Origin of the sequence: Roseburia amylophila (assembly GCF_025567465.1) — a bacterium.
In the GTDB taxonomy this organism is placed as follows: Bacteria; Bacillota; Clostridia; order Lachnospirales; family Lachnospiraceae; genus Roseburia_C; species Roseburia_C amylophila.
Genome location: NZ_JAOQKI010000001.1, coordinates 173,015 through 230,685, shown reverse-complemented (window position 1 = coordinate 230,685; position 57,671 = coordinate 173,015). Strand labels below are relative to the sequence as shown.

The following is a 57,671-nucleotide window of genomic DNA, read 5'->3' as shown; positions in this document are numbered from 1 at the left end:
CCTAATACAACAGCCAGCTCTTTTAAATCGATTCTGCTGTTCTTCTCTATAAAGGTTAAAATCTTCTCTCTCATGCTTCAATTCCTCCAATTGATTTCTGATTTACTACTGAATTACTTTATATAATTCATCCGTCTTCGGTGGTTCTAAAAATCTGCGTTCGTCCTCATTCATAAGCACGCGGTCATTTCCCGCAGTTGCTTTTCCGATTACCGTTGCTTCAATACCATTTTCCTTTAATCTTCTGATCAGCTCATTTCCATCAACTGCTGCCATCAGCATACAGCCGCTGGATATCAGTTCATAGGGATTGATATGGAAAAACTCACAGACTTCTACTGTCTCCTGCCGAAGCGGAATCTTCTTTAAGTCGATTTCCAGTCCGACGCCGGATGCTTCTGCCATCTCCCAGAGTGCTCCGAATATACCGCCCTCTGTTACATCATGCATTGCTCCCACGCCAGACTTCACGGCGGTGGCGGCCTCCGGCATTACAGATAAATACCGGTCAAGTGCCTGTGCCTGTTCTACAAAATGCCTGGAAAAATGAGTACAGAGTTCTTCTTCCTTTTCATTGGCAATAATAGCTGTTCCCTCTAAGCCAATCCACTTAGTGGCAATGATGTCCATGCCCGGTTTTGCTCCTCCGGTAGAAATAAGTCCGTTCTTCTTTACCTTCCCTACACCGCATACAGTAACCAGTGGCTGATTTACCACCCTGGTAATCTCGGTATGTCCGCCCATAATCTGAACGGACACCGCCGCGGCAGCCTCTTCCAGCTCCTGCATCAGTTGTTTCAAAAGACTTTCTTCCGTGTGCTCCGGCAGCAATATGGTTAACATAACTCCAATTGGTTCTGCTCCGGCACTTGCCAGGTCATTAGTAGTAATGAGAATTGCCAACTTTCCGATTTCATGGATTGTTCCTGTAATCGGATCCGTAGACATTACAAACATCTCATCCGGGGCAAGGGTAAGGGCAGCACAGTCTTCTCCCACGCCTGCACCTAACACAACTTCCTTTCTCTTCGTATGCAATTGTCTGATTACGGAGCGTTTTAATACACTTTCCGGCACTTTTCCTATCTTCATAGATTCTTCTTCCCATTTTTACAGCATAAGGCTGTCTCATAGCCGAGGCAGCCTTTCTTGCTTCTTATTTACGCGGGTGGCGATAAAAATCGCATGCCTGCATCATCTTTCACCATTTTACTGGGTGGTTGCAGCTCCATCTCCGGTTCCTGTATCCGGTGTCGTCGGTGTTGTTGGTGTTGTTGGTGTAGTTGGTGTCGTCGGTGTTGTTGGTGCGGCAGGTGCATCAGCCGGTGGCTCTACTCCACCGGAAGCCGCCTGTTGCTGCTGCTGCGCTGCAGCTTCTGCCGCTCTTGCCGCTACCGCATCTGAGCACCAGGTTGCTGCTGCAGAACGGATAATTGCTTCATCCTGCGTTGCAATCGCTGCATTCATTGCTCCAATTGCCTCTTCATTATCAGAGCCCATACCAACAGAAATAATTCTAGGTGTTGCTTTATATTTACTGGTATTAAATACCTCTCTGCTTTCTTCTACGCCATCTACGGTAACAATCTTCCAGAGTTTTGCCGATTTACCGATGTGTGCTTTCTGAACGGTTACAGTTCCAATCGGGTCTTCGGTAGTCTGCACCTGAATAGTCGGCTCTTCTTCACTGACCGTTTCACTGACAAAGTTTACCTGACGGTCAGCCGGTCTTGTCTCCTGACCAAATACGTTGAAATATACAATACCGCCGCTGCAGTATCCTTCAATATAAATCGGAGCCTCCTGATTATTCTTAAATTTCAAATCCTTTAAATTGCTGGCAATCGCTGCATCCATAGATGGCTGTACATATGTTACCAGCATGGAATGTGCATAACGCTCGGTAATATCCAGTTCTGCACGGATAACCGCATTATAAAGCGTTGTGGAAACCTGACATACCCCACCACCATAAGATTCTACGGTTGTACCATTCTCATATGCACCTGCCAGTTCATATCCACCGGAAGCGTCCAGTGGTGCAATAGCTTCATACACAGAAAATTCCTCTCCCGGGTAAAGTACGGTTCCATCGATTTTACTTACCGCATTTTTTACATTTGCCACACGACCGGCAGAAGAATCACTGAAGTCGGTAGAGAAAGAGCCCAGTAAATCCTTTACCTTGGAAAGTTCTTCTGCAGTTCCTTCCGGCTCTACCACATTTGCTACCAGACTGATGGTTGCATCTCCGCCCTTCCATTCTTCGGTAAAATATTTCTGTAAACTTTCTACAGAAGCATCCTCATCTACTTCGATACCTTCCTGACCATCGATGATTTTAAATTCACCATCCTCACGTGTAAGGCCATTGTTGACCGCTTCCTGGTTCAGCTCTTTGGCGTGATTTTCCAGAAAACTTTTTGTGGTGTCTGTATCTACGGTATATATAATATCAAATACTTTATTTTCCTTTTCCAGATCTTTCTTCGCTTTGTAACGCTCCAGAAGATTTCCCGTACGGGTATAATTCATTGCTTCTTTTACGATATCCTTATTGCTCCAGCTCAATCCCAGATCAGAAGGGCTTGCCTTTACACTGTTTTCTGCAGCGGACAGTTCAAAGGTCGCATCCTCATAAGCAGATACTGCTGCTTCTACAGCTGCCTCTGCATCTGATTCACTCATTCCGCCTACAGACACATCCCCGATATATACGTTCTGTGGAATCACTTCTGCATTTTCATCCGCTTTCACAATTGCGGTTGCTGATACACCCGCTGTTACTGCGAGTACCAGTCCCAGAATCGGAAGCACTAATTTTATTTTTTTCATATTCTTCCTCTCAATCTCTTAAACCCTCAAGACATTTTAAAGCTTTTTATTCACCAGATTACACTGTGAAAGTTTTGCTAACACTCATTTTATCATATAACTTTGCATTTTCAAGCGTCATAACTACTAATATATTTGACAGAAATACGCAATTTCTGTATATTATGACATGATGAATGCATAAAAAATTCTATGAAAAAATAGTGATGCAAAGGGATAATACCATTGCTGCAACGAGAATAATTGCGATAAATCCTGCGAAATATTTTTTCCCTTTTGAATTTTTAAAATTAATCATTTCATTCACCTCATATTTATTTTTATACTACTATACTTTCGAAAGGAGCAAACTATGTTTCCTATCATACTCATATGCTTTATCATTTTTGTTGTTTTTCTAAACTCCAGAAAGCGTCAGATTACCAAACAGGAACAGGAAATTACCGAGCAGTTCTGGGCCCGTGAAAATAAAGCCAACGCCACCCGCCGCCGCAGTCTTGACAACCTTCCTTATATTACTATTCCGGAAGAACTGCTGACTCCCCCGGCACAGGCATCTGAAGATGTCCTCACCCTTTATGAAACACTTCGTCATCTGTCTGCTAAAAAAATCGTTAATCTGAATGGCAAAACCAATACCGATCTAAAATTAGCTTACGGTGCTGCCAGCCTTGCAGCTCTGACCGAGTTTGATGAAAATTATAATACTTTAATCTGTACCATTGCAAAACTTGGCAAACTGCTCTGCGACCAGTCTGAAGAAAAAGCCGCCATCGATATTCTGCTCTTTGGCATCCGCTGCGGAAGCGATATTACAGATAATTATACGTTGTTAGTTCCTCTTTTAAAAGAAACAAACGACAGCAGTTCACTGACTGAAGTATATCAGAAGCTTGCCACACTGCCGGAAGGCTCCAGAAAACGTATCAAAGAAAAACTTTCCTAATCTTTCGGGCATCTTCCATACTGTGAAATCAACTTATCCATAAGACGCGATGCTTCGCTTCTGGTCAGTTGTTCCCAGACAATGTCAAGTTCTATTTTATGATAATCCGCCAGTTCCTTCAAGTGAATTTTTTGAATTTTCGTTGCAGGAGTCTGGCGTTTTGTTTTATAAATCAAATCTTTCGGTTCAAATACTTCCGGATTTGTTTCTCCATATGTCTTTTGTAAATACTGATAAAGTTCATGGGTTGCCAGTGCATCATAGATTGCCCGGTGCTCCCGCTCCCGCTCAATATCAAGGTAATCGCAGAGACATTCCAAAGACTTTTTTTCCGGACGCAGCATACATTTGCGTGCTGCTTTCAACGTATCTACTGCTTTTTTTTCAAACGGCACTTTCTCATTGACTGCCTGCTGCTTTAAGAAGCTATAGTCAAATATGATATTGTGTCCCACCAGAATATCATCTCCGATAAATTCTGCTGTCTTATGAAATGCTGCTGCCGGACTTAAGCCTTCCTTTACCATCTCATCGGTAATTCCGGTAAGTTCTGTTATCTCCTGCGTAATTTTCCTGCCGGGATTCACAAAAATATCCATGGTATCCGTCACTTCGCCATTTCTTATTTTTGCTGCTCCCACCTCAAGGATGGCATCATTTTTCGGATGAAGCCCCGTCATTTCAAGGTCAATTACTGTATAATCCTGTGGTATCATTTCCGCTTATCCTCTGCTTTACACAAATCCTGCAAGAAACATTCGCTGCACTTTGGTCCTCTTGCAAAACAGATATTTCTTCCGAATGTTATAATCTGGATGTTATATAAAATCCAGTGATCCTTCGGTAATACTTTCATCAGATCATATTCTACTTTTACCGGATCATCCTCTTTTGTAAATCCAAGGCGTTTGGAAATACGTTTTACATGGGTATCTACTACGATACTTGGGTCATGGTAAATATTTCCCCGGATGACATTTGCAGTCTTTCGTCCAACTCCTGCAAGGGAAGTAAGTTCTTCCAATGTAGACGGAACTTCTCCATGATATTCCTGAACCAGCGTCCTTGCACAGGATATGATATTCTTCGCCTTATTGTGATAAAATCCGGTGGAACGGATGTCCTCCTCTAATTCCGCCAGATCTGCATTGGCAAATTTCTCCAAGGTGTCATATTTTTTAAACAATGTTTCTGTCACAATATTTACCCTGGCATCGGTACACTGCGCACTTAAGATTACTGCTATCAGAAGCTGCCAAGGTGTCTCGTGATTCAGATAACAGATGTATTCGGTACCATAAGTTTCATCTAATCTTTTTAATATTTCTGCCGTCCTTTTTGTCACTTTGTCTCTCCCTCCCACTGAATTATCGTAACTTCCGCCTGATTCGTCAGCGGATTTCTGTTTTCATAATCAAATTTCAGATAGTATGGTTCGCATTTTCTGCCAAATGCATCTTCTTCGAAGCTATAGTCAAAGCACTCGATATGTGCAAGGCTTCCCTTCGGGCAATATGCTCTTGTCACATCTTTCCACTGCGCATAATCCTTTGCCCATTTCGGACGGCTCTTGGCATTTTCCCTGCTGTAAATATCATAAGTTGCCGCCTGATAGAACACTTCCATGTCAGCCACCCCAAGGCTTTCTACATATTCCAAGAAAATCTCGCTTCGCCGCATTCTGGTATGGCTCATGGCAAGGTAGCCATGTTCCTCATAGAAATGTCCCAGATTTTCAAACATATGATAAGCACTTTCGTGTATCGTCTCTAGCAGCCGGATGCTCACCGGAAACTGTGTGCTGTTATAATATACCTCAAGCATTTCTTCCGCCAGCTTTATGTTACAGATATCTTCATAGGAAAGCCACTTCGTCCGAAGCACCTCATAAGGTGGTTTTGCCCGATATACTGCCTCATACTCTTTTGCATGTTCATACATATAAGAGCCTTTTAAAACCTTTAAGAAACCAAGCTGCAGCTGCTCCGGTTTCCATTCATAAATATCATCAAAGGAATGGGTAAATGTTTCATAATCTTCAAAAGGCAGTCCTGCGATTAAATCCAGATGCTGATGAATGTTTCCTGCCTTCTGGACTTTTTTCATCATCTGGTGCACATCTTTTAAATCCATATGGCGGTGGATTTCCCGGATTGTTTCATCATGGGTGGACTGTACCCCGATTTCCAACTGTATCAGGCCCGGACGCATCTTTGCAATTAAGTCTGCTTCCTCATCCGTCAGCAAATCCGCTGCAATTTCAAAATGAAAATTCGTGATTCCATTATCATGTCCTAAAATATACTGCCAGATTGCCATGGCATGCTTTTTGTCACAATTAAAAGTACGGTCAACAAATTTAACCTGTTTTACCTTCTGGTCTAAGAAAAACTGTAACTCTCTTTTTACGATTTCCACATCCCGGAACCGAAGTATCTTCTCTACCGAGGACAGGCAATAGCTGCAACGGAACGGACAGCCCCTGCTGGATTCATAATAAATAATCCGGTGGGAAAAATCCTCCGACAAATCATAGCAGAAGGGAATCGTATTCATATCAAGAATTTCCTGTGACTCATGAATCTGCACATTTCCAGCTCCATCAAAAAGGGCTATGCCCTTCATCTCCTCCAAACTGCCTTCTCCCTTCACATAATACCTGCAAAGCTCCGAGAAAGTTTTCTCCCCTTCGCCGATTATGACACCGGTAATAAACGGATGCTCTTTTAAGAACGCCTCCACTTCATAGGAAACCTCCGGGCCTCCTACCCAGATTGGAACCTTGGGACAAAGTTTATGAAATTCCTCTGCCACTTCTAAAATAATGGAAATGTTCCAGATATAGCAGGAAAAGCAGATTACATCTGGCTTTTTCAGATAAATCTCCCTTAAAATATATTCTGTCCGGTTATTAATGGTATATTCTGCCAGTACTATATTTTCTTTTAATTCTCTGGCATATGCCCGCAGGCTGTAAACCGCAAGATTCGAATGAATATACTTTGCATTTACTGCCGTGAGTAATATTTTCTTCATGATTTCTTCCTCTTTTATTTCTATTCTGGGAAATTCATATTGGCAACATATCGTTCCTCAAAGTCCGCCTGTTCTGCAAGATTGATTGATTCACATTTTTTTATCATTTCTTCCGTGCGGCTCCTGTTTTCTTCCGAACTTCCATAGGCGATACAGCCCTGCAGAGATGTATTTCCGACTGCTTTTGTACACTTCTCTAATTCCGCCGGAAGCAGTCCAATGCCTGCTGCTATATGCACATCCAGATATACCCCAAAGCCTCCTGCCAAATATACTTTTTTTATCTCTCCCATGGAAATGCCGGCATGCTCTAACAGTAATTCGATTCCGCTGTGAATTGCCGCTTTAGCAAGCTGCACCTCTCTGATATCCTGCTGGGTAAAAGTAATCTGTTTTCCATCCTTCATCCGTGCCAGAGGGAAGCCTTCTTCCCTGTATTTTTCCTTCATCTGGCCGGATGCATCTATGATATGATTTTCATAAAGTCCTGCTACCAGCTCTAACACGCCGGTTCCACAGATTCCCGTTGCCGGTGTGTTTCCAATCGTTCCAATAATTGTCCGCTCTCCAATGACACGCACCTTGCTGATTGCTCCAGTCACACTGGCAACACCGCATGAAATATTTCCACCTTCTAATGCCGGTCCTGCCGGTGCAGAGGTGGCAATCATCTTATCCTCTAATGCCAGCACCATTTCTCCATTGGTTCCCAAATCCAGAAGCAGGGAAGGTCTTTCTTCTTCATCCATCCCGCACGCCAGCATGCCAGCTGCAATATCTGCACCCACAAATGCTGAAATTCCAGGCAGTAACGTCACCGGTATGTTCGAAAGGCTGTCCTTTCGTTCTGCAAGACTGACCGGAGTAAATGGTGCCTTACCAAGTCCCTCACAGGAATCTCCCATATAAAGATGTTCCATGGTGGTATTTCCTGCAATATAAATATGCTCAATTACAATGTCTTTCTGTTTCTTCTGTATATCTTCTAACAGGTTTAAAATATCCTGCCGGATTAATGTCTTTAATTTTTCACCCGTTCCCGCTACAGATGCCTTAATTCTGCTTAATACATCCTGTCCAAATATACGCTGGCTGTTGCCGCAGCCTGCTGTGGCAAGCACCGCTCCCGTCTCCTTCTCTGCCAGTGCCGCTGCTATGGTAGTAGTCCCGATATCTACTGCAAGGAAAGTTTTTCTCGTTTGTCGTTTTGCCTCCCGTGCTCTGCCTTCTGTTATATTTATTTTTTCTACTCCTGCAATCCGGGTTAATTCTTCTCTTCCCTCTCCCCAGCCAAAGGCAGAAATTATAATATCTTCTTCCGGTTTCGGATAGAGTTTACAGGAATTCACCCATGCACCATCTATCTCTACTTTACATTTCCCACAGGTGCCGTTTCCACCACATGCCATAGGAACCTTATAATCTTTCCGAAGCAGTGCCTGTGCGATGCTTTCTCCCGGCTGCATAATAATGTCCTGATGTAGTTGTCCAATTCGAAGTTTCAGCATTGTGGTCACTGCCTCCTTTCTTTGTGGCTATTATACCCCCCGGCATTACTACTTAACAAGGGGAAAATACAAATACCGCCGGAAGCTGCGCTCCCAAACGCAGCTGCCGGCGGTATTTTCACGCCCTTATATTTATAATATAAACCTTATTATTACATCTACTCCGCCAATCAGAAGAAGAATTCCTCCAATCAGATATACCTTTGTCTTCTGTTCATAGCCGAAATGATATCCAACATAAGCACCACCGACTACACAGACAACAGTAAGTATGATTCCAACCAGTATTAATGACAGTAGGCTTGTTCCCAGAAAGCCAAATGCCGCACCGGTCAGGAATGTATAAAATGATGTTACAGCACAAATCCGTACGAATTTATGTACGCCAAGGTTCTCTTCCCGGCGTTCATCAATCCGGTCATTCTTCCAGGCTTTAATCAAAAGCCGGATTCCCAGACACAGGAATACTGCCACTGAAATCACTTCACCTAATATAACCTGTGATTCTTTAATATCATATTTACACAGGAGGTCGGCTCCAAGATTTCCAAGATATAAAACAATTACCTGCCATACGGATACCAGTAATGTCACCAGCACAAGCTGTTTGGTACGAATCTTAGCTAACATTGCTCCCTGACATTCTACTGAAGCAAATACATCCATGGAAAGTCCGCATACAATTATTAATGTTTCTATCCAGTTCATCTTCCGTCCTCCTTTCTCTTAAAATTATTATACTTAATCCTCTGCCTTAATGGAAGCAGTTTCCCAAATAAATTTTACATTTCCTTTGACACCATCTGCTGTTCTGGTAAATGTGTTATATTCATTTCCGGCATCCAGTACTGCATCTACTTTATCCAAGAGTTCTTTCAAATCTCCGTTGTAAGCATCCGCAAGTTTCTCAATTGCCTGCTCATCAAACTGTGCCATTCCATCAGCAAGTGTCTCAGAGCCATCCTCTAACTGGTCTACACCATTTATCAGAAGGTCTGTTGCACTCTTCAAAGAAGTCATTCCTGCATTCAGTTTGTCATTATTTGCAACTAAGGTATTTGCTCCGTCTGCCAGCTGTTTTGCACCATTGGTCAAATCTGTAATTCCCTGTGAAAGTGCGCCATTTACAGAGCTGTCTAATGTATTAACACCTGCTACAATTCCATCGTCACCATTCAGGCCTGCATCTAAGGATGCTGCTCCAGCCTTTAAGGTTGCAAGCTGTGAATCATCAAACTGTGCAAGTCCTGCCTGTACCTGAGTCAGTGCCTGTGCACCACCTGTAGTTCCAAGCTTGGTTGCAACTGCTGAAATATTCTGTAACTGGGCTGCATAAGCTGTGCTTAAGCTATTGAAATCAACCGCACTGCCTGCCTGGGTAGTTACTGCTAAAAGCGTTGCATTGGTTGTATCATCCAGCATATAAATATTAGCATCTGCATTAACCGCCTGTAATCCGCCACCGGTTGCTGCTACTACCTGTGAATAGGCACCGTTTAATGTAGTTCCCGGGGTCTGTAACTGCTGTAATACTGCAAGGTAATTTACTGCTGCACTGGTATAATCAGTCAATGCGGAAGCAAATGCTGCCTGTGCGTCCGCTGAAGATGCATAAGCGTCCATTCCTGCAAGACTGCCATTTACAGTAGATTTCAAGGTTCCGATTCCATCTACCAGCTGGGCAACTCCACCATTAATCTGTGTTGCACCGGCTCCTGCCTGCTGCACACCAGTCTTTAATGCAGATACACCACTTGTCAGTGCCGGAGCACTTTCTGCAAGCTTTGCAATGCCGGAGTTTAAGGTATTTGCACCATCTGCTACTGCAGATGCACCAGAAGTATAATCTTTCACACCAGACTGTGCTGTTCCAACACCAGCTTTAAATTCTCCAAGACTGCTCTGTAATGTTTTCAGTCCATCGGATAACTCGCTGCTGCCATCTACCAACTGGTCAGATGCATCAGTCATCTCATCTATTGTATCGGATAATACAGATAAGTCGATATCTCCATTTACATTCATTTCAGAAAGAAGGTTGCTGGATGCCATGGATACTGTCATATCCAGCGAGAAATCTTCTACATCTGCAGTTACTTCTACATAATCCGGGAACTGGACATCATCACCAAGGTCAGCATCATCAATACCAAGGCTTTCTTTTAAACCTGGCATTGTGATTCCTACCACAATATTGTTTTTTCCATCAGAAATTACTTTTCCATTGGTAACTTCTACATTCGTGAAGTTATCATTTAATACCATTCCGGTTACAACAGAGAACGGAACATAGACATCTGTGGATTTGCCATCGATAGTCTTTGTTGTCTTCTCATTATTGGTAAATTCAAAACGCATGGTAACTTTTCCGCTCTTTCCGGCTAAATCCTTTGGAGCAATTTCTTTTCCATCCAGATAGTAAGTAATTTTCTGGGTAATCGGAGCTTCTTTATCCGTAGTACCCTGATAGAAGATATCATTTCCCTGTGCATCCCAGGTTACTTTATCTCCATCCTGTTTGAAGGTCTCATCGCCTTTTACATTCTTGATATCCTTTAAATCAGATGCATCCTCCAAAGTATCTGCATTTTCTTTATTCTTTAACCAGTCGCTTACGATGGTTTTATTTACGGTACCGTCTGCATCTGCAATCATATATACTGTTTCATCTTTTCCGGTTTCTTCTGTTTCCTTATCGGAATTCAGAAGATTTCCCAGCTGGTCTTTTAATTCAGACTTGGTTTCTTCTGCGTCTGCATCTTCTGTGTCTGTTTCCTCTGTAGAAGTTTCTTTTTCCGTAGCCTCTTCTGATACACTTTCGGTAGATGGCTTTGCTGCATTTACCTGCCATACGCCATAACTGGTTCCAAGCATTGCCACCATCAGCACGCCTGCGATTACACGAATCGCATATTTATTTTTGAATTTATTCTTTAATTCTGAAAATTTCATTGTTATGTCCTCCTTCTTAATCTATACCGTTTTGTTCTTGTTGCGGAAACCAGCACTGGTTACGCAGATTACTTTATCAAATATCATAAACAATGAAGGTAGTACAAAGATTACAACCAACATACTAATCAGTGCACCTCTTGCCATCAATGTACATAAGGAACTAATCATATCGATATCAGAATAAAGTCCTACACCAAAGGTTGCTGCGAAGAAACTTAATGCGGATACGATAATGGACTGGATGGAGCTCTGCAGGGCACTTGTAATTGCTTCCTTCTTCTCGGCTCCCTTATATCTTGCTTTCTTATATTTATTGGTCATCAGGATTGCATAGTCAACCGTTGCACCCAGCTGAATGGTTCCGATTACGATGGATGCGATAAACGGAAGCTGTGTACCGGTGTATGCCGGAATACCCATGTTGATAAAGATTGCAAAGTAAATTGCAGCTACCAGGATAATCGGCAGTGATATAGATTTAAATACAACTGCGATGATTACGAAAATTGCTCCGATAGATACTGCACTTACGACTTTGAAGTCATGGTCTGTCGTGGTAATCAGATCCTGCGTACATGGTGCTTCACCAATTAACATGCCATTTTCATCATAGTTCTTAATAATGCCGCTGATGGCATCACACTGTGCATTTACTTCATCTGATGCTACTTTATACTCGGAAGTAATCAGCAGCAGTTCATAATTTTCATTTTCCAGCTCGCCACGGATAGAATCCGGGATGACATCTCTTGGAATTGCCGGTCCGACGATTGCATCCAGACCAAGTGTTGCCTTTACACCATCCACATCATCGATTTCATCAATCATCTTCGATATGGTCTTTGGCTCTAAGCTGCTGTCTACTAAAACAATGTGGGTAGCACCCATATCAAAATTTTCTTCCAGCTTGTTATTTGCTGCAATACTTTCCAGTGAATCCGGCAATGTACCGGCCAGATCATAATATACGTTCGTATTGTTATAACCCCAGATTGCAGGTCCTAAGATTACCAGGAATAAAATAATGAATATGTAATAATGGCTGGTAATCCAGTTTGCAATATTTCCAAGGTCCGGCAGAATAACACGGTGTTTGGTTTTCTCAATTGCCTTGTCAAACACCAGAATCAGGGATGGAAGGATGGTTACGCAGGCGATTACACCGAAGATAACACCCTTAGCCATTACCACACCAAGGTCAAGTCCCAAGGTAAAGCTCATGAAGCATAATGCAATAAATCCGGCTACTGTAGTAATGGAACTTCCGACTACAGAAGTAATGGTATTTGAAATTGCATGTGCCATGGCACGATTCTTATCTCCCGGAAACCGTTCCTGATTCTCCTGATAACTGTGCCACAGAAAAATGGAGTAGTCCATGGTAACACCAAGCTGTAAGACTGCCGCCAACGCCTGCGTTACATAGGAAATTTCCCCTTTTATTACGTTACTTCCCAGATTATATACAATTGCCATACCGATACTTAATAAGAAAAACAGTGGAATAATTGCGGAATCCATGGTCAGGGAAAGTACCAGAACAGATAACAGTACTGCAATCAATACATAAAACGGAACCTCTTTGTTGGTCAGATCCTTAATGTCTGTTACAACTGCTGACATACCACTTAAGTAACACTGTTTTGTTGTAATTCCTCGAATCTCTTCAATGGCATCCATTGTCTCATCTGCTGACATGGAAGTATCAAACAAAATCGCCATCAGCGTACTGTCCGATTCATCATTGTTGAATATGTCATAAATCTCATCCGGCAAAACATCCATTGGTACGGATAAGTCTGCCAGTGAATCATACCAGATAACAGATTTTACATGGTCTACATCTGCAATCTGTTCCCGAAGGGTGGAGATATCTTTATCTTCCATACCTTCAATGACACATAGGGAAAATGCTCCTGTACCGAACTCATCTACCAGAATATCCTGTCCTTTCATGGACTCTAATTCACCTGGCAGATAGGAAAGGATATCATAGTTAACCCTTGTGTTAAAGTAACCAAATGCTGCTGGAATCAGTAAAGCAAAACTGATAATGAGTATCAGGACTCTGTGCTTTACGACGCCCTTTCCAAATTTAATCATCTCTTTACCATCTCTTTCTTTTTCATGTTTTTCTAGGTAAGAGTATAAAAAAAAAGACTGCATTCGAACATATGCAATCTTTTTTGGCTGTATCAATCCAATATACAAATTGTAGAATCTGTAACAGTTGCTATACATATCTGCCAATTTGTATATTAATTATCGCCTATAATATCTGCGATAGAATTGCGAATCATATAATTATAAATATCCGACATCTCTTTTGCAGGCATAGACATTCCACTTTTTATCCAGGTAATTACCAGAAAACATAAGGACTGGGCATGATACCGGGCAATCCGCTCTTTTGTAAGCCATGGCGATGGAATCTTCTTATCCAGATTCTTCTCTTCCAATACTTCTATCAGTGTTCCCGTAATGCATTCCTTTACAATATCTTCAAAAGAGTTCTGTCCCTCTAAGCGGCTTGCTTTGGTATAGAAATCTTTTTCTTTTTCAATACCCGCAAATATAATAATCAACGCCTGATCAATCATTCCATTCTGAATCAACGGCTTTACCGGTTCTAATAATTCAGTCCGGATAATCCACTCTAACAGTTCATACTTATCCTGAAAATGATTGTAAAAGGTCGGGCGGATAACTCCCGCTTTATCGGTTATCTCTTTGATTGTAATCTTTTCTATAGGTTGCTTGATTGTCAGCTCTTTTAGGCTCTCCGCAAGCAGTGTATCGATTGCGTTCCTTCCCTGATTTGTCATAACTTCCTCTCATCTTCTTATCAAACAGCCGTCTAAACGACCAGTCGCACTATGGTGATACTTCTTGCTTCCTTATTATTCTTAAGGTCTATGATTTCTCCTGTATCACAGACTTTTACAATCGGGCGAAGCACAAATCCCTGATAATTATGCTTTACTACTGCCATTCTGCCATCAGAAAGTTCCACTTCACAGCCCGCCGGATAGACAGCTACCCAGCGTAAAAATACTTCCACCAGCTTCGGATCAAACTCCGAACCGTTCATTGCCATTATATATTCAATGACATCTGCCGGCGGCATCGGATCACGGTATGGCCGTTTTGAAATCATGGCATCATACACATCTGCCAGCTTGATAATTCTTCCATAAATACTGATTTCATCACCAGATTTTCGCATCGGATAACCTTCGCCATTATAGCATTCATGATGTTCTAATACACCAAGATATACTTCCGGTGCGAAATCAAAATTATCCCTCAGGAACTCATATCCTAACTTCGGATGCTGTAATACGATTCTTCTTTCTTCCTCGGTCAGTGCACGACGTGCATTTAATATATCTATCTCTAAGAATTTCTTTCCGATATCATGAAGTAATGCAGCCGTAGTAAGAATGCGGAGCTCATACTCATCCATTCCATAATGTGCTCCGATTACTGCAGATAAAATTCCCACATTTACAGAATGAAAATAAGTATAATCATCATAATTCTTAAGACTCATCATGTTATACATTACTTCTTCATTTTCCAGAAGACTGTCCACCACCTGCATGACAGCTTCCCGAATCTGCCATTCCTGTTCGCTGACATCTTCCTCTTCCATACGGTCAATAAACAGATGATGTACTATTTCCAGGCTCTTTGAGTGAATAGACGGCTTAATTACTTCGGCAATCTCTATTTCTTCGGAAAACTTATCATCAATATAAAGACCCGGATAACCCATCTTATCCAGATTCTCTATCTGCTCCTGATTTAAAATCTGATGTCTGCCTAAAAGCATGACTCCCTGACCGTCTAATATGTCCTGAGCCAGTACCATTCCGGCCTCCACCTTTTTTATTGGTAGATAACGCATCTAAATTGCTCCTCTTTGTCTTTTGTTACCCCACACGCCTATTCTATAACATTTTATCTGCGATTACAACTTTTTTACTCATCAAATTCTACCGTCACAAAAAAGCCCTTCGGTGTTTCCTTTACATCCACTACCGTCCCTTCGGTAGACTTCAGGCGTTCCCGGAAGGTATAATTTGCTGACATTGCAAATGCATTTCCAAGTGTATAGTAATAGGAAGTCGGCAGCTTACTCTCTGTCACCGGTAACACATCTCCTACTTCCAGTAACCCGGTTCTCTCCATTTTAAACTCCATCTGCCGCATTGATAATACGCCTCCTGATTATGCTTCTAAATTATTCATTTTCTTCTGAATCTTCTTCTACTGCTTCTACATCAATGGCTTCTGCCGCCTGTTTTGCCGCTTTGACAGCACCTGCCACACGATATACTACAAACAAATCACTCAGTCCATCATAAATCAGTGCAATTCCTACGATTACCATAGCAATCTGTACCATCTCGATGGCTTTCCAGATTAATAATATTCCGAATGCAAAATTAAGAATTGTAATCAAAAGCAGGATTCCCCATGCTGTGTCACCATTCTGCTTTGCTTCGATGGTCATCCGTAAGTCTTCCAGACCATGCATCAGCAATACAACTCCGATTACTACCGGGAATATCTTTGCAAAGTTCAATGGCTGTACCAGAATCCATACACCCAAAATAACCAGTGCAATTCCGGTTGCCAGTCCCAGCCTGCTTTCCAGTTTATTTCTCATATAAGAAATAATATGTCCGATTCCCATCACGCATAAAATAGCTGCCAAAATATAGCAGAGTACCTTTGTTACCTGCGTAGGCCATATCATAAGAATAACTCCCAGTGCCACACAAAGAATAGCGGATAATATAACATCTGCTTTGATTCTCTTTAATGTTTCCTTCATAATAAATACGCTCCTTCCACTTGTTTTTTTATTTAATTTCTTTCCTTTATTTTGCAGTAATATCTGCATAGGCTGCTCCGGTTACTGCTGCTAAGTCTGCCGGAGATAACGCCATGGATGTGCCGATTCTTCCGCCACTGATATAGATTTTATCAAACTGTTCCATACTTTTATCTAAAATGGTCGGAAACTGTTTCTTCATTCCAAGGGGACTGCAGCCACCTCTTACATAACCGGTAATCTTTGTAATATCTTTTACATGAATCATTTCTACGGATTTCTCACCGGCCGCCCTTGCTGCCGCCTTTAGATCCACCTCTTCTGCAATCTGTACCACAAAGACATAATATGCCTTGCTTTTTCCCTGCATGACCAGTGTCTTATAAGTCTGTTCCACCGGTGCTCCGGTCAGTTCTGCCGTATGCAGTCCGTCAATAAATTCATCACATTCGTAATTTAAGATTTCATATGCCACTTTATGCCGGTCTAAAATCCGCATGGCATTGGTCTTTACTTCTTTCCCCATGGTTTTATGCTCCTTTTGGGTTCTTTACTTTTTTTGAAAGTCTCTGTTTTAACCTGAGCTGATTTGCATGTTACTCATCCGTTCCATTCACATAGGTTTCTAAAAAAGAATGTTTTACCCCATCTTTCTTATAAGCAATAATGGTACTTAAATTTACATTTTCCACACTACGGAAGATATTATTTTCCACATATGGATTTACTTCCTTTAATCTGGCAATCAGCTGTTTGATTTCCATCCGCTTTGACACGGTACGTCCATCCGGGTCACAGGTGGTACAGGTATCGGTAAAATGGCAGGCACACTGGATAAAATGTAAATCATTATAATCTCTCCAGTGCTTGATATCATCCTCCCGGATTAAATACATCGGCCGAATCAGTTCCATTCCTTCAAAATTCGTGCTGTGAAGCTTCGGCATCATGGTCTGTACCTGTGCACCATAGAGCATTCCCATTAAAATAGTCTCAATGACATCATCATAATGATGTCCCAGCGCAATCTTGTTACAGCCTAATTCCTTTGCCTTACTATATAAATAACCACGGCGCATTCTTGCACACAGATAGCACGGAGAATTCTCAATCTCATATACCGCATCAAAAATCTGTGTTTCAAATACCGTAATCGGAATCTGCATCAGTTCTGCATTCCGTTCAATCACTTTACGGTTCATCTCACTGTATCCCGGATCCATCACTAAGAATACCAGTTCAAACTGGAATTTATTATGCCGCTGCAATTCCTGAAAGAGTTTTGCCATCAGCATGGAGTCCTTACCACCGGAAATACATACTGCCACTTTGTCTCCCGGTTGCAACAGCTCATATTCATTGATTGCTTTCGCAAATTTACTAAAGATTGCTTTATGAAATTTCTTGCGGATGCTCTTCTCGATTTCCTGACAGCGTTCCTCTTTCTCTGATGTTTTCTTCTGGAAACTATCCATCAGATATGCGCCATAACCGCCCTCTAAGCTGACTGCATCAAAACCTTCTTCCCTTAGTCTTTCCGCTACTCCGATACTGTTGATTCCTTTGGCACAAAATAGTATCAGACGCTTGGCCGCCGATAGTTCCTCTTTTCTCAAAAAAATCTCCTGCTCCGGCAGATTGACTGCTCCCTTGATACTTCCATAGCGGAAGGCATCCTCATTTCTGATATCGATTAACTGGTATTCCCCAGCCTTATATTCTTTTAATTGTGCCAGATTAATCTCAGTATCTGCCATGCTTCCGCTCCTTACTTTCAATTTTCTCTTATTTTATACTAGGCGTTTTCTTTTATCAATACCTTCTGTTTCCATTTTCCGCTCCGCCACCGTAAAATCATTCCCACTGCCCGGACACATTCATCCATTGCCATACCGATATATGCTCCACAAACCAGCAATCCTAGATGAATTCCGAAGAAATAAGATCCCCCCACCGCACACAGGTACATGAATATCGCAGCAATCACTGTAGTAAATACCGCATCACCGCTGGTCTTTAAAGCATTTCCGTATACCAGATTAGTCACCCGTCCAATTTCAAGGACAATATCAATTGCCAGAAGCTTTCCAACCAGAGATACCATCTGTGGATCATCCGTAAACATCCGTATCAGCCAATGGGACGATAAAGCAAAAATGCTCTCCAGTATCGTCGCAACAATTACACCCACAACTGCTGCTTTTCTGGTTCCTTTATCACAGGCTTCATAATCCTGTGCACCTATCCGCCAGCCGACCATAATTGCATTTGCCTGGGCTAACGCTGCACCTACGCAGTAAGAAAAATTTGTAATCTGTATGGCATAGGAACGGGCTGTTACGTTCATTCCATTGGCATCCATCTGATTTAAGAAACGGATAATCAAAGTCATTGCCACATTATATAGTGCTGTTTCCATGGCAGAAGGCAGTCCGATCTTGACAATCTGTCCGAATACCACACGGTTCTTAAGCCTCTCCTTCTTCTCCTTCGCATGAATATAATAATGTCCGAAGCAGATTACCAGGCCAAGATTCAATACCCTTGAAATTACTGTTGCTGCAGCAACTCCTGCTACTCCATAGTGGAACCCAAAAAGGAATACTGCATTTAAGATAAAATTTAAAATGTTGGCAGATACCGTTGCCACAAGAGGCTGTCTGGTATATCCAAACGCTCTTAAGTAGCTGGAGAAAATCGGAATCAGTGCGTTTAAAATGCATCCGCCTCCCACAATCCTAAGATATGTTTTTGCATACTCCATCAGAGAATCTGCCACACCAACCGCTGATAATATCATTCCTGACTGGAAGAACAAAAATACCGCAAGAATTGCTCCTACAATAGCGTTAAATAACATGCCAAGCTGTCTTGCCTGATATGCAATCCCCTCTCTTCCGGCACCGATATACTGCGTCATAACCGCAATCATTCCGGCTGAAATAACAGAAAACATAATGATAAAAATACCTATATAGGTATTGGCTGTTCCAACAGCACCGACTGCTGCATCTCCCACAGATGAAAGCATCAGTGTATCCACCATGCCGGAAAGCATATAACATAATGTTTCCAGGCAGATTGGTACAAACAATTGTCCAAGAGTTTTCTTTTGTTCCACGTTTTATCCTCTTTCTTTTCTTTCGATAATTCTTTACATTTTATAATTTATCTTTTTGAATGGCGTCTGTGTAGTCTGCCAAGACGGGATGCGGTATCAGGGTGTAAGTAGTATCTGGAATTTGTTTTTTCGTTGTCTCTGTTCCGGCAACCGGTGCAAAGTCACATCCCTGTTCCTATGCACCTCGCTGGTACATCCCTGTACCAGCGTTGCCAGATAAAGAACAAATTCCAGATACTACTAACAGCCCCGATAAGCATCCCTGCTTTGGCAGACTACACAAACGTTTATCTAAATAGCAAATACTAAATAGCAAGTTGCAAATAATAATAAAATCAATAGCTATGCGCAATTACAAGAAAATCCTGCGGACGCAAATGTAACAAACTTACATTTATTTTTGGTCTGCAGGATTTTATTTTACTGCGCTATCTGACTTTTATGCTGCCGGCTGTTCAGACTGTTTATCATGCATTACCAGCTTCAGCAGAATCGGGGTAATCAATGTTGTCACGATTACTACCAGTACGATTGGTGCGAAGAATCTATCATCTAACATGCCGCACTGATATCCCTTCTGGGCAACAATTAACGCAACCTCACCACGGGAAATCATTCCGACACCAATCTGTAATGCTTCTTTATTTGTATAGCGGCAGAACTTTGCGCCCAGTCCGCATCCAATCACCTTGGTCAGTAAAGCAATCCCTAAAAGGATAATGGTAAATCCTACCATAGAACCTGTCATTCCGTCTAAGGATGTCTTAATACCGATACTTGCGAAGAATACCGGTGAGAAGAATAAGTAAGACGGGAAATTGATTCTGTCTTTTACATATTCACCGTTCTTCATGCTGCAAAGCATCAGTCCTGCGAAATATGCACCTGTAATATCTGCAATGCCGAAGAATTTTTCTGATATATAGGATAATAAGAAGCAGAATGCCAGTGCAAATACAGTAACACGTCTTTTCTGACCTTCGCTTTCAATTAATGGTTTGCATTTTGATACCAGGAAGAATAAGATTCCGATTACAATAAAGTAAAGAACGATCTTAACCATAACAGTAACCGGATTTACGCTGGTATCCTTTAAGCTCGTTACAATGGTAAGTACAATAATTCCAAGAATATCGTCAATAACAGCTGCGCCAAGAATGGTTGTTCCGACTCTTCCCTTTAAACGTCCCAGTTCACGCAATGTTTCTACTGTAATACTCACAGATGTTGCTGTCAGCACAACTCCGATAAAGACAGATTTCAATACCTCCTGATAATCTGTAAAATCTGTATGGAAATATAATGCATACCCTAAAAATCCACCAATCAGAGGAACAATAACTCCGATTAAAGCAACGATAAAGGATGCCAATGCATTTGCCTTGATTTCTTTCAGATCAGTCTCCAGTCCTGCGGAGAACATCAGGAAAATAACTCCGATTTCAGCTGTGATTTCAAGGTATACTCCGTTGGTTCCATCCAGTGTGATAAGTTTTAATACAGATGGTCCTAAAATAATACCGGCTGCCAGTGCTCCTACTACTGCCGGCATATGCACTTTTCGTGAGAAAAGTCCTAATACTTTTGTTGAAATTAAAATAATTGCTAAAAAAAGCAGAAATTCATAAGATTCCATAATATGACCTCTTTCCTTCCTTCTCTTGTTTTTTCTTTTTACATTCTCCTAAACCCGGAACTATGTTAACTCTTTTTGCTGGTAATAGCAATACATTTTTTCTTTTTTTGTTACTTAATATTTATATATTTTCCAGGATTTTTTGTTACTTTTTCACAATTAAAAATCAGCCACTCTTTTTAGCATGAAAAAACAGCCCTTCCGGACTGTTTTTTCGAGGAGTTTAGTTATGAAAATGTTTCATCTATTAAAAGGAAATTATTGCCACTTTTTCAAACGAAAGGAAATCTGTTTTTTATTTTTGTGTCCCTTCATTTGATAAATTCATTATATCCATGAAATGTGTCTAAAGTGTGTCAGCTTTCGAAAAGGATTCTAAAAAAATCTAAAAAAATATTCCCATTTAATTTATATTTTATTTAGAATTAAGTAATATTTCGCACAAACGCAGCTTTTCTAATGTTGCAGCGCTGTTTTCAAATATTACCCTGCCTTTTCTGTCTCCGGTATACAATAATTCCTTTTCCATAAGCCGCCGTCTGGTCTCCCGTGCCACACCAGCTCCTCCATCAAAAAATTCCACCGTATTTCCCATCACTTCTGCTATTGCATCCTTTACAAAAGGATAATGGGTACATCCCAAAACGATTGCATCCACCGTTCCCTCACAATATGGTTTCAACAGCCTGTATAAAAATGCCTTTAATCCTGCACTGTTTAATTCTCCACGCTCAACAAATTCCACAATTCCGGGACATGCCAGTGGATAAATCTCCGCATCCTTTTCATACCGTGCCATAAGCCGTTGAAATTTTTCTTCCCGGATTGTCATTGGCGTTGCCATAACAAGTACCCGTGGATGCTCCATAAACTGTACTGCAGGCTTTAATGCAGGTTCAATTCCAACCACCGGTACATCCGGATATTCTTTTCTCAAAATCGAGACATCTGCACTGGTTGCTGTATTACAGGCAATCACTACTGCTTTTGCTCCTTCTGATAACAGGTGTCTCACATGACATTCCGTCAGTTTCCGCACCTCTTCTAAGCTCTTTCCACCATACGGTGCATTTTTAGAATCTCCAAAAAATATATAATTTTCATTTGGCATCAGGCGTACCAGTTCACGTAATACACTTATTCCACCTACACCTGAATCAAATACTGCAATTGGTCTTTCGGTCTGTTTCATGATAGCCCCCTGTTTTCGCATACAAATAGGTTCTCTTCTTTCGTAAAAAACTGCTGAAAACAGTTTTTCCGTTTTCAGCAGCAATTCTTAGTTTTCCCTCGGGCATCTACGCACTCTCTTAATATTGCAGTCCTGCACATCACACGGAGCACAGTCTACCAGTCCTTTTAAGAAGCAGAACGCCTGCCGGCTCTCCTTCTTAGCCGTGTCTTCTTCCCGCGGACACCTAGACACATGCTTTACATTGCAATCCTGAATCTGTCCCGAACTGCAGTCCACAAGCCCTTTCAGGTAACAGAATTTGTTTTCCATTTTTCCCCTATCTACTCCTCATCACCCCAACATTATGTTTCTAATGTCATCTTTATTCTATCATCTTGGGATGGAATGTGCAAGCCATAACAGACCTGTGTTTTAAATATCCCTTTCATTTCTTGCAAAGAGACCCTTCTTGTGCTACCTTTGATATAGTATTTTGAAAGCAGGTGCTGTTATGATAGAACGTAAAGATTTATTTTCCATTCCTTTTTATAATAAAACACAGTATACCGGAAGCCATCTAGGCATGCGCTACCGCATCGAGAAGCATGTAGAAGATGACTCCACCACTCTGCTTGCCACCTGGTGGCCGGGTCCTTATTGCTTTACCGCTACGCCGGATGAACAAAAAAAGACCAACACCTTCGAATATTCTAACGAAGGTATTGGTCAGGCATGCAACTGGCTCAATCAGGTCTATACAGAAAATGCAGACCTCTTTAAAACTGTTCCTATTTAAAATTTACATCTGATGACGCACAATCTTGTACTCATCATATAACTGATAATACGGGCAGGAATTCGTGTTGCCGGTAAGAAATCTTACCATATCATCTTCATCCAGATCCATATCACAGACATAATATTCGTAATCTTCATCATATACAAAATTTACACAGGTATCACAACTTCCCTGTTCTGCCATAAAATCAACTCTCCTATCTGATGACTTTCTTTGCATTCCGGTTGCAGATCATGTCCAGCATATTTTCATCCGGTTCAAAGATAATGTCTCCAAGTCCGCTTCCGTTCTTATAAATCACTTCATAGGTCTTCGCTCCCGGCTGCTTTGAAGAACAATCCTTTACACTCAACTGGTTGTTGTTATGATAATTATACAATTCATGTGCAGTTGACGGTGCAATCAGCACAACCTCTTCCATCTCAATCTTTGCAATATTTTTTCTCTTTCTCTTTGCCTTGATACGTGCAAAGCTAAGTCTTCCTTCAATATAGGTATATTCCCATTCAATCTGTGATGCAATTTTAAGAAGATACCAGAAAACTGCAAAGATAATTGCAGGAACCAGTAAAATTCCCGGATACACAATAATGGAAACCAGTACACAGAAAATTGCCAACGCAATACAAAGATACCTTAAGATTACATTTACAACAGACACCTTCTTATCTACCAGAACTGTGTTTTCAAAAATACTCATACTTCAAACCTCTCAATTTTTCTTTTTGCACCTGCTTCTCATGCAGATTCTTTTTCATTATATCTCTTTTTCTGCGATTAATCCAGTAGATTATGTTTAAAATTAAGAGGGTCAGGGATACTTCCCTGATTCATTTTCCAACTTGAGCTGCGGGCGATAAGGGAAAAATGGGCCATTTGTCATGATAATGGCAGTGCTTGCTTCTTTTGAGGTGCAGCCTGCGAAGCAGGGTGTGCGTGTTCCGATTGCTTAGGCAATCATGGCGGAACGCATAACAATACATAATATTTTTGATTTTTTGTAACGAATCTAATAAACCATTCTCTTATCTATATAAGGGGGGATATTATGCATTACATTGAAGTGAAAAATGTATCACAAATTTATTCAGTTGGGAACGAACCTGTCAATGCACTTACTAATATTTCTTTTGCTATTGAAAAAGGTGAGTTTATAGCTGTGACTGGCCCATCAGGGTGTGGAAAATCGACATTGCTACATATGATTGGTGGATTAAGTAAACCATCTTCAGGACAGATATTGAATTGTGGCGTATCATTATATGAAAAACGAAATTCTGAAATATCGCTATTTCGTCGTCGAGAAGTGGGCATAGTCTATCAATTTTATAATCTCGTTCCGGAATTAACAGCAAGGGAGAATCTGCTGCTTCCTGCACTGATGGATGGTAAAAGCGTAGATCAAAGAGAAGTTAAGAAAATACTGACGATTTTGGGGATGGAAAACAAGGCAAATTTTTATCCGGGTCAGCTTTCTGGTGGTCAACAGCAAAAAATAGCCATTGGCAGAGCATTAATCAATCATCCTAAACTCTTATTAGCAGATGAACCTACTGGCAATTTAGACTCTGCAAAACGTGATGAACTTTTACAGCTTTTACGTTATATGAACGAACAGGAAGAAATGACAATTCTTGTGGTTACTCATGATTCCGTTGTTGCACAAAAAGCAAATAGGGTACTTCATATGATGGATGGGAAAATAGTCAATGATGAGGTGATTGTATGAGGTGGGGATTTTTATGGTTAACTTTGCGCTTGATAATGAAACAACGTTTGCGTACCATAACTTTATTTTGCGGTATTTTTTTCTCTAGTTTTTTACTTAATGCTTTTGGAAGTTTGGGGTATTACTTTTGGACACAAGTACATGAAGGAAATTCCGACACAAGTACATTTAATTCTACCGAATTAGCATTGACTGTATTGGCGGTGATACTTCTAACAATAGTTTTGGTATGTTCTGCAGTTCTTCTTCATAATTTATTTGCTTTGACATTTTTTCAAAAATGGCATAGTCTTGGACGTTTAATTACGCTGGGAGCAACGTGGCAGCAACTTTTTCTTATGGTGGTAATAGAGATAGGCATTATATACTGCATTGCAGTACCATTAGGTTTGATTGTTACTATTGCTTTGGAGAAGAGTATTTCTATACCTGTAGAAATTCCCTGGTGGATAATTTGCAGTATTTTTTGTTGGTTATTGATAGTTTCTTGCATTTGTGGTTTGCGTCCGGTACATAAGGCAATGAAAACTCCCATTACTTTATCAAGAACAAGTAAGTCTGTAACAATTCATTCCAGACAGGATAAGTTCGGAAAGCATTACAATTCTTTTGCTATTTTCATGGCCGGAAAATACCGCTCAGCAAATAGAGGACATTACATCCGTATTGTCCTTACGCTGATTACTGTAATGATATTGTATATACCGATCAGCTATTTTATCAACACAGATTTAGATATACAGCAATCAGGATTATTGGCTAAATATGGAATTCAATATAATTTTACAACTCAAAATTATGATGAATTAAAATTGGCATTAGAGGAATGTCAGGGTTTAAGTACAAAAAACTCGGATGGAGACATGCTGATATATGTACAGGTCGATGGGCGAGCATCTCTCAGGAAAAATATATTAAATAAAAGCCTGCTACAGGTGTTGGAAAAAGCAGGTTGGGAAGAACAAGAAATTTGGGATACGAGCTGTGATATACTTTTTTTGGATGAAATGCATTATAAGATGATTCTTCGTAATTGTTCTGATTTAGAAATAGAGGACGAATCAGCTCCAGCTATTTTGGTAGATCGTTATATCAACAGAACAAGTTATCAAGAGAATGCTGATAACTTGTTTTTCGAAACATCCTTAGTGAATAAAACTATTTGGGATGAGGAAAACACAGGTGTTGAAATTTTTTGTGGTTTTTTTGAGGAAAATAACACGGTATTCTATAACTCACCAATTATACTTTCAAAAGAACTACCAGAAGGGATGGATTTTTCAGGAAATGTAACTTTGCTTCTTCCCATTCAAGAAATTGAATCAATTCGTGAGCTAATAGGTGAGTTTTGTCAGGTTAATGTGTATGGTTTATTTCAAGAATATGATGAAACTCTTTACGGAAAACTTCATCAGAAATTGGGAGCAAATGCATTGGGACATCTGGTTTATCAGAGAAGAATTTTTAAGGAATGGTATGCTTCCATGTGGGAGATCCATGTGACAATGGTGGCTGTCTGTTTGATTCTTTTAACTATTGCATTGGTAAATGTTTTTAGTACCATTGTCTTTCAGTATATTGACAGGAAACGTGGTCTGGCAATGTTATGGTCATTAGGGCAAACAAAACAAGGTTTACTGCGAATTCTAATTTTGGAAACAGCACGTAGCTTTTTTCTTGCAGCATTGATTGGAATTCCGGTATCATGCTTATTATGCTATAATGTATATCAGGTTCTTCGCTCTACGTGGCGTATTCGGTTTATGTTGCCATTGAAGCAAATTTTTTTGTTGATTGTTGCGATGATTACAGCCACCCTGGTTGCAATGATAGTAGAATGGTGTTGTATGAAACGTCAGAATTTTTTACAGAACATTAAGGATGAAATATAACTTACGGAAGGAGGCAGCAAATGGAATCATTTGAAGAAATTTATTCTTTATACTTCAAAGATATTTATAGATATGTATTATCTCTTTGCCGAAACTCCGAGCAAGCAGAAGAAATTACGCAGGAAACTTTTTTTCAAGCAATGAAAAGTATTTCATCCTTTCGTGGTGATTGTAAAATGACAGTGTGGTTATGTCAGATTGCAAAACATCTTTACTTTGCTCAAAAGCGAAAGGAGAAACATAGTGCGATAATGACATTAGATGAAGTGTCAGATCATTTACCAGACACCACATCCCAGCCATTGGAGTTGAGAATAGCAGATGAGACTGATGCTATGCGTATTCTTGAATATTTACATGATATAGAAGAACCTTATAAGGAAGTGTTTATGTTACGAGTTTTTGGTGAATTGTCATTCAAAAAAATATCAGGAATTTTTGGGAAAACAGAAAGTTGGGCGAGAGTGACTTATCATCGGGCTAAAGTTAAAATTCTGAATGAAATGGAGGGAAAACAATGACAAGAATTTCATGTGAGGTAGCCAGAGATTTATTACCTTTGTACTGTGATGATGTATGTTCACAAGAAAGCCGTATTCTTATAGATGAACATCTTAAAAATTGTTCAGATTGTGATGCTTTATTGAAAAAGATGAAAATGGAATGTAGTGCTTCAACAGAACAAGAAATGCATGATGAAGAATTTGTAAAAGCTATGGCGTCAGGATGGAAAAAATCAGTAAAAAATGGTTTTGTAAAAGGTGTATTAGCCACACTCATTTTGTGTTTATGCCTGGTTGGAGGATATTGGGGATTAACACGTTGGATTCTTACTTCTGTTCCTAGTGCTAATATCCAGGCAAATGTAGTGAGTGTGACGGATGAACATGTAAAGATTATTCTGGAAGCAACAGATGGAAAAAAAGTTCTAACCAATGCTATGGTAGTGGAAGATTCGGGAAAGCTCTATTTGCTTGAAAAGAGGGGAGTTATTGCGACACAAACTGGCGATGGTGAGAATTGGGCGGCAACTTATACTCTACCTAAAATACAAAAAACAGAAGACGGGGAAAGTATACACATAAAAGAAATTTATTACGGAACTGAAAATGATAATATCCTGATTTGGAGCGAATAAGTAAAAAATTAAGTTATTCGTGTGGAAGAGAGAGGGTAACCCTTGAAGTCGTAGAGAAAATCGTATTTATTGTAATTAATAACAGTATTAATTTCTGGAGGTGAGAGTGTGAAGAAATTTAAAAAGATGTTGCCATATTTAATAATTAACGCGATTGTTTTTTATTTAACTCCATTTATGATTAAGGATACTGGAAGCGGCATGTTGATTTTGTTAATTGGTTTCCCAGTTATATGTTTTATAGTAGCTTTGATCTACGGGATAAAAAACTCATTTAATTGGATTTATTCCTTGCTTGTAATGTTGTTGTTTGTACCAACTATTTTTATCTTCTATAACGAAAGTGCAACAATATATATATTGGCTTACGGTATTATTTCAGCATTCGGGAATTTTCTAGGAGATAACAAAACTGGGATATGAAATCCGTCGGAATTTTTATAATAAAGTTCTAATAGTTTGACTGGGAGGCATAAATTTACATATCAAACGAGGTATCCGCAGGATAAAATTCGGTATGATGATATAATCATTGATCTGGAACGAAGAGAAGTAATCAAGGAGGGCAGAAAGTTGAACTAACATATACGGAGTTTGAAATTATCAGTTTTCTCGCTCAAAATCCTGGCAGAGTGTTCAGCAAGGAACAGATTTATGATGTGGTTTGGAAAGAACCATATTCCGGAGATTATAACATTGTAATGAGCCACATCCGAGAAAAGATAGAAGATGATCCGAGCCATCTGGTTTATATTCAGACAGTATGGGGTGTTGGGTATCGGTTTAATAAAATTTAGGCAGTGGTCTGTGATAGATCACTGCCTGTTTTCCAAAATCATTCAGGATATGTATAATTGGGCTCCTGTTCAAGTACCCTTGTCCAGTCACGTTCCTCCCGCAAAACTCGGAGAATATGTATTTCCTGAGTATGTTCCATAAATACATAAAAAATTATGGACGGCGGAAAGGGCTTTTTATGGATATAATAATTTCGATATAGGATATGTGTCTTTGGAAAAACACCGGACATATATCCTAATTTTTTCATCTGTGCCTGTATGTCATTTTGAAAACGGTCAGCTCTGGCCTGACCAAACTCAGCTTCGATGTAATCCGCAATGTCAGTCACATCATAAATAGCTTCCCATGTTAAAATAACTTTATAATCGTGCATTTCGTCTGACATCTCTCAATTCGGTAATTTTGCGGAAAGCTTCTTCGAGATGAAGTTCCCGTCCGGCCTCCATATCGTCGATTCCTCTGTCCAACATCCTGAGAATATTGTTATCTTCATGCTGGGCAGGAGTTTGTTTTTTCATTGTCAATTCCATAGTATCACTCCATTCGTGCTATCTGAGATAGTCTATGCAGTTCCTTGTTTCTTAGTCATAGTTTAACATAAATTTACGATGGGTACAATTGAAAATTTTAAAACGTTTAATAATTATGTTTTTTCCGTGTTTTCCAGTAGATTTTTTCGAATTATTTCGTTACAATAGAGGCAAACAGTCTGGGGGGCGGGGGAAGCATACGAAATCAAACTATTGTATAGGATATCCCGGCTTTCTATTATTTTTTAATACAGAATGCTGCAGAACTAAACTGCTTTGTTTTCTTTTGCTATTGAGCCTGTCTTTCCAATGTTTCACAGCATAGCGGCACGGTTCGCTGATATGCGGATGCATGAGAAAGGCTGTTAGGGGCACTTGGAATTTCATCCTGCAACCGGCAATGCTGGCACAGGACGTGCCAGCAAGGTGCAATCTGAACATGGATGTGAATTTGCACCGGTTGCCGGATGAAACAATATCTTTTCTGAAATTCATAGTGCCCCTTGCAGGTTTTCTGCCGCATCCGCATACAACGGACAGTGACGCTATGCAGTGAAAGCAGTGGAAAGACAGCCTGCAATCAGAAAACAAAACAGCTAAGAACTGCAACGCATTCTGCATCAACAAAAAATAATAGAAATCCGGAATACGCTTACAATATGTTAGACGATTCGTTTTTCTCCCCCGCCACCCGGACGGATTACACGATAAAGGAGATTTCTATGAAAGCATATCATTTAAATAAAGATGCCCTCACCCCAATGTCGGTGGGTGTACAAAAGGAATGGGTTCTGACCAATGGAATCGGCGGCTATGCCGGCAGTTCCGTAACCGGTGCTCATGCAAGAAAGCACCATGGCTATCTGATTGCCAGCCTGCACCCACCAGTAGAACGTTTCGTCATTCTCTCAAAAATCAACGAATGTCTGATTCGTTCTTCCGGGAAAAAGGATTTTACCGTAGAACAATATCTTGCCGGTGATGGCAGCACTGCTTACCGTGAAGGTATTGAATACCTTAATTCCTTTACTTATGACGGGCTGGTACATTTTACCACCAAAGCTCCGGAATTTACCATGACAAAGACTCTCGCCTTTGAACACGGAAAGAATACTATTGCAGTTTCCTATGATATCCAGAATGATGGAGAGGCTGCTACACTGGTGCTGACTCCGCTCTTTAATTACCGGGTACACCATGATGCTTCTACAGTAGACACTTTAAAATTCGATACTACTTATGAGCAGCCGGAAATCAGACTGGTTCCGCAGCAGAATAAAGATGTCACCATCCGTCTTTTTACCGATGACGGAACCGTTGTTCCATGTGAAGAAAAATATACCACCGGAATGCAGTTACAAAAAGAACTGGATGTAGAATCCGATGCTTTAGATGATAACTACACGCCATACCAGATTGAATTTCCGCTGGACGCCGGATGCCGCAAGAAAATATCTATCGTCTGCACCATTGAAGATGCTTATGAAAAGGATGCTTTTGCCACTGCTGCCGCAGAAATGGCACGTTTTGATGCATTAGAGAAAAAAGCTGGCTACCATGATGAACTGGCAGAGACTCTGACCATTGCCGCCGACCATTTTCTTGCATACCGGCAGTCTACCGGACTGATGACTGTTCTTGCCGGACTTCCTTGGTTTACCGACTGGGGCCGGGATACCATGATTGCTCTCACCGGCTTAACTCTGTCTACCGGGCGCTATCAGGATGCCAGAGACATCCTGACCACATTTGCCCGCTATGTCCACCATGGCATGGTACCAAATATGTTCCCGGATGAAGGAACCGATCCATTGTATAATACAGCAGATGCTTCCATGTGGTATTTCTATGCAGTTGGAAAATATCTCGATTACACCGGTACTCCGGAAGATTATGCTTTTGTGCAGGAAACCATTTATCCGAAATTAAAAGAAATTATTGCAGCTTATGAGTACGGAACAGATTTCTCCATTTATATGGAAGAAGATGGACTTATCCATGCCGGAAGCGGTCTCGACCAGGTAACCTGGATGGATGTCCGTGTGGGCGACTGGGTTGCTACACCACGGCACGGCAAGCCGGTAGAAATCAATGCGCTCTGGTATCATGCACTCTGCCTGATGGAAGAATGGGCAACGCGCTTTGGGGAAGACGGTTCCCACTATGCTGCTCTTGCAGCTCATGCAAAAGAATCTTTCACAAAAGAATTCTGGAACGAAAAAGATGGATGTCTCTATGATGTGGTAGACGGGCTGGAAGGTGATGCATCCCTTCGTCCAAATCAGATTTATGCTGTTTCCCTGCCGCACCGGATGTTAGATGCTGACAAGGAAAAGAAGATTGTAGATAAGGTTTACGAGAAACTATATGCCAAAACCGGTCTTCGTTCCTTAAGCCCGGATGATAAGGAATACCATCCGACCTATGAAGGCTGTCTTGATAAACGTGACCACGCTTATCATCAGGGTACTTCCTGGGGCTTCCTCTTAGGCGGTTTCCTGACTGCTTATGTGCATGTCTATGGAACTTCCAAAGAAGTTATCACACAGGTAGATGCCATGTTAGATGCCACCAGAGAGCAGTTCTACCACGGCTGTATCGGTTCTATTGCAGAAATCTTTGATGGTGATGAACCGCACACCTCCCGCGGCTGCTATGCCCAGGCATGGAGTGTCGGAGAAATTCTCCGGGCATATACTGAGGATATTCTGCCATATAAATAAATCATTTTTATACCAACAGAACCGGCCACCGGCAGTTTCTTACGGATGAAAAAAGGGGCTTGATAAACCAAGCCTCTTTTTTCATTCCCGTGCAATGCCCATATCTCTACGCCGGAATCTGCTCCTTCAACCATGTTTTTTCTTCTTCGGAAAGGAAGTCTGCAATGGTATCATAGACATACTGCTGATACTTCCGAAGCAGTGCCTTTTCCCGGCTGTCTAATTCTTCCCAGTCAATAGCCTCCAGATCAAATGGCGCAACAGTCAATGTTTCAAATTCCATGAACTGTCCATATTCCGTTTTCTCCGCTTTCTTACAAAGCAGCAGGTTCTCAAGGCGGATGCCGTATTTTCCTTCCAGATACAGTCCCGGTTCATCCGAAGTAATCATACCTTCTTCCATGACAGTTCCGGTGCCATACCGTTCCCGGTAACGGAATGCATTCGGTCCTTCATGTACATTTAACAAATAGCCAACGCCATGGCCTGTTCCGTGGTTATAATCAAGCCCCATGTGCCACAACGGTTCCCTTGCCAGATAGTCAAGATTGACTCCCGTACAGCCATATTTAAATTTTGCATCCGAAAGATTCAGATTTCCTCGTAATACGGCAGTATAATGCTTCTTCTCCTCTGAGCTTAATGCTCCAAGGGCAATGGTTCTTGTCACATCCGTTGTGCCATCCAGATACTGTCCGCCGGTATCCAGCAGCAGAAAGCTTTTGTTATCCAGTGGAATATTGCTCTTCCCATCCGGCTCATAATGCACAATGGCTCCATGAGCACCGTATGCAGCAATCGGTGCAAAGCTCTGTCCCAGATAACCTTCTCCCTGCCTCCGGAATTCTTCTAATTTATCACATACCGCAAGCTCCGTTATCTGCCGCTTATCTTCCACATGCTTTAACCAGTAGATAAGTTTTGTTAAAGCAATGCCATCCTTCTTATGTGCCAGCCGCTCATGCTCCATTTCGGTGGCATTTTTCACTGCCTTCATAAGCTCAATCGGGCTGTTCTTCTTTACCTTATGTGCCTCTTTTGGAATGGCATCATACAATGCATAATTTGTCATACTCTCGTCTATAAGAATGCTTTTGTCTGCCGGAATTTCCTTTATATCCGCATAAATCTGTTCATATTTGTAAATAAAGATTTTTTCAGCGGAAAGTCTTTCCTTTAAGTCAGCCGGCACACTCTTTTCATTTACATACCAGCGAATTTCATCCGGTGCAATCAGTACATAAGATAATGCCACCGGATTATATTCAATATCATTTCCCCGGATATTAAAAAGCCATGCGATTTCATCCAGAGACGGAATCAGAAAATAATCCGCCTTGCAATCCACCATTGCTTTTCGTACCCCTGCCACCTTATCCTTCCGGCTCTCACCTGCATATTCCACGCCAAGCTCCCAGATTGGATCACAGGATAATGCAGGACGATTCACCCAGATTTCGCCTACGACATCCCGGTCTGGAGCAAATGTAATCTTTTTCTCCCGCAATTTTTCTTTTAAACTCTTTGCCATGCCGGTACTTACGGTTCTTCCATCAAACCCCAATACGGTTCCATCTTCCATTTTTTCAGCCAGAAAAGTGCCAATATCCACTACTCCCGGCTGTCCGCTCCGGAATAACGTAATGCCGGTGCCGGCAAGCTGTTCTTCTGCCTGGATAAAATATCTTCCGTCTGTCCAGAGTCCTGCCATATCTTCAGTAATTACCAGTGTTCCTGCCGAACCGTTAAATCCGGAAATATATTCACGGCATTTAAAATATTCTCCTACATATTCTGATGCATGGAAATCATCGGAAACAATGAGATATGCCGCCATGCCGTATTCTTTCATCTTCTGTCTTAATTCCATCAATTCTTCTTTCAAATCTATCACCTCTATGTTATGCTATAATGAATGCAAGCTGGTCAATTACAGTATAGCATTCGTTATTATGAACGGAAAGGAATTCTTTTATGTTTCGCCTGATTGGAAAATTACTTTTCTTTTTCATAAGATTTATCATACATCTTCCGTTCGCCGTATTCCATGGACTGCGGCGGTTCTTTTTTGGTGTCAATTTTGACAAAATGAATGGCTACGAATTTGAAGAATATGCAGCCCGCTATCTTAAGCGCAACGGATATTCAAAAATTACTGTCACCAAAGCTTCCAGAGACTTTGGTGTGGATTTAATCGCAAAAAAACACCGGACTACCTATGCAGTCCAGTGCAAATTATATCAGGGAAAGGTTGGTAACAGTGCCGTACAGGAAGCTGTTGCCGGTAAATCCTATTACGATTGTGATGAAGCAATGGTCATTACCAACAGCGTTTTCTATCCCGGTGCCATTGCCCTTGCCAGAGCCAATGATGTCACGCTCATTGACGGTACCCAGCTAAAACGTCGCAGCTTCCGCTGGGGCAGATTTTTCCGGATTATCCTGCTTCTCCTGTTATGTGGCTTACTGATTTTTTGTATTACATCTCCGGAAACTGCACTTATCTGACATTCAAAAAAGCAGTTCATCCTAATGATTTTATATACAATTATTATACCGTTGTATTTACTCCGTTTACGTTGGCATGCTCATCTTCTGCCATCGGAATTACCAGACATTTCTGTCCGTTGATTACTTCGGATTTAATCTGGGAAACCTTTTCCGGTTTTACACGAAGCACAACATCATAGGTCTTAACTACTTCGTCAGCTTCTTCCTCTATCTGTTTCTCTTTTAACTGCTGTTGCAGCACTTCAACCTGGGCTACCAGCTCTTTTTCTTTCTGAATCTGCTCATTGGCAGCCAGGGCTTTGCTGTCTACTACATTTTCTGCCAGCGGTGCTTCTTCTGCAAATTCCTCTGCGCAGGTCTTTCCAATCTTTTCTGCCTTTTCCGGTGCAACGCCGCTTTCTTCCATAACATTGGTCAAAAGCTCCGGTGTCAGAATTACCGGGTCTTCTTCCAGTTCTGCTTTCTCTTCTACCAGATCATTTAAGTTCTGCTGAATCTCCATCAGCACTTCCCCGCTCTTTTCCACATCATCGCCATATGCCTGTTTGACGATAGAATGGAAGGTCATCTTCTGCTCCGTTGCGGTGCGTCTTGCGCCACAGCCTAATCCCAACTCCATAAATTCCGCATGCGGTGCCTTGGTATCCTTAGTATAGAACATCAAGGAATGAATATCTGTACTGCGGTCGGTAAATGCCGGGAATAAGAAACCGCTGTCCGGTACGCTTACCACCCAGTCACGGATTCTTGGTCCGATACGGTTTTCATCTTCTCTGTAACCCAGTCCCGGTTTGGATAACTGTACCGGACAGATTGCACACAGAAGGTATTCAAACACTTCTTCTGATTCATCCAGTGCATTATTATCCGTGGTCTTGGTCATGACATCATAAGCATCATGGAACAGCAAAATCAGATAGTTGCCTGCATAGTCATAGCTTTCAATGACCATATCATAAAAACGTTCCAGTAACTCAGGATTTTTTAATTTACTTTCCCTTAAACCTAAAAGAAACTGTTGTCTTCCTCCTGCTGCTTCTTCATCCAGTGGAAAATTCAATTCCAAAAGATTATTTCCAATGGTTCCTGATAAGGTTTTCTTGGCAATCTCTAAATATTTATAAAATTCTTCATCTTCCAGATTTAAAAATGTCTCACTTAAATCAACGACCTTATTCTTACCGGCATCTACATAACAGCCACACAATCTGGTAAAGGTACAATTTTCTTTTGTAAAACGTCTCTTTAACTCTGCCACACCTTTTTTATCCATACTATGAATCTACTCCTTTACTACCTTTCTTTTATTTCTTATGTTTCCAAATCAGACTTTTATAGAACAAAGAATGTGCCTTGGCACATTCCCGCGCCTGCGGCGGTCGCTTGCGACATCTACCTTATACGCCGCAGTGTGCATCCTCGCGGAGCGTTTTTGACTTTACAGGAAAGCAATTTCCTGTAAAGTCAAAAAAAGCAAGATAAATTTCTTGCTTTTCGAAAGAGCGATAGACGGGGAATCGAACCCACGTATCCAGCTTGGAAGGCTGGTGTTCTACCATTGAACTACACCCGCAGTTCATTGCCTTTCGGCAATGCCCAGTTCCGGAATCGAACCAGAGACACGAGGATTTTCAGTCCTCTGCTCTACCAACTGAGCTAACTGGGCTTGTGCTGTAAAGCACTCACAGCACTGATTATTTTATCGGAAAAAGCAGGGGTTGTCAAGACAAATTTCCTGCTTTTTTCATTTTTTCTTTTTTATTCCGGTGGTACGATAACTCTGTTCCGTTTTTATGTATTTCGGCTTTATTCTACGGTAATAAGTGCCATGGAATAAGATGGCAGTGTCAGTTCATTATTATCCAGCGTAATTGTATCTTCTCCGGTCAGAAGCATTCCACCGATAGTACCTTCTCCGCCTAAATCTACACCTGAAATGTCAACCTTCTGAGTTTCCTGGGAAAGGTTAAATACCAGTAATGTGGTTTTACCATCATATGTCTTGGTAATTGCTGCTATATTCTTATCAGAAAGATTCTCTACATTTGCAGCGATACCACGGGCGATTTCCGGATAACGGTTTCTCAGGCGGATTGCCTGTTTGAAATAATTATAAATGGAATCCGGGTCATCCTGCTGGTCTTCCAGGCTTCCATTTGTCATCTTAATGCTTTCCATTCCATCCGGCCCTTTACACATACCCTCTGCAGATGCATCTGAGGACCACTGCATTGGTGCACGCTTATTTTCATCTTTTCCAGAGCCTTTCATACCAATTTCTTCCCCATAATAAAGAAATACATTGCCGCTCATCATAAGATTCATGGCTCCGGCAGTTTTAATCTGTGCAGCCTTATACTCGCCACTATAGTATCCGGCACCTCTTGCCATATCATGATTTGTATAAAACGGTGCATCAATATAATTTTCATTATACTGGCTTAAAAGCTCATCCATTTTGCCGCAGACATTGGCATATCCTTTTGCTCCGGACTCTGAGCTTCCTTTTACTGCATTGGCAATAATCCCATCGCCATCTCCAAAATCAAAATTGAATACACTATCAATTCCACTTTCCAGATATTTTGCATATGTCTCACGATCCGTCCAGACCTCTGCCACGATATAGGAATTCTCATCTTTTGCCTTTACCATATCATTAAACCATTTTAAGACTTCCACATTTTCTGTGGTATTATCTGAAAAATATTCTTTGGCACCATCCATACGGAAACCATCTACCCCAAGATCCATCCAGAAGGATGTAATCTCATCAAATTCAGCTCTCACCGCTTCACAATCAAGGTTCAAATCCGGCATTTCACTCCAGAATTTTCCTTCATAATACCAATTGCTGCTGCCAGCTTTATAATACACACTGCTTAACTGATCTGTTGTAAAGTTATAATAATCTACATACGGACAAACGCTGCTATCCGGCTGCTGTCCGTCACTTAATCCCTCCAGATATTCCACTGCCTGTGTAAACCATGGGTGCTTGGACGATGTATGGTTAATCGGGAAATCAATAATCACACGGATTCCGCGCTTGTGGCATGCTTCGATTAACTGTTTGAAATCATCTATAGTTCCATACTGCTCATCAATATTTTCATAATCAGAAATGTCATATTTATGATAGGTCGGTGATGGCATGATCGGCATCAGCCAGATTCCATTACAGCCAAGGTCTGTATCTGTACTGTCATCTCCATCATTGATATAATCCAGTTTATCAATTAATCCCTGGATATCTCCGATTCCATCTCCATCACTGTCATAAAAGCTATATAAAAACACTTCATAATAGGTGCGGTATTTATCATCAATGATATTCAGTTCTCCTGCATTTGCCTTTGCCATAGCAGAGTCTTCCACACTTGCGGTCTTTTCAGTTTCTGTCGCCGCAGCAGTCTCTGTTCCCGCAGCATTGTTATCCTGTCTGCCGCCACAGCCGGCACCTATAGTTCCAAGGGTAAGGCAAAATGCAAGAAGTAACGCCTGTAGTCTTTTTTTCATATGATTCTCCTTTTCTTCTCTTTCTTATTTCGTTGAAATGAAGGGGTGATGTAAATGCGATGCTTTTGTTCTGCATTTGAAATAACGTTATTTTCCAGACAGAATGCTCCAATTCTAACCAGCACATTTTTCTTTTCTTATTATCATCTGTCTTTCCAATGTTTGACAGAATGCAAGTGGTTGTCCGGCTGAATGCGGATACCATTTTGTGACTGGTTAGGGGCGCTTGGAATTTTATCTGGCAACCGGCAACGTTGGCACAGGACGTGCCAACGAGGCGCAACTGAAACACGGATGTGACTTTGCGCCGATTGCCGGAATAGATATAATGTAGAGCGAAATTCTTAGCGCCCCTTACCAGTTGCATGAGGTATCCGTATCAGCCGGACAACCACTGCATCCAGTCAAAGCAATGGCAAGACATCTGAAAATCAGAAAAATGTACTGCCAAGAATTGAGACGCATTCTGTCTGAATGAAAATACCTGTTATTTCAAACACAGAACAAATATCCTTCGCAATCTTCCACGCCCTTCATTATCAACTGATATAACAAAGAGAGGCAAAAGCCTGCCTCTCTTTTAAACATTTTAAACGGCTGTAATATTTAGCCTTTTACTGCTCCACTCATTCCCTCTACATAGAATTTCTGTGTAAACATAAAGAGGATAGCAATAGGAATAGATATTACTACAGCACCTGCTGCAAAACATGTATACCAGCTGTTGATATACTCTTTCTCTAACATCTTCCATAAACCGATAGATACGGTAAACTGGTCTGCATTTGCACCACAGATAACCTTTGCAAATACGAAGTCAATCCATGGTCCCATGAAGGAAGTCAGGATGGTGTATACAATAATTGGTTTACTAAGTGGAATGGTAATCTTAGTAAATACCTGCCATCTGCTCGCTCCATCAATGATTGCTGCCTCGTCCAATGATTTTGGAATGGTATCAAAGAATCCCTTTGCTACATAGAATCCAACACCACTACCTGCGGAGAATACAATAATCAACGCAATACGAATCATGGATCCTTCGGATAATCCCAGTGCCTTTAAGATAAAGTATACCGCAATCATGGACATGAAGGATGGGAACAGACCTAAAATCATTGCAATATTCATAAACGGTTTTCTCATTTTAAAACGCATTCTTGACATACAGTAAGATACTGAAAGTACAAAGATGGTTGAAATGATACAGGTAAAGATTGCAATAATCAATGTATTCATGAACATTTTCGGGAAGTTCAGAATACTGGTATCTGTAAATAGCTTAACATAATTGTTTAAAGTATAAGTCTTCGGGAAGAAGGTCTCAACATAAGAACCTTTCTCCGCACGGAAGCTTGTAAGTACTACCCAGAATACCGGAAGTACCCAGATAAATGCTAATATTGCAAGAAATATATGAATCAAAACATTTACAAATGTTTTACGTACTTTTGCGCCTGATGTGGCTGTTTTCTGCTTACTCATTACATGAATCCCTCCTCATCTTTGTAGGATGTGGTATTTCGATAAGTAACCAGGGCAACAATAGCCAATACCACGAATGTCATAATACCAATAACGGCACCCAGGTTAAAATATTTCTTATCAACAGTCAGCTTATACAACCAGGTAACCAAAAGGTCTGTCTTTCCTGCGGTTGCATCCACCGGAGTAGGATTTCCTCCGGACAGAAGGTATATAACGTTGAAGTTGTTGATGTTTCCTGTAAACTGTGTAATTAAGTACGGTGTCATTACAAATAACATATATGGCAGAGTAATTTTGAAGAAAGTCTGGACAGCATTAGCACCATCAATCTTTGCTGCTTCGTATAACTCAGCCGGGATATTCTGTAAGATACCGGTTACCTGGAGAATCGTATATGGAATACCTACCCACAGGTTGATTACAATAACTGTAACCCTTGCCCACATTGCCTTGGTAAAGAACGGCAATGCTGTGTCAATAATACCATATTTCATAAGCAGTGTGTTAACAATACCGGTTGGCTGTAACATACTTCTCATAATCAGAAGGGATACAAACTGTGGTACTGCAATGGATAATACAAAGCAGAATCTCCAGAATCCCTTTGCTCTTGTTTCTTTCCGGTTGATAATGATTGCAAGAATCATACCGAAAATATAGTTTAATGCTGTTGCAAATACAGCCCAAATCAGGGTCCATCCTAATACGGAATAGAACTGTTTTCCAATACTGTCTCCAATATTCAATATTTTCTTAAAGGTAGCAAATCCAACCCAGTCGAATAACACTAAGTGTTCTCCAGATGTACTGTAGTTGGTAAATGCCATTGAAATATTGTAAATCAATGGCAAAACAGTAAAGATCAAAATTCCCATCAGTGGGAGTGCTAACAGTAATTTATGTAAATTTTGATCAAACAAACTCTTGAAGTCTTCTTTAAATGTGTTTAAATGCTTACCTGCTTTTGCCAGCAGTTCTGATTTATATGAACTTTTTACTGCTTCCCTCCATACAATGATAAATATGAAGGTAATATATAATGTTGCAACTCCATAAAGTAAGATAAGCTGTGAATTATCACCAGCCTGATATTCATAAATACTCTTTGCATCATTCCATACCTTTTCCCGCTCTCTCCATCCAAGTGATGGCAGCATGGAAACTGCATAGAATCCATAAGAAATCATGTAATAAAGATACGCAACCTCGATTGCCAAAAACATAAGACCTTTTACAATCTGTTTATGCGCAATATTGCCCAAGCCCATGATCAACATGGAGAGCTTAGTAATTGCATTTCCCTTAACTAACGCACCAGTAACAGTATATGGTGTCTGGAACTCTTTTGCTTTTTTCTTTTTTGTAGCAGCCTTCTTCACGCTATGGGCCTCCTATACTCTCTATAGTAAGACATCCAGGGTACCGTTGCCGGTATCCTGGAGTCCCCGGTTCTTTTCCAAACCGCTGTTTTAGGAATTCTTATAATGAACTTCCAATTACATCTTCTGCTTATTCAGCAACGTCTGTATTCATAGTTGTGTTCATTTCTTCTGTCTTCTCAGCAGCGTTGTCTTTTGTTACTTCGCCAGACTGGATATTTTTACCCATATTCTCTGCTGGTGACCAGTAGTTACTCATTTCTTTACATAATGGCTGCATGATAGATGTATCTGTCATAACATTTGTAACTGCTGTTGCGATTGGATCGTCAGCTAAAGAGATGTTGATGTTTGAAGGAAGGAGGTTTCTCATTTCATAATGAGCTGTCTGAGCCTTCTCACCTGCTAAGTAAGCTGCAAGAGACATAGCTACCTGCTGGTTCTCAGCATTAGGATTAACACCGATTGCTTTAGATCCGATGAAGGATTTCATCTGACCTTCTTTTCCGTCGATTGTAACGGTAGGAAGAGCTGCAACACCCATGTTGTCGCCAAGTTTTTCTTTAACTGCTTCAGCATCCCATGTTCCGGAGAATAATGCTGCTACACTGTCGCCTAATCCTGCAAGACCAGATCCATCAGCATCTACTAAGAAGTTAGGATTAGCTGCTAAGTCTACTAAGTACTCTGTAACTGCTGCTGCTTTGTCTCCACCGAAGTCGATACCAGCATCTGTATCAGTTCCATCACCGAATAATGTACATCCGTTAGCTACATAGAATGCCTCGATATACCAGGAATCAGTTAATTTGAAAGAAACTTTCTTTCCAGCTTCTCCAGCTTTCTCTAACATTGTGTCAAAGTTCTTTACATCATCCTCTGAGAATACGCTCTTATCGTAGTACATAAACCATGTATTAGGAGTAAATGGGAATGCTACTACTGAATCGTTGTATGTAACAGATGCAAGGATAGAATCAGAGTTTGTAGATGTTACATATCCAAGATAATCTCCACCAAGCTCTGATAATGCGCCTGCAGATACCAGATCCGGGATGTTATCGTTAGCAAGCATGTAAACGTCTGCTGCTGCTTCAACGTCTTTTGTTACGTTGTCTTTTGCTTCACCCTCTGGACATACGCCATAGTTGAAGTTAATTTTCCAGTTTGGATGCTCAGCTGCGAATGCTTCGCACTGATCCTGAAGCCAGTTTGTATCCTGATCTTCCTGTGGGCTCCATACTGTTAAGTCACCCTCCCAAGCTTCATCTTCTGCTGCAGCTTCTTTTTCTGTTGCTGCTGCTACTTCAGTATCTTTCTTGTCTGTGTTCTTGTCTGTGTTCTTGTCTGCGTCTTTGCTACCGCATCCTACCATGGATACTGCCATAGCTGTTACAAGAAATAATGATAATGCTTTCTTTTTCATTTTCTTCCTCCTTAAAAATGTGATTTCGATTAAGCATTTATATAAAACGGTAATCCGTTCTATATCATATAGAAATTATCTGCGGTATACTGCCGCAATGGTGCGGATCCATGCTCTTCGTTCTTCACTCAGAGTATCTTTTCCCACCCGCCATTTCCAGTTCTGTCCGACTGTGGATGGCTGATTCATTCTGGCTTCATTGCCAAGCTGTAAAATATCCTGCATCGGAATAATTACCACATCCGCTATGCTTGAATAAGCCAGACGGATTAAGGCGTCCGGAATTTCTTCCTTCGAGCCGATATTCAAATATTCATAGAGGTAAGCCAGTTCATATTCTGTCTTATCCCGGAAATAACCAACAACAGTATCATTATCATGTGTTCCGGTATATACCACTATGTTATTTTCTTCAAAGTTATGTGGAAGATTTTCATTTCCTGTATTTCCATCGAATGCAAACATCAGGATTTTACTTCCAGGCCATCCAATTCTTGCAAGAAGCTTTCTGCTTCCGGCGATGGCACTTCCGGCATTGTCTGCTATGATTCTGCAGTCACCGGCACTTTCTTCCATCACATCTGTCAATTTCTTTCCAGGACCCTTATTCCATTTTCCATTGCAGCAATCTTTTTCCTGAAACGGAATCGTATAATACCTCACAACTCCAAGGAAGTGGTCAATCCGGATTACATCATATAATGCTGCGTTTTTCTCAATCCGGTGCCTCCACCAGTCAAACTGATGCTCTTCCATATAGGAGTAGTCATATACGGGATTGCCCCATTTCTGACCTTCTTCCGAAAAATTATCCGGCGGGCTGCCTGCTACATGCTGCTGGCTTCCGTCTTCTTCTAATAAGAAGAGCTTCCGGTCTGCCCACACATCGGCACTGTCCATAGCCATATACAGCGGTATGTCCCCAATAATCTGTATTCCTCTTGTATTTGCGTACTGTTTTAAGAATTTCCACTGTTCATAAAATTTATACTGGCAGAACTTCCAAAACAGGATCTCTTCTTTTAATAATTCTGTGTATTCCTGTAATGCCTCCGGTGTACGGTTTCTGATTCCCGGTTCCCATGCCATCCATTCCCGGTTATTTTCTTTTCCTTTGACTGCCATAAACAATGCATAATCAGCCAGCCAGCAATCATTGTCTTCTTCAAACTTCCGGAAAGAAGGCTTTGCGGTATCAAACCGTTCAAATGCTTTCTTTAATATCTGAAAGCGGTTTTCAAAAAGATTGGCATAATCAACATCTTTCTCATCTGCACCCCAGTTATAGCTTCGAATCTCGCTTTCCATAAGCAGACCGTCGCGAACCAGGTCATCTAAATCTATCAAATACGGATTTCCTGCAAATGCTGATATTGACTGATACGGACTGTCTCCAAAACTGGTTGGACCAATTGGAAGTATCTGCCAGTATCTTTGTTTCAGGTCTACAAGTAAGTCTACGAAATTGAAAGCTGCATCACCCAGAGTTCCGATTCCATAATCAGACGGAAGACTTGTTATTGCCATCAGGATTCCTGCTCCTCTGGTTAGTCTCTTTGCCTCCAATGTTTTTCCCCCACATCGGTTTTTATTTTTGCTTTTCGTTAATTTTCGTATCTGAGGTTATTTTACGTCTTTTTAACATTTTTGTCAAACAAAACGGTCCTTTTAACATTATTTTTGCCATTTTTGACGGAATTCACATTGTTTTTTTGGTTATATTGCTATTCAAAACCCTGTTTTTTTTCGAAAAATATTATTTTGCAGTACTTGCACCTGTCATGCAAATTCTATATAATACAGAATATAAAAAGTTTTTGATATAATTTTTCTTAAAATATACCAGATTTATGGAGGCTTGTTATGGTCACAATTAAAGATATTGCCAACCGGCTCGGCATTTCCGTCAGCACTGTTTCCAAAGGATTAAACGGCGCCAGTGATATCAGCGAAGATTTACGGCAGATGGTTCTTGATACCGCTGTAGAAATGGGATATCAGTCCAAGAAGATGAAAAAGGATGAAAACAAGAAGCTTTGCCTTTTTATAGAAAATATGGAATATGAAACAGCCAACCAGTTCGGATACGAAATCATCCTAGGTTTCCGCCAGGCTGCTTTCCGGAATGGCTGGTCCGTCAGTGTAGTTCCGGTTACGCCGGCTTTCCAGATGACCGAAAAATATGATACTTATATGTTAAAGAACGGTTATTCCGGTGGGTTCCTGGTAGGCTTTGCTCTCCATGATGACTGGATGCGGCAGCTTGCCTTCACCTCCATTCCGACGGTTCTTTTCGATAATTATATTAAGAAGAATCCACATGTATGCTATGTGGGAACAGATAACTTTGAAGGAATTGAATCTGCAATCGACCATCTCTATCAGCTTGGGCACAAAAAGATTGCTTTCCTCAACGGTTCTCTCTATTCCATGGTCAGTGAGAAACGTTATCAGGCATATTTAGATGCCATGAAATCCCACAATCTTCCAGTAGAGGAAGATATGGTTGCACATGGCTACTATGTTGCAGACAGTGCAAAATATCATGTACCGAATTTTCTTGCTGCCGGAGCAACAGCAATTCTCTGCGGTAATGACCTGATTGCTTCCGGTGTCATTACAGAATGCCGGCTTCGAGGTTTTTCTGTTCCGGATGATATCAGTGTGGTTGGTTTTGACGACCTGCCGATTTCTTCTTTCTTAGAGCCGCCACTGACTACAGTCCGTCAGGAAAGAACCGAGCTCGGCAAATGTGGATATGCTGCTCTGAGCAACCTTATTAATCATGTCTCCGTCAGCATGACTTTACTGCGTCCGCAGCTTATTACAAGAGCATCTACTGCTCCATGTGCAGAGCGTGAAGAAGAGGCAGAAGAAGAAGAATAGGACTATTTATAGAGTTATAAAAAAAGGAAGCGGTTACCGCTTCCTTTTTTAATGCCCGCGACCGGAATCGAACCGGTACTGTGTCACCACAACAGGATTTTAAGTCCTGCGCGTCTGCCAGTTCCGCCACGCGGGCAAGTATCTTTTTATAGTTACATAAAAAAATTCTCATTGCATAACCACAACGAGAATGGGCAGAGGTGGATTCGAACCACCGAAGCAATTTGCAGCAGATTTACAGTCTGTCCCCTTTGGCCACTCGGGAATCTGCCCATTTATCAGTCCTTAATTGTCCTGACGAATATAGATTATAGCATAACGCCCTGCTGTGTGCAAGGCGTTTTTATGCATTTTTTGCATTTTTTATTTTGCCATTTTTTATTCTTCCGGATTCTTTCTCTTCAGAATGACAGCTGCATGCTTTGGCAATGTAATATCCAGTCTTCCATTGACGATGTCATAGCTGACAGAAGAAATGGAGTATCCATTTTCACTGGTAAAAAGTATCTGTTCTAAAGTTCCATACTTCGGAAGCCCCACTGCCCATACAGACAAATCAATGTGCCGGATATTTTCATCATTATTTACAATAATGACAAACTGCTGTTCCCGGTTAAATCTTCCATAGCAGAGAAGATTATCCTCGCCATTTAAAAATTTCACACTTCCGGTACGAAGTGCCGGGTTTTCTTTATGAATTCTGATGATATCACGATGGAAACGAATCAGCTCTTTATCTTCCCTGCCCCACGGATAAGTTCTGCGGTTATCCGGATCTGTAAATCCACATAGTCCGGCTTCATCACCGTAATAAACGGTAGGTGCTCCCGGCCAGGTCATCTGAATAACAACCGCCTCCCGGAGAACGGCTGTATTTACACCCTCTTCTGCCGCTTTTGTTCCAAGTTGTTCCGCTCTGCCCACCTTATGATTGGTTCTGGTTAAGAATCTGGAATGATCATGGTTGGAAAGTTCGTTCATGGAGCACTGCAGCGATGGTGTCAAAAAGCTTGCCATATAATGCTTCATAGCGCCTTTAAAGTTCTCAAACTTTCCAATATTTTCCGGTTTAAAATCATCACTGTGTTTCTCCATTCCGGTAAGAAACCATGTCACCGGTTCCATAAAGGCATCATAGTTCATAACCGTATCCCACTGGTCTCCACCCAGCCAGTCTCTCGGGTCGCCGTAATGTTCTGCCAAAATCACCGCCTGCGGGTTGGCTTTCTTTACGGCATCACGGAATTCTCTCCAGAACTGATGGTTATATTCCGGACTGTGTCCCAGATCTGCCGCAACATCCAGTCTCCAGCCATCGGCATTATAAGGTGGAGAAACCCATTTTGCAGCCACATGCAGAATATAATCGTGTAATGTATCTGAATCTTCGTAATTAAGCTTCGGCAATGTATCATGTCCCCACCAGCCATCGTAACTTCCGTTATCCGGCCATGCATTCTGATCATGGAACTGGAAAAAGTCATTGTACGGACTGTCCTTGCTGATATAGGCTCCCGGTTCATAGCCGGCTTCACTACGGTAGATTTTTTCACGATCCAGCCATTTATTAAAGGAACCGCAATGATTAAATACTCCATCCAGGATGACACGGATGCCCCTCTGGTGTGCTTCCTTTACCAGCGTTGCAAAAAGTTCATTGCTTGCCTCCAAATTCCGTTTATCCGTCACGCGGGTGATATAGCGGCTGGCATGCTGGTTATTGCGGTCACCCGGTTGTAAAAGTTCTCCCTCATCCACCACTATTTTGCCGTAATGCGGGTCAATATAATCGTAATCCTGAATATCATACTTATGATTGGACGGAGAAACGAACAGTGGATTGAAGTATATCACCTCTATTCCAAGTTCTGCGAGATAATCCATTTTCTTTCTCACGCCCTCTAAATCTCCGCCATAAAATTCTGCTACCGAAAAATTCTCCGGGCATTTCTCCCAGTTATCTACCTTCTGACTGGTAGTACGGATATAGAAATATTCATCCGTCAACGGGTCATTGGAAGTATCTCCGTTGTAAAAACGGTCTGTTAAAATCTGATACATAACCGCCCCCTTTGCCCAGTCCGGCGTGGAAAAGCCCGGTACAATTTCAAAATTATACTGCGGTCTTGGTGTCTGATTCACGCCATAGCGGTCAAAGATACAGTGAAGCATTCCCGTCTCAATTTCAAAGTAATAGGAGAAATGCTCCTCTGTCATACGGATTTCTATGGAATAATAATCAAAGAGCCCCTCTGACTCGGTCTTTTCCATAAAATATTTTTTCTGTTCTGTGCAAAGCCAGACTGCATCTACATTATCTCTTGCTGTACGAAAACGAATGGTCACCAGCTCTCCGGCTTTGGGCTCTGCCGGACTACGATAATCTTCTGTTCCATCAGAAAAGAGTGCGCGTTTTCTAAGAATCGGGCGCATCTGCATAATATACTGCTGAATTCTGTTCAATTCATAAATCGATTGCTGTTTCTTCATCATCTTACAACAAGCCTCTCGTTTCTAAATAATTATTTTTATTACTATAATATACGAAAGTTCCAAAGATTACAACCAGAAAAGGACGGATACATTTTCCGTATCCGTCCCCTCTTAAAGAAGTAACTCTATGAAATCTATTATATACCTAACTCCGCCTTTACGTCTGATACCCATTCTTCTACGGTACCATACCATTCAATCATTTCATTTAATTTGTCTTCTTCAATTTCAGTGTCTCCCTCTAACAGCTCTTTGTGCTGCTGTAAGACATCTGCCATTTCAACCATGGTATCAATCACATCCTGGTCGTATGCATCCGGATTCGCATTGATGGCATTCGCTACTTCATTGAATGATGTGCTTGCTTTATTGAATGCATCAATTGCAGCCTGTTTATCCGTTCCCCCGCAGGCAGCCAGTGAAATGCACATGGTTAATACCACTAAACATGAAATTATTTTCTTCATTTTTATCTTCCTCCTGTCTTTTGTGTGTCATCCTCGACTTAGATATATTTTACCATTCTTTCTTATCCAGCAGAAGATTCACGTCTCAAACGGCAGTAAAATGTACTGAATCGACATTCTTTTCCGACAGATTCAGACGGAGTACAAAATACCCTTTTTCCAGTGAAAATGTATATACACCTCCATAGCGTTCCACAATGGCACAGATACTCCGGATTCCGATACCATGTCCTTTTTTCTTTGAAACCGGGACTCCGTTTTCGAAGATTGGTGCTCCGGCACAGGAGTTTTTTATCTGTAAAAATACCTGCTGCTGTTTTTCATAAATCTGTACTTCTATTCTGGCTTCTTTTCCCTCTTTTTGTACTTCCCTGCAGGCATGGATGGCATTTTCCAGGGCATTAGACAATAGCACACACAAGTCAGTATCACTTATCACCACCTTCGCTTTCATGCCGCCTTCCACTTTCATTACAATTCCTTCCGCTTCTGCCCTTCCTGCAAAGGATGACAAAATCAGATTCACAGCTTCGTTTTCACAATACTGTATCACCTTCTGCTGTTCCAACTCATTACAGATATCAGATATATAATCCTCTGCCTTCTGTATCTGATGGTTCTCCAAACAGGCATATAGATATTGTAAATGATGACGCAGGTCATGGCGGTAACGGCTGGCCAGATTCTGTGACTCCCGTAACGCCGTTATTTCACGCACGGACTGTGCCACCTGCATATCAAGGCTTTTTTGAATCTCCCTCATCCGGTTTTCTTCCTGTCCTTTTGTAAAGTTATACAACAGGAACACAAGATACGCTCCACAACAGATAAATGGCATAAATTCCACGACAACCGGAGCCCCACTGGACAAAAGATCTGTATACACTCTTGTCAGATAATCAAATACATAATATAGCACCGGTATCACACCAAACTGACACTGCATTTTTCTGGAATAACAGGAAATATAACGGACTGCCGGCGTCATAAAGTGCAGCAGGCCAAACAGTAATGGCAGGGTAATCAATAATTCCACCGCATCCAGCATCAATGCTCCTCCGCCCAAAATTTCCACTGTAAGAAGTGCCAGCCAGCGTCGTAACTGGCAGCACAGGTAGGCTGCCATCACAGAGAAAAACGGCCATAATAATTTACCGGTCAGTCCAGATAACAGTAAAATCAACGGAACATGTACCAGCAGCGGATAAATCTGCCTCAAAAAGCCATCCTCCCATACATAGTAAATAATCCCCTGTGCAATTGGAATCAGTGCGATGCATATCCAGAATATAATCCGGTTTTTCCGCCGGTCCAGTGCATCACAGAAGGACGCCGCCAGCACACTTCCAAAAACACTGACTGCCACATTGTTAAGAAGGGACATCCAAAGGCTCATAACGTCACCTGCCCATCTTCAAATGCATTTTTCAGAAATGCACTCTTTATTTCATTGTATTTCCCTCTTGGAATAGGAATTTCCACAAGACTTGACATCGTAATGGTACGATAAGAAAGATTCTTTATATATTCCAGATTCACAAGATATGAACGATGTGGACGTATAAAAGTTCCATAAGGCATAAGCTGCCGGCCCAGTTTATCCATGCTGCCGCTGCATTCATATAGCGTCCCATCGGTCAGATGTATCAATAATGTCCTGTGGATTACTTCGCAGTATTCCAGCTGTTTTAACGCAATCCGGGCAATTCCCGTCTTACAGCGCAGTACAATACTACTGCCATGCTCTTTTTCCATCTGTTCTAACATAGAATCCAGCAGATGATAGAAGCTGCCCTTTTCAATCGGTTTCAACTGGTAATAATATGCTTTCACCTCATAAGACTGCACCGCAAACTCCACAGAAGAAGTAAGAAAAATAATTTTGATATTATTATCAAACTTCCGAATTTCGGATGCCGTTTGGATTCCATCTACCCCCGGCATTAAAATATCCAAAAACAAAATGTCAAAGCGGGTTCCTTTTTCCATTTCATTCAGTAAATCCAGCGGGCTGTGATAGACTTTTGCATCTATTCTGTAATCACGCTCCCTGCGATACTCCTCCAGTAAGCTCTGCAGTTCTTTTAAAACCGTATCGTCATCATCGCAAAATGCTGCCTTTATCATGTTGTATCTCCCATCTATGTGTCAGCTTTATCGAAATATTCTTTTCTTAAGATTCATTATAGGCAGTTTTGGGACCGATGTCCACTGTTTGAGGGATGGGAGTTTTCTATGCGAGATAAGTGAGGGAAAAGCTCCCTCACTTCCGCGATAGGCTCGGGAACAAGTTTACTCGCGTAAAAAAAGACGACCTTTCGCACGGTCGTCCTTTTTGGAGAAGGTATTTTTACTATGGGGTGTAGCAAAAATTATATAATGTATTGGGGGGTTTTTACGTTAATTATAGTACCATTTTCCCATTCAAAAGTGTGCACAAACTTCCAAAAAAATTCACATTCCTTTTATTCAATCTGTATAGCCCATAAATTTCATATTTAAAATACCACTTATTTTTTGCACAAAAGAATGGCTTTTTTAGGCTTCTATTTTGGTCTGACCATTTTCCGCTCTTTTCCTCACCCGTCACTTTTCCTCATTACTCGCGGAACAAAGAATGTGCCTTGGCACATTCTCGCGCCTGCGGCGGTCGCTTGCGACATCTACCTTATACGCCGCAGTGCGCATCCTCGCGGAGCGTTTTTTACTTTACAGGAAAGCAATTTCCTGTAAAGTAAAAAAAGACAGCCACCGATCGGCTGCCCTTTTAAGGAGAAGGTATTTTTACTATGGGGTGTAGTAAAAACTATATATATAATGTATTGGGGGGTTTTTACGTTAATTATAGTACCATTTTCCCATTCAAAAGTGTGCACAAACTTCACAAAAGTTGCACATGCTTTTTGTACACTTTGTATAGTACCTTTTTCCCATTTTCGAAAAAAACCTTCTCTTTGGGTTCTATTCCTCCGTTGTCTCAGTTACAACATCAGCTCCGCTCTGGAATAATGCTTCAAATTCGTCTCTTCCAATCTTTTCTTTTTCCAAAAGAAGGTCTGCTGATTTATGGAGTACATCACTATTTTCCTGAATAATTGCTCTTGCTTTGTCATAGCATTCGTCAATGATACGTTTTACTTCTTCATCAATTTTGGATGCAACACCCTCGCCATAGCCTCTGGTATGTGCAAGATCTCTTCCGATAAACACTTCGTCATCATCATTGTTATAATTAATCAGTCCGACATTTTCAGAAAATCCGTATTTCGTTACCATTGCTTTGGCAAGCTCGGTTGCCTGCTTGATATCCTGTGAAGCTCCGGTTGTGATATCATCAAAAATCAACTCTTCTGCCACACGTCCACCTAAGGAAACAATTATCTGCTGCAGCATTCTTCCCTTGGTATCAAACATTTCATCACGCTCCGGCAATGGCATCGTATAGCCTGCTGCTCCACCACCGGTTGGGATAATGGATACGGTATATACCGGTCCCACATCTGGAAGTACATGGAATAAAATCGCATGACCCGATTCGTGATATGCGGTAATCTTCTTTTCTTTCTCGGTAATAATCCGGCTCTTCTTCTCCGGACCGACACCTACTTTTAAGAAGGATTCCTTAATATCTTTCTGGATAATATAACTTCTGTTTTCTTTGGCTGCAACAATTGCCGCCTCATTTAAAAGATTCTCCAGGTCTGCTCCGGTAAAACCTGCTGTAGTCTGTGCAATCTGTTTCAAATCCACATCCTCTGCCAAGGGTTTATTCTTTGCATGTACCTTTAAGATTTCTTCTCTTCCACCAATATCTGGACGCCCCACATGTACCTTACGGTCAAATCTGCCCGGACGCATAATTGCAGGGTCTAAGATATCGACACGGTTGGTTGCTGCCATTACGATAATTCCTTCGTTGACACCAAATCCGTCCATCTCTACCAGAAGCTGGTTCAAGGTCTGCTCCCGTTCATCATGTCCGCCGCCCATACCGGTTCCTCTTCTTCTTGCCACTGCATCAATCTCGTCGATAAATACGATACATGGTGCATTTTTCTTGGCATCTTCAAAAAGATCACGTACACGGGATGCGCCGACACCAACAAACATTTCTACGAAATCAGAACCGGAAATACTAAAGAACGGAACGCCTGCTTCTCCGGCAACTGCCTTGGCAAGCAGAGTCTTACCGGTTCCGGGAGGTCCCACCAGAAGAACTCCCTTCGGGATTCTCGCTCCCAGTCTGGTATACTTTCTCGGCTCTTTTAAGAAATCTACGATTTCTTCTAATTCTTCTTTTTCTTCCCGCAGTCCTGCCACATTTTCAAAGGTTACATTGCGGTTCTCATCGGTGGTCATCTTTGCCCGGCTTTTTCCAAAATTCATCATCTTGCTGCCACCACCACCGCCTGCTGCCTGATTGTTCATAACAATCATAAACAGAATAAACATTGCTCCAAACACAAGTAAGAGCGGCAATAAATTCATCAGCCAGTTTTCTGCCGGAATATCATTCACCACATAAGAAGTAAATTTCTCCTTATCCATCAGCGATTGAGCCTCACTGACATCCAGCACATATAAGGTCTCTTCTGACTTATCCGTTTTGACAATATCCAGTCTTCCGGTTGGATAAACTCTGTTTGGCTGCACTTCTACAGATTTAATCTCATCATCAGCCAGTTCCTGTTTAAACTGGGCATAATTATAGTCATCCTGATTCAGATGCTGTCCGTCCAGTAAGAACCAGACCAAAACCACAACTACAATCAGACTGATATAAAAGCCCCATCCTCTATATGATTTCTTCACGCAAACTCCTTCCTATCCCAAATCAAGAATGCCAATGTATGGCAGATTGCGATAGCGCTGGTCATAATCAAGACCATATCCTACTACAAATTCATCCGGAATTTCAAAACCGGTATAATCTACCGCAACGTCTGTTATCCTGCGATCCGGTTTATCTAACATTGCACACAATTTTAAGCTCTTCGGTCCTCTGGCGGATAAATCATCCAGCAGATAACGCAGTGTTCTTCCTGTATCAATAATGTCTTCAATGACAATTACATTTCTACCTTCAATAGATTCTTCCAAATCTTTCTTTATGGTGATTTTTCCACTGGACACGGTTGACGCGCCATAACTGGAAACGCACATAAAATCAATTGTTACCGGCACGGTAATACGCTTTGCCAGTTCACAGGTAAAGAATATACTTCCCTTCAGTATGCAGATTAAATGAACGCTTTCACCTTCATAATCCTTGCTAATTCTTTCTCCTAATTCAGCAATTTTACGATCAAGTTCTTCCTCTGAGAGTAATACACGAATCTGCTCACTCATTGTCTTCTCTTCCTCCATAATATTGTATTTCAAAAATCGTCTTCGTTGTACTGCTTACTTTGTAATATGCACTGATCCGGTATCCCACAATCCACAGGATATGAGCACCGTCTGCCACCAACGGAATAGTGTCCCGCTGCTCTTTTAAAATTTTCTCATTTACAAAATACTGCTTCAGCTTCTGTGTTCTGCCCGTCTCATCCAGCACAAAATAATCGCCCGGCTGTCTGTTCCGAATCAAAAGACTATTTTTTATTTTATCATAATCCAGCCATTTCGTATACTTTTTTTTAGAAATTCCTTCCGGTAACTCTTCCCGTTTATAAATCCGACAGGTAAAATCCGGATGTTCTTCTATTGAAATCCCACAACAACCGGCTGGTTGACCGCTTTGTCGTCCGGCCGGCTGACTGGAAGACTGACTGGATAGCATTCCTACCGGTTCTGTAATTTTATGCTCCGGTTGTTTTTCACACTTTTGCAGACGCACACCGCCATAAGTCCGCTCTGCCACCACCTGATAAGGCAGGTTCACGCTTCTTCCCGTCTGCATGGCAAAAAGTTTCTGTACCAGTTCTACATGGGTTCTTGTAATATCTTTACTGCTTGCGGCCGTCTCACAGATACACTCCTTTATAATGCTTGTATACAGGATTTCCGGTTCTTTTAAAAGCTCCTCCGATATCAGGAAGACCTGCGTCTTTCGGGAATCTCTTTCTACATATTGTGCCCTTTTTTCTTCTATTACAGCAGACAGATATTCCTGTGTCTTCCGGATGTCATCCCCCAGCTGTTCCATATGGGCATAAACTCCGGCATTCAGTTCCTCCAACACCGGAAGTACCTGATTACGGATCCGGTTTCTGGTATAATCCAAAGATGCATTGGTAGCATCTGTACAGTAGCTTTCACCTTTTTCTTTTAAATAATTTTCGATTTCCACCCTTGCCGTATGAAGAAGCGGACGGATAATGCCTTCTCTCACCGGTGGAATTCCAGCCATGCCACGCATGCCGCTGCCCCGGATCATATTCCAGAGCATGGTCTCTGCCAGATCATTACGGTTATGGGCAACTGCAATTTTCCCTTCCGGCGCACCCAATTCTTCTAACGCTTTATGAAAACTTTCGTATCGTAAATTTCTTCCCGCCTCTTCTTCCGAATATCCATGCTGCTTTGCATATTCCGGCACATCATAATCATAGCGGAATAGCTGCACCTGATACCGCCTGCAAAGTTCCTCCACAAATGCTGCATCCTGAAGGCTTTCTTCGCCCCGAATGCCATGCTGCACATGGACTGCTGCCAGCGTAAAGGAAAGTTTTTCTTTCAATTCCAGCAGATGCAGCAGCAGGCATACGGAATCTGCGCCACCGGACACTCCGGCAACCACTACATCCGACTGCTCAATCATATGATATTGTTCCAGAAAAGATTCTACACCAGGAATCATATTATTTCTCCCAAATTGCGGTAGCAAGCACCGTCATATCGTCTGCCGCCTTTCCTCCGGTAAAAAGTAACACCCGCTCTAAAATGCGCTTTGCAAGAATTGTTGCATTATTAGTCTCAATGCTTTCTATGATTTCCTGCATGGTTTCTTCCGGATTCGGCACATGTAAATATTCTAGCACACCATCTGATACCATGACAAGGAAATCTCCGTTATATAAGTCCTTTTCGCTTTTTTCCATATCCAGTTTATAAGACACGCCCACCGGAAGACTGGTGGAAATAAGACATTCCACTATGCCATTTCTCCGGATAAAGGTTGCCGCCGCTCCGATTTTATAAAAACGGCAGGTTCCGTCATATAAATCCAGTTCACTGATATCCACCGTGGAAAATAAATCCTCCTGCCCTTTCATCACCATGGCAGAATTCATCATGCGGGCTGCCGTTTCCACATCAAAACCCGCCTCCAGAAATTTTTCCACCAGTTCAATGACCATTTCACTTTCCTTGCAGGCAAGACTTCCAGAACCCATGCCATCCGATAAGCACATGACCATTTTTCCACTTTCCGGCTCCAAAAAAGAAAAGTTATCCCCGGAAACTGCTGCTCCATCCTTTACCATCCGGGCTACGCCATAAATTGCCTGAAACCGCGGCTCTTCTTCATAAGTATAGAGGTTGACGCCTTTTCCAATCAGCGTCTTGGTATCCTTCTCCGGAATCATGCGCCGGTTCAGTGCTCCGGCTACTGCCTTTGTCAGTTCTCTCGTAGTGACACAGCCATCTTTTACCATGACTTTCATCACAAGCTGCCAGCGGCCGTTTTCCTTTTCCCAGAGCTGTTCATCAATCACTTTTATGCCCCGCTCCCTTGCCCGGTAAGCTATGTCCTGCAGATTTGACCGGCACTCTTCTGTAATATTTTTCTGCTTCTTTGCACAATCCTCCATGATATATGCCATGGCATCCAGCTGCTCGGCTATGACCTCACGGTTTTCTACCAGCCGGTTGTACCACGCCATATTTAAAGAAGCTTTTTCAAATATCCGAAGAGCCTCCGCCGTCATTTCCTGCATATAGGGGCAATATTCTTCCATTTTCTTTTCAATATCGCGGTTTGTCTTTCCCGCCTCCCGGATAGATTGCAGCAGTGACGACAGATAGCCGTACATGGGGCTGTCATCCTTTTCCCAGCAAAGAGCGCACTGGTCGCAGGAAACACACATTTTTCCAGTTATCTCATTTTGCATCCTGCCCATTTCCTCTGCCGAGAAACTGGTATGTTCCACATTCATCCGCCCGAATATATCCGAAAGGCTTTGAAAGGACTTTGCATAGGTCAGTAGTTTTTCTTCTTCATTACTCTTTATCTCCGGTATTGGCTGATTCATAAATGTGAATTCCAGGAAGCTATGTATGATACGGCTTAACACCATGGTGGCTGCAAATATAAAGACTCCTTCTAAGACCGCCATTTCCGTCCGCATTCCGTCTCTTACGTTTAACATTTCTCCAAATACGGATAATAAGGTTGCCGAACAGCCTGCGCCAAAGGCAGCTATCCAGGTATAACAGCCTTTATTTACCCATTCTGCCAGCTTGATGATTACTATGGTTACCAGCAGTGTCATTACATATTTTGTCATCAGTGTCAGTGGCAGCATAAATGCCATTCCAAGAAACATTCCGATTCCCAGCAGCAGCCGTCCGCCCCGTTCCAGGTAAGCTGCCGCAAAATATGCCGGGATAAAAGGGTAGCAGCCTGCAAATCCTAATTTACACACTGCTACCCCTATAAAACATATTACCGCCTGTTTCGTTCTCAATTTCTTCATTTCCATTGTTCCTCCTTCTCCTGTCATTTGTGACAGCAGAAGCTATTATAGAAATGTTTGTCCGAAATCTTTGTCAAACCGTTGTCTCATTCCAAAAAAGTTTTCGGCAAAAAGCGGAATGGTTTGTCTATTTTAAGTTTTTCTATGGTCTTTATGTTTTCGAAGCTGTTCTACTTCTTGTCTTCCTTGAAGATAATCTCATTTTCATGGGTCAGTCCCAGCTTGCTCTTTGCCTGGTCTTCAATATATTCCTGACTCTTGGTATATTCTTCGTAATTATCCAGCTGATTCTGACGTTCTGTTTCATCTTCTAAAGATTCCGTCAGTGCCTTCTCTCTGGCAGTATACTCCTGCTCCTTCTGGTAGAGCTTAACAATCTGAACTGACATAATCACCAAGAACATTATCGCAATCAAAGAGATACAGATTCTTCCGTTTCGTTTCTGTTTTCTTTTTCTTCGACTATTTGTCATACTCATTTCCTCATCTATAGTTTACATAACACCATTCTAATAGTTTTACGGATTTTTTTCAACGTTTTTTGTAATTTTCGTAATAATCTTCTGATTTTCCCTTTCAGGAAACGTAAGGGTACTGCCACCATGCGAAATACTGCCCGCAATGGTTTCCCCACTACTTGAAACAGTTTCTTAAATACTTTTACGATTCCCTTCACCAGCCATGGACTGATGGCATAATTGCATAACAGCATCCCAACGCTCATGCCCAGCATGCAAAAGCCCCGGATTGCTCCGTCATTTTCCCGACAGAGCATAATAAATATAAATATGGCGCTTCCGATGCAGTACAGCATATCCTCCACTGCAACCACTCCGGTTCTATGAGGTATCAGCCTGCGCAGAATCCGAAACAGGTCAAAGGCTAAGATTAATAATATCCCCGCCAGCATGAACAAGAGGAACCTTAAGGCTTCACCGGAAATTTCCGGGCTGATTTCTATCATTTAAACAACCTGCCTAAGAAGGATTCTCCGCCACCTTTGTGATAAGTTTCCACATCAGAATAGGTTAAGCCATCAATTTTCCCTGTGACATCCACTTCCCCCTGTTCTAAGGACAGGCGGTTTACATGAAGGTCATTTCCCTTTATCAGAAGCATTCCCTGTTCTGTTTCCAGTAAAATCTCATTTACATCAAAAGAAAGCACATCCAGCACTCCGCTGAAGTTTGCACTTTT

The 57,671-nt window shown here is 41.4% G+C and carries 53 protein-coding genes and 3 tRNA genes (2 of these 56 running past the window's edge); 11 read left to right on the top strand and 45 right to left on the bottom strand.

All coding sequences use genetic code 11. The annotated features are described in order from the left end of the window. From OCV43_RS01095 to OCV43_RS01085, 3 genes are all read right to left on the bottom strand, one after another. On the bottom strand, positions 1 to 74 hold the beginning of the coding sequence (locus OCV43_RS01095; protein ID WP_117696612.1) for an Lrp/AsnC family transcriptional regulator. 409 nt of this gene lie to the left of the window's left edge; only the first 74 of its 483 coding nucleotides appear in the window; its start codon is at positions 72 to 74; its stop codon lies beyond the left edge, outside the window. A gap of 31 nt (positions 75 to 105) precedes the next feature. Beyond that, complete coding sequence (locus tag OCV43_RS01090) at positions 106 to 1,092, bottom strand: AIR synthase family protein (RefSeq protein WP_262623193.1); 987 nt, start codon at positions 1,090 to 1,092, stop codon at positions 106 to 108. Positions 1,093 to 1,209: 117 nt separating this feature from the next. Next, complete coding sequence (locus tag OCV43_RS01085) at positions 1,210 to 2,835, bottom strand: VanW family protein (protein ID WP_262623192.1); 1,626 nt, start codon at positions 2,833 to 2,835, stop codon at positions 1,210 to 1,212. Between the two features lie 352 nt (positions 2,836 to 3,187). Here OCV43_RS01085 and OCV43_RS01080 point away from each other — a divergent pair, with 352 nt between their 5' ends. After that, positions 3,188 to 3,781 carry a hypothetical protein gene (locus OCV43_RS01080; RefSeq protein ID WP_262623191.1) on the top strand — a complete coding sequence of 198 codons (594 nt, stop codon included), beginning with the start codon at positions 3,188 to 3,190 and terminating at the stop codon, positions 3,779 to 3,781. On the opposite strand, the gene OCV43_RS01075 is transcribed toward OCV43_RS01080, so the two are convergent. The 17 genes from OCV43_RS01075 to OCV43_RS00995 form a co-directional block, all read right to left on the bottom strand. Further along, positions 3,778 to 4,497, bottom strand: coding sequence for a 3'-5' exonuclease (locus OCV43_RS01075; protein WP_262623190.1), 720 nt, complete (start codon positions 4,495 to 4,497; stop codon positions 3,778 to 3,780). The genes OCV43_RS01080 and OCV43_RS01075 overlap by 4 nt on opposite strands. Further along, a complete protein-coding gene (nth, locus tag OCV43_RS01070) occupies positions 4,494 to 5,126 on the bottom strand; it encodes an endonuclease III (RefSeq protein ID WP_117696597.1) in 633 nt (210 codons plus the stop codon). Before nth ends, OCV43_RS01075 begins: the two co-directional genes overlap by 4 nt. After that, positions 5,123 to 6,817 (bottom strand): B12-binding domain-containing radical SAM protein, encoded by a 1,695-nt coding sequence (locus tag OCV43_RS01065; protein WP_262623189.1) that lies wholly within the window; start codon positions 6,815 to 6,817, stop codon positions 5,123 to 5,125. The genes nth and OCV43_RS01065 overlap by 4 nt, the downstream gene beginning before the upstream one ends. Positions 6,818 to 6,837: 20 nt before the next feature. Next, positions 6,838 to 8,325 (bottom strand): ASKHA domain-containing protein, encoded by a 1,488-nt coding sequence (locus OCV43_RS01060; protein ID WP_262623188.1) that lies wholly within the window; start codon positions 8,323 to 8,325, stop codon positions 6,838 to 6,840. Between the two features lie 132 nt (positions 8,326 to 8,457). Continuing rightward, positions 8,458 to 9,033 (bottom strand): manganese efflux pump, encoded by a 576-nt coding sequence (locus tag OCV43_RS01055; protein WP_022242983.1) that lies wholly within the window; start codon positions 9,031 to 9,033, stop codon positions 8,458 to 8,460. A gap of 33 nt (positions 9,034 to 9,066) precedes the next feature. After that, positions 9,067 to 11,277: an autotransporter outer membrane beta-barrel domain-containing protein gene (locus OCV43_RS01050; protein WP_262623187.1), complete on the bottom strand. Its 2,211-nt coding sequence runs from the start codon at positions 11,275 to 11,277 to the stop codon at positions 9,067 to 9,069. A 21-nt stretch (positions 11,278 to 11,298) separates the two neighbouring features. Next, on the bottom strand, positions 11,299 to 13,383 hold the full coding sequence (locus OCV43_RS01045) for an efflux RND transporter permease subunit (RefSeq protein WP_262623186.1): 2,085 nt from the start codon (positions 13,381 to 13,383) through the stop codon (positions 11,299 to 11,301). 155 nt (positions 13,384 to 13,538) lie between these two features. Beyond that, positions 13,539 to 14,105, bottom strand: a complete 567-nt coding sequence (locus tag OCV43_RS01040; protein ID WP_022242980.1) for a TetR/AcrR family transcriptional regulator C-terminal domain-containing protein — start codon at positions 14,103 to 14,105, stop codon at positions 13,539 to 13,541. Positions 14,106 to 14,137: 32 nt separating this feature from the next. Further along, complete coding sequence (locus tag OCV43_RS01035) at positions 14,138 to 15,190, bottom strand: HD-GYP domain-containing protein (RefSeq protein WP_022242979.1); 1,053 nt, start codon at positions 15,188 to 15,190, stop codon at positions 14,138 to 14,140. Positions 15,191 to 15,264: 74 nt separating this feature from the next. Then, a complete protein-coding gene (locus OCV43_RS01030) occupies positions 15,265 to 15,495 on the bottom strand; it encodes a hypothetical protein (RefSeq protein WP_022242978.1) in 231 nt (76 codons plus the stop codon). A gap of 31 nt (positions 15,496 to 15,526) precedes the next feature. Next, positions 15,527 to 16,123 carry an HdeD family acid-resistance protein gene (locus OCV43_RS01025; protein ID WP_118057082.1) on the bottom strand — a complete coding sequence of 199 codons (597 nt, stop codon included), beginning with the start codon at positions 16,121 to 16,123 and terminating at the stop codon, positions 15,527 to 15,529. A 46-nt stretch (positions 16,124 to 16,169) separates the two neighbouring features. After that, positions 16,170 to 16,649 (bottom strand): Cys-tRNA(Pro) deacylase, encoded by a 480-nt coding sequence (gene ybaK / locus OCV43_RS01020; protein WP_022242976.1) that lies wholly within the window; start codon positions 16,647 to 16,649, stop codon positions 16,170 to 16,172. 70 nt (positions 16,650 to 16,719) lie between these two features. After that, positions 16,720 to 17,880 carry a PP-loop family protein gene (locus tag OCV43_RS01015; RefSeq protein ID WP_262623185.1) on the bottom strand — a complete coding sequence of 387 codons (1,161 nt, stop codon included), beginning with the start codon at positions 17,878 to 17,880 and terminating at the stop codon, positions 16,720 to 16,722. A 38-nt stretch (positions 17,881 to 17,918) separates the two neighbouring features. Beyond that, entirely contained in the window at positions 17,919 to 19,244 is a 1,326-nt protein-coding gene (locus tag OCV43_RS01010) for an MATE family efflux transporter (protein ID WP_227710673.1), read from the bottom strand. A 439-nt stretch (positions 19,245 to 19,683) separates the two neighbouring features. Then, entirely contained in the window at positions 19,684 to 20,880 is a 1,197-nt protein-coding gene (locus OCV43_RS01005; RefSeq protein ID WP_022242973.1) for a cation:proton antiporter, read from the bottom strand. Positions 20,881 to 21,295: 415 nt separating this feature from the next. Continuing rightward, positions 21,296 to 22,072, bottom strand: coding sequence for a glutamate racemase (murI, locus tag OCV43_RS01000; RefSeq protein ID WP_022242972.1), 777 nt, complete (start codon positions 22,070 to 22,072; stop codon positions 21,296 to 21,298). 87 nt (positions 22,073 to 22,159) lie between these two features. Continuing rightward, positions 22,160 to 22,384 (bottom strand): hypothetical protein, encoded by a 225-nt coding sequence (locus tag OCV43_RS00995; protein ID WP_022242971.1) that lies wholly within the window; start codon positions 22,382 to 22,384, stop codon positions 22,160 to 22,162. A gap of 181 nt (positions 22,385 to 22,565) precedes the next feature. Between OCV43_RS00995 and OCV43_RS00990 the strand changes: the two genes are divergently transcribed. Then, positions 22,566 to 22,850: a GNAT family acetyltransferase gene (locus tag OCV43_RS00990; RefSeq protein ID WP_227710674.1), complete on the top strand. Its 285-nt coding sequence runs from the start codon at positions 22,566 to 22,568 to the stop codon at positions 22,848 to 22,850. A gap of 3 nt (positions 22,851 to 22,853) precedes the next feature. Here the strand turns inward: OCV43_RS00990 and OCV43_RS00985 are convergent, their stop codons facing one another. Together OCV43_RS00985 and OCV43_RS00980 are read right to left on the bottom strand one after the other, a co-directional pair. Further along, entirely contained in the window at positions 22,854 to 23,036 is a 183-nt protein-coding gene (locus OCV43_RS00985) for a DUF6472 family protein (RefSeq protein WP_022242953.1), read from the bottom strand. Positions 23,037 to 23,049: 13 nt separating this feature from the next. Next, a complete protein-coding gene (locus OCV43_RS00980; RefSeq protein ID WP_022242952.1) occupies positions 23,050 to 23,553 on the bottom strand; it encodes a hypothetical protein in 504 nt (167 codons plus the stop codon). Positions 23,554 to 23,901: 348 nt separating this feature from the next. On the opposite strand from OCV43_RS00980, the gene OCV43_RS00975 reads away from it, so the two are divergent. From OCV43_RS00975 to OCV43_RS00950, 6 genes are all read left to right on the top strand, one after another. Continuing rightward, positions 23,902 to 24,582 carry an ABC transporter ATP-binding protein gene (locus OCV43_RS00975; protein WP_022242951.1) on the top strand — a complete coding sequence of 227 codons (681 nt, stop codon included), beginning with the start codon at positions 23,902 to 23,904 and terminating at the stop codon, positions 24,580 to 24,582. Next, entirely contained in the window at positions 24,579 to 26,474 is a 1,896-nt protein-coding gene (locus tag OCV43_RS00970; RefSeq protein WP_022242950.1) for an ABC transporter permease, read from the top strand. Before OCV43_RS00975 ends, OCV43_RS00970 begins: the two co-directional genes overlap by 4 nt. A 20-nt stretch (positions 26,475 to 26,494) precedes the next feature. After that, complete coding sequence (locus tag OCV43_RS00965) at positions 26,495 to 26,995, top strand: RNA polymerase sigma factor (RefSeq protein ID WP_022242949.1); 501 nt, start codon at positions 26,495 to 26,497, stop codon at positions 26,993 to 26,995. Next, positions 26,992 to 27,612, top strand: a complete 621-nt coding sequence (locus tag OCV43_RS00960; RefSeq protein WP_022242948.1) for a zf-HC2 domain-containing protein — start codon at positions 26,992 to 26,994, stop codon at positions 27,610 to 27,612. The genes OCV43_RS00965 and OCV43_RS00960 overlap by 4 nt, the downstream gene beginning before the upstream one ends. A 108-nt stretch (positions 27,613 to 27,720) precedes the next feature. Continuing rightward, complete coding sequence (locus OCV43_RS00955) at positions 27,721 to 28,035, top strand: hypothetical protein (RefSeq protein ID WP_227710675.1); 315 nt, start codon at positions 27,721 to 27,723, stop codon at positions 28,033 to 28,035. A 176-nt stretch (positions 28,036 to 28,211) separates the two neighbouring features. Next, positions 28,212 to 28,409, top strand: a complete 198-nt coding sequence (locus tag OCV43_RS00950; protein WP_227710682.1) for a winged helix-turn-helix domain-containing protein — start codon at positions 28,212 to 28,214, stop codon at positions 28,407 to 28,409. Between the two features lie 38 nt (positions 28,410 to 28,447). On the opposite strand, the gene OCV43_RS13945 is transcribed toward OCV43_RS00950, so the two are convergent. Further along, positions 28,448 to 28,786: a type II toxin-antitoxin system RelE/ParE family toxin gene (locus OCV43_RS13945; RefSeq protein ID WP_022242947.1), complete on the bottom strand. Its 339-nt coding sequence runs from the start codon at positions 28,784 to 28,786 to the stop codon at positions 28,448 to 28,450. Next, entirely contained in the window at positions 28,773 to 28,943 is a 171-nt protein-coding gene (locus OCV43_RS00940) for a hypothetical protein (protein WP_022242946.1), read from the bottom strand. The genes OCV43_RS13945 and OCV43_RS00940 overlap by 14 nt, the downstream gene beginning before the upstream one ends. 722 nt (positions 28,944 to 29,665) lie before the next feature. Here OCV43_RS00940 and OCV43_RS00935 point away from each other — a divergent pair. Further along, positions 29,666 to 31,666 carry an amylo-alpha-1,6-glucosidase gene (locus OCV43_RS00935; RefSeq protein WP_262623184.1) on the top strand — a complete coding sequence of 667 codons (2,001 nt, stop codon included), beginning with the start codon at positions 29,666 to 29,668 and terminating at the stop codon, positions 31,664 to 31,666. A gap of 106 nt (positions 31,667 to 31,772) precedes the next feature. Here OCV43_RS00935 and OCV43_RS00930 read toward each other — a convergent pair whose 3' ends face one another. Beyond that, the gene (locus OCV43_RS00930) at positions 31,773 to 33,560 is read right to left on the bottom strand and encodes an aminopeptidase P family protein (protein WP_317246651.1); all 1,788 of its coding nucleotides are present in this window, start codon (positions 33,558 to 33,560) and stop codon (positions 31,773 to 31,775) included. A gap of 80 nt (positions 33,561 to 33,640) precedes the next feature. Here OCV43_RS00930 and OCV43_RS00925 point away from each other — a divergent pair, with 80 nt between their 5' ends. Continuing rightward, positions 33,641 to 34,174, top strand: coding sequence for a restriction endonuclease (locus OCV43_RS00925; RefSeq protein WP_262623183.1), 534 nt, complete (start codon positions 33,641 to 33,643; stop codon positions 34,172 to 34,174). Positions 34,175 to 34,217: 43 nt separating this feature from the next. Here OCV43_RS00925 and OCV43_RS00920 read toward each other — a convergent pair whose 3' ends face one another. The 7 genes from OCV43_RS00920 to malQ form a co-directional block, all read right to left on the bottom strand. Further along, entirely contained in the window at positions 34,218 to 35,450 is a 1,233-nt protein-coding gene (locus OCV43_RS00920) for a DUF4317 domain-containing protein (protein WP_022242942.1), read from the bottom strand. 320 nt (positions 35,451 to 35,770) lie between these two features. Continuing rightward, positions 35,771 to 35,843: transfer RNA gene (locus tag OCV43_RS00915), tRNA-Phe, on the bottom strand. Positions 35,844 to 35,983: 140 nt separating this feature from the next. Continuing rightward, the gene (locus tag OCV43_RS00910) at positions 35,984 to 37,696 is read right to left on the bottom strand and encodes an alpha-amylase family glycosyl hydrolase (RefSeq protein ID WP_227710677.1); all 1,713 of its coding nucleotides are present in this window, start codon (positions 37,694 to 37,696) and stop codon (positions 35,984 to 35,986) included. A 606-nt stretch (positions 37,697 to 38,302) separates the two neighbouring features. Next, positions 38,303 to 39,181 carry a sugar ABC transporter permease gene (locus tag OCV43_RS00905; protein ID WP_022242229.1) on the bottom strand — a complete coding sequence of 293 codons (879 nt, stop codon included), beginning with the start codon at positions 39,179 to 39,181 and terminating at the stop codon, positions 38,303 to 38,305. Next, positions 39,181 to 40,563, bottom strand: coding sequence for a carbohydrate ABC transporter permease (locus OCV43_RS00900; protein WP_022242230.1), 1,383 nt, complete (start codon positions 40,561 to 40,563; stop codon positions 39,181 to 39,183). Before OCV43_RS00900 ends, OCV43_RS00905 begins: the two co-directional genes overlap by 1 nt. Before the next feature lie 130 nt (positions 40,564 to 40,693). After that, the gene (locus OCV43_RS00895) at positions 40,694 to 41,989 is read right to left on the bottom strand and encodes an extracellular solute-binding protein (protein ID WP_227710678.1); all 1,296 of its coding nucleotides are present in this window, start codon (positions 41,987 to 41,989) and stop codon (positions 40,694 to 40,696) included. A 75-nt stretch (positions 41,990 to 42,064) separates the two neighbouring features. Then, positions 42,065 to 43,516, bottom strand: coding sequence for a 4-alpha-glucanotransferase (gene malQ, locus OCV43_RS00890; protein WP_022242232.1), 1,452 nt, complete (start codon positions 43,514 to 43,516; stop codon positions 42,065 to 42,067). 336 nt (positions 43,517 to 43,852) lie between these two features. Here malQ and OCV43_RS00885 point away from each other — a divergent pair, with 336 nt between their 5' ends. After that, positions 43,853 to 44,875 (top strand): LacI family DNA-binding transcriptional regulator, encoded by a 1,023-nt coding sequence (locus tag OCV43_RS00885; protein WP_262623182.1) that lies wholly within the window; start codon positions 43,853 to 43,855, stop codon positions 44,873 to 44,875. Between the two features lie 52 nt (positions 44,876 to 44,927). Here the strand turns inward: OCV43_RS00885 and OCV43_RS00880 are convergent. From OCV43_RS00880 to yabP, 13 genes are all read right to left on the bottom strand, one after another. Then, a tRNA-Leu gene (locus OCV43_RS00880) sits at positions 44,928 to 45,011 on the bottom strand. Between the two features lie 55 nt (positions 45,012 to 45,066). Further along, positions 45,067 to 45,148: transfer RNA gene (locus tag OCV43_RS00875), tRNA-Tyr, on the bottom strand. 105 nt (positions 45,149 to 45,253) lie between these two features. After that, positions 45,254 to 47,365 carry a glycoside hydrolase family 13 protein gene (locus tag OCV43_RS00870; protein WP_262623220.1) on the bottom strand — a complete coding sequence of 704 codons (2,112 nt, stop codon included), beginning with the start codon at positions 47,363 to 47,365 and terminating at the stop codon, positions 45,254 to 45,256. Positions 47,366 to 47,505: 140 nt separating this feature from the next. Continuing rightward, complete coding sequence (locus OCV43_RS00865; protein WP_118087832.1) at positions 47,506 to 47,835, bottom strand: LptM family lipoprotein; 330 nt, start codon at positions 47,833 to 47,835, stop codon at positions 47,506 to 47,508. Positions 47,836 to 47,920: 85 nt separating this feature from the next. Further along, the gene (locus OCV43_RS00860; protein ID WP_262623181.1) at positions 47,921 to 49,231 is read right to left on the bottom strand and encodes a GHKL domain-containing protein; all 1,311 of its coding nucleotides are present in this window, start codon (positions 49,229 to 49,231) and stop codon (positions 47,921 to 47,923) included. Next, positions 49,228 to 49,962, bottom strand: a complete 735-nt coding sequence (locus OCV43_RS00855; protein WP_262623180.1) for a LytR/AlgR family response regulator transcription factor — start codon at positions 49,960 to 49,962, stop codon at positions 49,228 to 49,230. Before OCV43_RS00855 ends, OCV43_RS00860 begins: the two co-directional genes overlap by 4 nt. Before the next feature lie 834 nt (positions 49,963 to 50,796). Further along, positions 50,797 to 52,647 carry an ATP-dependent zinc metalloprotease FtsH gene (gene ftsH / locus OCV43_RS00850; RefSeq protein WP_262623179.1) on the bottom strand — a complete coding sequence of 617 codons (1,851 nt, stop codon included), beginning with the start codon at positions 52,645 to 52,647 and terminating at the stop codon, positions 50,797 to 50,799. Positions 52,648 to 52,659: 12 nt separating this feature from the next. Next, positions 52,660 to 53,184: a hypoxanthine phosphoribosyltransferase gene (gene hpt, locus OCV43_RS00845; RefSeq protein ID WP_022242336.1), complete on the bottom strand. Its 525-nt coding sequence runs from the start codon at positions 53,182 to 53,184 to the stop codon at positions 52,660 to 52,662. Then, on the bottom strand, positions 53,177 to 54,637 hold the full coding sequence (tilS, locus tag OCV43_RS00840; RefSeq protein ID WP_262623178.1) for a tRNA lysidine(34) synthetase TilS: 1,461 nt from the start codon (positions 54,635 to 54,637) through the stop codon (positions 53,177 to 53,179). Before tilS ends, hpt begins: the two co-directional genes overlap by 8 nt. Before the next feature lies 1 nt (position 54,638). Beyond that, complete coding sequence (locus OCV43_RS00835) at positions 54,639 to 56,474, bottom strand: SpoIIE family protein phosphatase (RefSeq protein ID WP_262623177.1); 1,836 nt, start codon at positions 56,472 to 56,474, stop codon at positions 54,639 to 54,641. A gap of 170 nt (positions 56,475 to 56,644) precedes the next feature. Beyond that, positions 56,645 to 56,947 (bottom strand): septum formation initiator family protein, encoded by a 303-nt coding sequence (locus tag OCV43_RS00830; RefSeq protein ID WP_022242339.1) that lies wholly within the window; start codon positions 56,945 to 56,947, stop codon positions 56,645 to 56,647. A gap of 14 nt (positions 56,948 to 56,961) precedes the next feature. Beyond that, on the bottom strand, positions 56,962 to 57,438 hold the full coding sequence (yabQ, locus tag OCV43_RS00825; protein ID WP_262623176.1) for a spore cortex biosynthesis protein YabQ: 477 nt from the start codon (positions 57,436 to 57,438) through the stop codon (positions 56,962 to 56,964). Continuing rightward, on the bottom strand, positions 57,435 to 57,671 hold the 3' portion of the coding sequence (gene yabP / locus OCV43_RS00820; RefSeq protein ID WP_022242341.1) for a sporulation protein YabP. 51 nt of this gene lie beyond the right edge of the window; the window shows 237 of its 288 coding nt (coding positions 52-288); the start codon falls outside the window, past its right edge; the stop codon is at positions 57,435 to 57,437. The genes yabQ and yabP overlap by 4 nt, the downstream gene beginning before the upstream one ends.

What these genes read in the sequence shown, in the direction of transcription:
- OCV43_RS01090 (WP_262623193.1), bottom strand. Translation starts at nt 1,092, where the DNA reads ATGAAGATAGGAAAAGTGCCGGAAAGTGTATTAAAACGCTCCGTAATC.
- OCV43_RS01085 (WP_262623192.1), bottom strand. Translation starts at nt 2,835, where the DNA reads ATGAAAAAAATAAAATTAGTGCTTCCGATTCTGGGACTGGTACTCGCA.
- OCV43_RS01080 (WP_262623191.1), top strand. Translation starts at nt 3,188, where the DNA reads ATGTTTCCTATCATACTCATATGCTTTATCATTTTTGTTGTTTTTCTA.
- OCV43_RS01075 (WP_262623190.1), bottom strand. Translation starts at nt 4,497, where the DNA reads ATGATACCACAGGATTATACAGTAATTGACCTTGAAATGACGGGGCTT.
- OCV43_RS01065 (WP_262623189.1), bottom strand. Translation starts at nt 6,817, where the DNA reads ATGAAGAAAATATTACTCACGGCAGTAAATGCAAAGTATATTCATTCG.
- OCV43_RS01060 (WP_262623188.1), bottom strand. Translation starts at nt 8,325, where the DNA reads ATGCTGAAACTTCGAATTGGACAACTACATCAGGACATTATTATGCAG.
- OCV43_RS01055 (WP_022242983.1), bottom strand. Translation starts at nt 9,033, where the DNA reads ATGAACTGGATAGAAACATTAATAATTGTATGCGGACTTTCCATGGAT.
- OCV43_RS01050 (WP_262623187.1), bottom strand. Translation starts at nt 11,277, where the DNA reads ATGAAATTTTCAGAATTAAAGAATAAATTCAAAAATAAATATGCGATT.
- OCV43_RS01045 (WP_262623186.1), bottom strand. Translation starts at nt 13,383, where the DNA reads ATGATTAAATTTGGAAAGGGCGTCGTAAAGCACAGAGTCCTGATACTC.
- OCV43_RS01040 (WP_022242980.1), bottom strand. Translation starts at nt 14,105, where the DNA reads ATGACAAATCAGGGAAGGAACGCAATCGATACACTGCTTGCGGAGAGC.
- OCV43_RS01035 (WP_022242979.1), bottom strand. Translation starts at nt 15,190, where the DNA reads ATGCGTTATCTACCAATAAAAAAGGTGGAGGCCGGAATGGTACTGGCT.
- OCV43_RS01030 (WP_022242978.1), bottom strand. Translation starts at nt 15,495, where the DNA reads ATGCGGCAGATGGAGTTTAAAATGGAGAGAACCGGGTTACTGGAAGTA.
- OCV43_RS01025 (WP_118057082.1), bottom strand. Translation starts at nt 16,123, where the DNA reads ATGAAGGAAACATTAAAGAGAATCAAAGCAGATGTTATATTATCCGCT.
- ybaK (WP_022242976.1), bottom strand. Translation starts at nt 16,649, where the DNA reads ATGGGGAAAGAAGTAAAGACCAATGCCATGCGGATTTTAGACCGGCAT.
- OCV43_RS01015 (WP_262623185.1), bottom strand. Translation starts at nt 17,880, where the DNA reads ATGGCAGATACTGAGATTAATCTGGCACAATTAAAAGAATATAAGGCT.
- OCV43_RS01005 (WP_022242973.1), bottom strand. Translation starts at nt 20,880, where the DNA reads ATGGAATCTTATGAATTTCTGCTTTTTTTAGCAATTATTTTAATTTCA.
- murI (WP_022242972.1), bottom strand. Translation starts at nt 22,072, where the DNA reads ATGAAACAGACCGAAAGACCAATTGCAGTATTTGATTCAGGTGTAGGT.
- OCV43_RS00995 (WP_022242971.1), bottom strand. Translation starts at nt 22,384, where the DNA reads ATGGAAAACAAATTCTGTTACCTGAAAGGGCTTGTGGACTGCAGTTCG.
- OCV43_RS00990 (WP_227710674.1), top strand. Translation starts at nt 22,566, where the DNA reads ATGATAGAACGTAAAGATTTATTTTCCATTCCTTTTTATAATAAAACA.
- OCV43_RS00985 (WP_022242953.1), bottom strand. Translation starts at nt 23,036, where the DNA reads ATGGCAGAACAGGGAAGTTGTGATACCTGTGTAAATTTTGTATATGAT.
- OCV43_RS00980 (WP_022242952.1), bottom strand. Translation starts at nt 23,553, where the DNA reads ATGAGTATTTTTGAAAACACAGTTCTGGTAGATAAGAAGGTGTCTGTT.
- OCV43_RS00975 (WP_022242951.1), top strand. Translation starts at nt 23,902, where the DNA reads ATGCATTACATTGAAGTGAAAAATGTATCACAAATTTATTCAGTTGGG.
- OCV43_RS00970 (WP_022242950.1), top strand. Translation starts at nt 24,579, where the DNA reads ATGAGGTGGGGATTTTTATGGTTAACTTTGCGCTTGATAATGAAACAA.
- OCV43_RS00965 (WP_022242949.1), top strand. Translation starts at nt 26,495, where the DNA reads ATGGAATCATTTGAAGAAATTTATTCTTTATACTTCAAAGATATTTAT.
- OCV43_RS00960 (WP_022242948.1), top strand. Translation starts at nt 26,992, where the DNA reads ATGACAAGAATTTCATGTGAGGTAGCCAGAGATTTATTACCTTTGTAC.
- OCV43_RS13945 (WP_022242947.1), bottom strand. Translation starts at nt 28,786, where the DNA reads ATGCACGATTATAAAGTTATTTTAACATGGGAAGCTATTTATGATGTG.
- OCV43_RS00940 (WP_022242946.1), bottom strand. Translation starts at nt 28,943, where the DNA reads ATGGAATTGACAATGAAAAAACAAACTCCTGCCCAGCATGAAGATAAC.
- OCV43_RS00935 (WP_262623184.1), top strand. Translation starts at nt 29,666, where the DNA reads ATGAAAGCATATCATTTAAATAAAGATGCCCTCACCCCAATGTCGGTG.
- OCV43_RS00925 (WP_262623183.1), top strand. Translation starts at nt 33,641, where the DNA reads ATGTTTCGCCTGATTGGAAAATTACTTTTCTTTTTCATAAGATTTATC.
- OCV43_RS00920 (WP_022242942.1), bottom strand. Translation starts at nt 35,450, where the DNA reads ATGGATAAAAAAGGTGTGGCAGAGTTAAAGAGACGTTTTACAAAAGAA.
- OCV43_RS00910 (WP_227710677.1), bottom strand. Translation starts at nt 37,696, where the DNA reads ATGAAAAAAAGACTACAGGCGTTACTTCTTGCATTTTGCCTTACCCTT.
- OCV43_RS00905 (WP_022242229.1), bottom strand. Translation starts at nt 39,181, where the DNA reads ATGAGTAAGCAGAAAACAGCCACATCAGGCGCAAAAGTACGTAAAACA.
- OCV43_RS00895 (WP_227710678.1), bottom strand. Translation starts at nt 41,989, where the DNA reads ATGAAAAAGAAAGCATTATCATTATTTCTTGTAACAGCTATGGCAGTA.
- malQ (WP_022242232.1), bottom strand. Translation starts at nt 43,516, where the DNA reads ATGGCAATAACAAGTCTTCCGTCTGATTATGGAATCGGAACTCTGGGT.
- OCV43_RS00885 (WP_262623182.1), top strand. Translation starts at nt 43,853, where the DNA reads ATGGTCACAATTAAAGATATTGCCAACCGGCTCGGCATTTCCGTCAGC.
- OCV43_RS00870 (WP_262623220.1), bottom strand. Translation starts at nt 47,365, where the DNA reads ATGAAGAAACAGCAATCGATTTATGAATTGAACAGAATTCAGCAGTAT.
- OCV43_RS00865 (WP_118087832.1), bottom strand. Translation starts at nt 47,835, where the DNA reads ATGAAGAAAATAATTTCATGTTTAGTGGTATTAACCATGTGCATTTCA.
- OCV43_RS00860 (WP_262623181.1), bottom strand. Translation starts at nt 49,231, where the DNA reads ATGAGCCTTTGGATGTCCCTTCTTAACAATGTGGCAGTCAGTGTTTTT.
- OCV43_RS00855 (WP_262623180.1), bottom strand. Translation starts at nt 49,962, where the DNA reads ATGATAAAGGCAGCATTTTGCGATGATGACGATACGGTTTTAAAAGAA.
- hpt (WP_022242336.1), bottom strand. Translation starts at nt 53,184, where the DNA reads ATGAGTGAGCAGATTCGTGTATTACTCTCAGAGGAAGAACTTGATCGT.
- tilS (WP_262623178.1), bottom strand. Translation starts at nt 54,637, where the DNA reads ATGATTCCTGGTGTAGAATCTTTTCTGGAACAATATCATATGATTGAG.
- OCV43_RS00835 (WP_262623177.1), bottom strand. Translation starts at nt 56,474, where the DNA reads ATGAAGAAATTGAGAACGAAACAGGCGGTAATATGTTTTATAGGGGTA.
- OCV43_RS00830 (WP_022242339.1), bottom strand. Translation starts at nt 56,947, where the DNA reads ATGACAAATAGTCGAAGAAAAAGAAAACAGAAACGAAACGGAAGAATC.
- yabQ (WP_262623176.1), bottom strand. Translation starts at nt 57,438, where the DNA reads ATGATAGAAATCAGCCCGGAAATTTCCGGTGAAGCCTTAAGGTTCCTC.